Here is a 54,253-nt window from a genome sequence, read left to right as displayed (position 1 = left end):
ATCCGCGTCAACGGCGAGCGGGCCAAGGCGGCGCAGACCGTGCGGGTCGGCGACGAGGTCCGCGCCCGGATCGGCGGCTTCGACCGGGAGCTGATCGTCCGCGGACTCGTGGTCAAGCGGGTCGGTGCGCCGGTGGCCGCCGAGTGCATGGAGGACCGGACGCCCCCGCCGCCACCCCGGGAGTCCGCGCCGGGCGTGATCGTCCGTGACCGCGGAGCGGGCCGCCCGACGAAGCGCGACCGGCGCGACATCGAGCGCCTCCGCGGATTCTGACCGCGCGACCCGCCGGCGGCCTCAGGGGGCGAGTGCGCGCAGGCGCTCCAGGAGCCCCTCCGCCGCCTCGTCGAGGAACCGCTGCTGCAGCTCGTCGCCGACCTGGACGAGGGCGATGTCGGTGAAGCCCGCCTCGATGTAGGGCACGAAGCTCTGGGCGAGCTCGTCGAGGTCGGGGCCGCAGGCGATCTGCTCGGCGACGTCCTCCGGGCGCACGAACTGGCTCGCTCCGGCGAAGCCGGCGGGGGTCGGCAGATCGGAGTTGACCGCCCAGCCGCCGGCGAACCAGCGGAACTGCTCGTGGGCCAGCGCCACTCCCTGCTCCTTGTCCGGCGCCCAGCAGATCGGGATCTGGCCGATCGTGCGCGAGGGGGCGGCGTCCGCACCGCGGACCGCGGTCCACTGCGAGATCAGCTCCGCGTCGGGCTCGGTCGTGATGAGGTGGTCGCCGATCGGCGCGAAGCGGGCGATCGACTTCTCCCCCGAGACCGCCAGGCCGATCTCGACCGGCTCGTCCGGCAGGTCCCAGATGCGGGCGGAGTCGACGCGGAAGTACTCGCCCTCCCAGGTCACCAGCTCGCCGGTGTGCAGCTCGCGGATGAGGTGGACGGCCTCCTCGAGCATGTCCTGGCGCACGGCGACCGAGGGCCAGCCCTCGCCGACGACGTGCTCGTTGAGGTTCTCGCCCGAGCCGAGGCCGAGCGTGAAGCGGTCGTCGGAGAGGATCGCGAGCGTCGCGGCCTTCTGCGCGACCACGGCCGGGTGGTAGCGGATGGTCGGCGCGGTGACGTAGGTCGTGAGGTCGATGGTCGACGTGGCCTGCGCGACCGCTCCGAGCAGCGTCCAGGCGTAGGAGGCGTGCCCCTGCTCGGTCAGCCACGGCGAGTAGTGGTCGCTCGAGACCGCGAACTCGAAGCCGAGCCTCTCGGCGTCGACCGCGTAGCCCACCAGCTGCTTGGGTCCGCTCTGCTCGGTCATCAGGGTGTATCCGAATCGCACCATGGTCCGTCCTCGTTCCGCTCGTCGTGGGATGCCCGGGGGCACGTCCCATGGTGGGCGGGGCGCCGGATGCGCGCTAACCCCTTGCCCCGGTCGCGAGCGGCGGCTAGCGCGGCGTCAGACGAAGCGGATGCGGTTCTGCACGCGGGTGCGGACCTCGAACGACTCGCCGTACCCGCCGAGCCGCGGGTCGTCCGTGCCGGAGCGCAGCAGCTGCGGCAGCAGCGAGCGGCGGATGACGACGGCGCCCTGGTGCCTGCCGCGCTCGACCTGCTCGAACGGCTGCTCCAGCGCGTCGTCCGGCACGACCACGACGCTCGTCGAGAAGCGGACGCCCAGCTCGCGGCCGAGACGGCGCGCGGCCTTCGCGAGCGAGGCGATCGGCTTCTCGTCCTCGGCGATCCCGGGGCCCTCGAGCTCGCCCTTCCTCAGGCGGACCGGATCGCCCCAGTCGGCGGAGGTCAGCGCGAGCAGGCCGGCCGGCCCGAGCACGAGGTGGTCGATCTTGAGCCCGCCGTCGCCGACCGCGACGTCGTTCCAGATCGTGTAGGCGATGCCGAGCGCGCCGACGAGCGCGGCCGTCGCCTCCTCGGCCTGAGCCTTCGCGAGCCAGGAGCGGACCTCGCGAGGAGCGGAGCGGACGATCGCCGGGTCGAAGGGGTCCTCGGTCTCGACGCCGCGGCCGAGCCACTCGCGCACCAGGCGCAGGTAGTACTCGCGCGCCGCGCCTCCCGGGTGACCGTAGGAGCGGGCGCGCACGGCCGAGGCGGTCTGCGGGCGCGGTGAGCCGGTGTACGGCGACTGCGGGGAGGACCTCCCGGGGGCGGGAGCGCCTCGGTCGTAGTCGCCGCGGGCGGAGGCGCTGCCGATCCGCTCCCAGGCGAGCTGCACCGCGTGGAACGATGCGGCGTCGCCTCCCGTGTCCGGATGGGTCTCGCGGAGGCGGAGCCGGTACGCCCGGCGGAGCTCGTCGTCGGACGCGGTGGCGGCGACGCCCAGCACCTCGTAGGGGGTGCGGGCGGCGTGGCTGTCGGGCATGTGCTTCCGGGAGGGTCGGGGCGGGGGGTTCCGAGTGTATCGACGCGGGCCGGGAGCCCGGTGGGAGCGCGCACCGCGTCGGCTCGGAACGCGCCGAGCGCCCAGCGGGGGAACGGGCGCCCGGCGGGGGTCAGTGCGCGAGCAGCTCGCGCACCCGCGGGATGACCTGCGTGCCGTAGAGCTCGATGTTGCGCATGATCGCCGGGTGCGGCAGCGTCCCGGCGCTGTACTTGAGGTCGAAGCGGTCGATGTCCAGGGCCTCGACCGTTCGCGCGATCTTCCGGGCGACCGTCTCGGGCGAGCCGAGGTGGATGGCGCCGTCGGGGCCGGCCTCCTCCTCGAAGCGCTCGCGGGTCATCGGGGACCAGCCGCGCTCGCGGCCGATGGCGTCCATCATCGCCTTGTGGTGCGGGAAGTACAGGTCGCGCGCCTCCTCGTCGGTGTCGGCGACGAAGCCGGGCGAGTGCACGGCGACCGGGAGGCGGGGCTGCTCGAGCTGGTCGAGCGCGCGGCCGAAGAGGTCGACGTAGGGGCGGAAGCGGGCCGGCGAGCCGCCGATGATCGCCAGGACGAGCGGGAAGCCGTACCGGGCGGCGCGGACGACCGACTCGGGGCTGCCGCCGACGCCGATCCAGGTGCGGAGGGTGCCGTTGTCGAGGGTCGGGTAGACGCTCTGCTCGGTGAGCGCGGGGCGGGTCGTGCCCTGCCAGGTGACCGGGCCGCCCTGGATCAGGGCGTGGAAGAGGTCGAGCTTCTCCTCGAAGAGGACCTCGTACTGCGCGAGGTCGTAGCCGAAGAGCGGGAAGGACTCGGTGAAGGAGCCGCGGCCGAGGATGACCTCGGCCCGGCCGCCGGAGAGTCCGTCGAGGGTGGCGAAGCGCTGGTAGACGCGCACCGGGTCGTCCGAGGAGAGGACCGTCACGGCGGAGCCGAGGTGGATGCGCTCGGTGCGGGCCGCGATGGCGGCGAGCACGACGTCCGGTGCGCTCACGGCGAAGTCGGCGCGGTGGTGCTCGCCGATCCCGAAGAAGTCGATGCCGACCCGGTCGGCCAGGACTCCCTCCTCGACCACATCGCGGAGGACCTGGCCGTGCGGCAGCGGGGCGCCGTCGGGGCCGGCGGTGACGTCGCCGAACGTGTCGACGCCGAACTTGACTTCATGCATACTCATGGACTTCTGCAACCTCCGGGGGTCGACGGCTATTCCTGCGGGCGGGGTCCGACGTCCCCGGGCAGGAGCGCGTCGGAAGAGACGATCCCCGCCTCGAGCGCCGGCTCGCGGTAAGCGCGCCCGAGCGAGGCGACGGTGTCGTGCGCGTTCAGGCCGCTCGGGTTCGGCAGCACCCAGAGCGGCGCGCCCGCCACGTCCTCCTCCTGCCTGCCCTGCACCGCCCTGCGGCGTCCGAACGCGATCCGGTAGGCGGTGATGCCGACGACCGCGACGGCCCGGGGCCGCACCCGCTCCACGGTGGCGACCAGCCGCTGAGCGCCCTCGCGCAGCTCCTCCGCGGTCAGCTCGTCGGCGCGGGCGGTCGCCCGGGAGGCGAGATTGGTGATGCCGACGCCGCGGGAGACGAGCTCCGCGCGGTCCGCGGCGCTCATCCCCTCGGACACGCGCGGCGCGCGCTCGAGGATCCCGGCCGCGACGAGCGCCGGGTAGAAGCGGTTGCCGGGGTGGGCGAAGTGCGCGCCGGTGGCGGCGGTCCACAGTCCCGGGTTGATGCCGACGAAGAGGAGCCGGACGTCGTCACCCAGCAGGTCCTCGACGGTGCGGTCCTGGAACGCTGCGAGCTCGGCGCGGGTGAACGGCATGCGACCATCCTGCCGCGGCGCAAGTCCTCTCGGCACGGGGTCGCCGGTGCCAGCATGGAGGCATGACGAACGCATCCCAGGACCACCCGATCCAGCACGGCAGCGACGACGCGCAGCTCGACGAGAAGCTGCGCGGCGTGCTGCTGCAGGTCGCCGGCGACGCCGAGCTGCGACCGGAGGAGGACGTCGAGACCCTGCTGCGCCAGCGCCTGCGCGACACGCGGATCTCGATCTCGGACGAGGCGATCCCGGGGCTCGCCAAGCGCATCCCCGGCCTCATGCAGCGCGGGGGCGGCGACGTGAACCCCGGGGCGCACTAGCCCCGAGGGACGGACGCGGGCCGAGCGGCCGCTCGGACCCGCGCCTGCCCGCGCTACTCGGGGACCGCCGGGCCCTTGCGGTGGTGGTCGAACACCAGGCTCGTGCGCGTCGAGGCCACCGCCGGGTTCGCCGAGAGGTTCGAGACCACGAAGTCCCGCACGTCGCTGGAGTCGCGGACCGCGACGTGGATGATGAAGTCCTCCGAGCCGCCGAGGAAGAACACCTGCACCACCTCGGGCAGCGCGCGGATCTCCTCCGCGAAGCGCGTGATCGCCTGGCGCTGGCCGACGCGGATGCTGACGCTGATCAGCGCCTGCAGGGTCAGGCCGAGCGCCGCCGGGTCGAGCTCGGCGGTGAAGCCGGTGATGACGCCGCGCTCGACGAGGCCCCGGACGCGTGCGACGCAGGTCGACGGGGCGATGCCGGCGCGCTCGGCGAGCCGGCTGTTGGGCGTCCGCGCGTCGGCGCGGAGGAGGCGCACCAGGGTCCGATCGACCGGATCCAGGTCGTCGAGGTCGTGCAGATCCTTCGGTGGCATGCGCCCGCTCCCTCACTCCGCCGACGAACCTTCGGCCCGTGCGGTGACTTCCGACCGATCCTGCGGAGTTCCTCCGCTCCGGGCACGATCTTCGCACGATGGGGGCAGAGCCGGTGCAGGATCGGCGCCCACCGCCCGCCCCGCGGGCCGCAGCGAAGGAGCCGCCGTGCGCGTCGGGATCCCCACCGAGATCAAGAACAACGAGAACCGGGTCGCCGCCACTCCGGCCGGCGTCCACGAGCTGGTGCGCCGCGGCCACGAGGTCCTCGTCGAGGCCGGCGCGGGCCTGGGCTCGCGCGTGTCGGACGACGACTTCCGCCGCGCCGGCGCCCTCGTCGTCGACGGGCCCGACGAGGTCTGGGGCGAGTCCGAGCTGGTCCTCAAGGTCAAGGAGCCGATCGAGGCCGAGTACCCGCGGATGCACCGCGACCAGGTGCTCTTCACCTACCTCCACCTCGCCGCCTCCCGCCCGTGCACCGATGCGCTGCTCGCGGCGGGGACGACCTCCATCGCCTACGAGACGGTCCAGCTGGACGACCGGCGGCTGCCGCTGCTCTCGCCGATGAGCGAGGTCGCCGGGCGCCTGTCGATCACGGTCGGCGCCTACCACCTCATGAGTGCCGTCGGCGGACGGGGCACGCTGCTCGGCGGGGTCCCCGGCACTCCGAAGGCGAAGGTCGTCGTGATCGGCGGCGGCACGGCCGGCGAGCACGCCGCGGCGAACGCCCTCGGCATGGGGGCCGACGTCACGATCGTCGACCTCTCGCTCCCCCGCCTCGCGCAGCTCGAGAACCGCTTCCAGGGCGCGATCCAGACCCGCGCCTCCTCGGCCTACGAGATCGCCGCGCAGCTGGCCGACGCCGACCTCGTGATCGGATCCGTCCTCATCCCGGGCGCCAAGGCGCCCAAGCTGGTGACCGACGAGATGGTCGCCACGATGAAGCCGGGCTCGGTCCTGGTCGACATCGCGATCGACCAGGGCGGCTGCTTCGAGGGCTCGCGTCCGACCACGCACGACGACCCGGTGTTCCCCGTGCACCGGAGCGTCTACTACTGCGTCGCGAACATGCCCGGCGCCGTTCCCGAGACCTCGACCCGCGCGCTCACCAACGCGACGCTCCCCTACGCGCTCGCGCTGGCCGACCGCGGGTGGCGGGCCGCCCTGGCCTCCGACTCGGCGCTCGCCCGCGGCCTGAGCACCCACGACGGCCGGGTGACGAACGCCGCCGTCGCCGCGGCCTTCGACCTCCCGGCCGTGCCGGTGGAGTCGCTGCTGGGCTAGGCGCCCGCGGGGGCGAGGCCGAGCCCTCCGAGGATCTCGGCGATCTCCTCCTCCGGAGCGCCGCCCACGTCGACCGTGACGTGGAGCTCGTCGTCACCGAGGGGCTCGAGCGCCTCGAACTGCGAGTCGAGCAGCGTGGTCGGCATGAAGTGGCCGACCCGCGAGGCGAGCCGCCCGGCGATCCGGTCCCTCGATCCCGCGAGGTGCGCGAAGACGAGGTCGTCGCGGCGGAGGACGTCGCGGTAGCGGCGGCGCAGGGCCGAGCAGGTCACGACGACCGAGCCGCCCGCGGCGATCCGCTGGTCCACCACGCGGGCGATCTCGGCGAGCCAGGGCGCCCGGTCCTCGTCGGTCAGCGGGATGCCGGCGTGCATCTTGTCGACGTTCGCCTGCGGGTGCAGGTCGTCCCCCTCGAGGAACTCCCAGCCGAGTCGGCGCGCCAGGAGCGACGCAACGGTCGACTTGCCGCTGCCGGAGACGCCCATGACGACGACGGCGCGGACGGGGACGGTGGGAAGAGCGGTCATCAGATACCTCCTACGAAGAGACCGATCAGGAGGACCCCGGCGAGCCCGGTCACTGAGACCAGGCACTCCATCACGGTCCAGGTCTTGAGCGTCTGGCCGATGCTGAGCCCGAGGTACTCCTTCACCAGCCAGAACCCGGCGTCGTTGACGTGCGACAGGAACACCGAGCCGGCGCCGATCGCGAGCACCATGAGGGCGACCATCGGCCCGTCCATGGTCTCGGTCAGCGGCTGGAGGATGCCTGCGGCGGTCACGGTGGCGACGGTCGCGGAGCCGGTGGCCACGCGGATCACGACGGCCACGAGCCAGGCGAGCAGCAGCGCCGAGGCGCCGCTCCCCTCCGCGAGCTGGGCGACCACCCCGCCGATCCCGGTGTCGACGAGGACCTGCTTGAAACCGCCGCCCGCGCCGACGATGAGCAGGATGCCCGCGATCGGCGGCAGCGAGCTCGAGAGCGAGGCCTGCAGCTCGGTGCGGTTCATCCGGCCGCCGCGGCCGAGCAGGACCAGACCGGCCAGGAGCGCGATCCCCAGCGCGATGGTCGGCGTGCCGAGGAAGTCGAGGGCGCCCTTCCAGGCGTCCGTGGAGCCCGGGGCCGCGATGTCGGCGATCGCCTTGCCCAGCATCAGGACGACCGGCAGCAGGATGCTCGCGACGGCAGCGGCGAAGCCCGGGCGGTGCTCGCGCGTCTCGCCCGCGCCCTCGCCGAAGAGCGGCGGCGTCTCCACCGGCGCCCAGCGGGCGGCGACCCGGCCGAAGAGCGGGCCGGCGACGACGACGGTGGGGATCGCGACCAGGACGCCGAACGCGAGGGTCACGCCGAGGTTCGCGCCGAGCGCGACCAGCGGTCCGGGGTGGGGCGGGACGAGGCCGTGCATCACCGAGAGGCCGGCGAGCGTCGGGATCGCCACCTTCATCAGCGGCAGACCGCTCCGGCGGGCGACAAGGATCACGACCGGGATCAGCAGCACGAGCCCGACCTCGAAGAACATCGGCAGCCCGATCAGCGCGCCGACGAAGCCCATCATCCAGGGCAGCGCGCGAGTGCTCGAGCGGGCGATGAGGGTGTCCACGATGCGGTCCGCGCCGCCCGAGTCGGCGAGGAGCTTGCCGTACATCGCGCCGAGGCCGATGAGGATGCCGACGCCGCCCATGGTGTTGCCGAACCCCAGCGCGAAGCTGGCGACCGCGTCCGCCGCCGCCAGCCCCGCGATCAGGCCCGTCGTCAGCGCTCCGATCAGCAGGGAGACGAAGGGGTGCAGCTTCAGCCAGGTGATCAGCACGACGATCACGGCGATGCCGACGACGGCGGCGAGGATCAGCTGCCCCTGCCCGGCGGTGGTGGCGGGGGCGTCCCCGGCGGCGGCGTTGAGGGCGGGGAGGAGGGTCGGTGTCATGAGCGTCCTTGGTCGAGCCGACGGCCAGCGGCCGGCTTTTGTCCGACATAACCTGCGTGTGTCCCGATCATGCCCGAAGATCGGCCGGGGCGCGACTCCGGCGATGGCAGGATGACCGCATGCCCGCGCCGACGCCCTCACTGCACCACTCGGTGCTGGACGAGCTCGGCTCGCAGATCGTGCGCGGCGAGCTCGCGCCGGGCACCACCTTCAGCGCCGACGAGCGTGCGGAGCGGCGCGGGGTCTCCCGCTCGGTGATGCGGGAGGCCGTGCGCGTCCTCGAGACGCTCGGGCTCGTGACGTCCCGCCGCCGCGCGGGGACGCGGGTCCAGCCTCCGGAGTGCTGGAACGCCCTGGACACGCGGGTCGTCGCGTGGGGACTGGACGGCCCGGACCGGCGGCGCCAGCTGCACCAGCTCAGCGAGCTCCGACTCGGGGTGGAGCCGCTCGCCGCCCGGCTCGCCGCGGCGAACGCGACCGAGGAGCAGCGGCGGGCGCTCACGGAGGCGGGCGACGCCCTCTCCACCCACTCCCGCGCAGCCGACCAGTCCGCCTACCTCGCCGCCGACACCGCCTTCCACCGCTCCCTCCTGGCCGCGTCCGGCAACCGGATGCTCGCGCAGCTGGGCGATCTGGTCGCCGAGGTCCTCGCCGGCCGCACCCGCAATGCGCTCATGCCGCGCGAGGCCGACTCCACCGCGGTGCGGCTGCACCGGGCGGTGGCCGCCGCCGTCGCCTCGGGCGACGCGGACGCTGCGGAGGCCGCGATGCGGGCGATCGTCGAGGAGTCGGACCGGGCGGTGCAGGAGAGCTGACGGGGTTGCACGCCCGCAGCGCCGCGCGCACAGTGGAGCGCATGGTCGAGGGATACACGTCCGCGCAGGTGCGGGCCGCCGAGGCTCCGCACCTGGCCCGGCGGGAGCCGCTGATGCAGCGCGCCGCCGACGGCCTCGCCCGCGAGCTGCGTCTCGTGCTCGCCGGGCGCTCCGACCGCTCCCGTCCGGGCTCGGTGCTCGTCCTGGTCGGTCCGGGTGACAACGGCGGTGACGCGCTCTACGCGGCCGCCGAGCTCTCCTCCTCCGGAACCGACGTCGTCCTCGTCCTCACGGCCGAGCGGGTGCACCGCCGGGGCCTCGCCGTGGCGCTCGACGAGGGCTGCGGGCAGGTGCCGGCCGACGACGCGCCCGGCCTCGCCGCGGCGGTGGCGCGGGCGGATGTCCTGGTCGACGGGATCCTCGGCATCGGAGCGACGGAGCCCGCGCTGCGGGGACGGCCGCGCGTCGTCGTCGAGGCGGTGCTCGACGCGCTCGAGCGGCGGGCCGAGCGCCCGGTGGTCGTCGCGGTCGACCTGCCGAGCGGCGTCCATCCCGACGACGGGTCGGTCCCCGATCCCACCGTGCTGCGCGCCGATGTGACGGTCGCCTTCGGCGCGATCAAGGCCGGTCTGCTGCTGCCTCCGGGCGACTCCTACGCGGGCCGTCTGCGCCTGGTCGACATCGGCCTCGGCCCGGACCTGGCCGGAGTGGAGCCCGCGGTCCGCGAGTGAGTGAGCGGCTCAGGAGGGAGCGAGGAGGTGCGCCTTCTCGGGGTGCTGCTCGAACCACTGCCCGACGTACCAGCACATCGGCACGACGCTCCGCCCGCCGGCGGCCTCGATGTCGTCGACGGCGAAGGAGACCAGCTCCCCTGCGAGCCCGCGGCCTCGGAAGGGCGGGGTCGTGAAGGAGCGGACGAGGGAGACGCTGCCGGGCGCCTCGCGGTAGTCGAGGACGCCCACCAGGGCGCCGTCGAGGTGGAGCTCGTAGCGCGACGCGTCGTCCGCCCGGCGGAAGTCCTTGGCCATGCCTCCAGAGTAGGACGGCCCGGACGGATCAGGCCTCGTCGCCGAGCATCTCGCCGTCGGCGTAGAGCCAGCGACCGTCCTCGCGCAGGAAGCGGCTGCGCTCGTGCACGAGGCCGGGGCCGGCGGGCGAGCGGTAGGAGGCGCGGAACTCGACCAGGCCCTCCTCGTCGCCCTCCCCGCCGAACGAGGTGTCGACGATCTGGAGCCGGCGCCACTGCACGTCGGGATCGAGGTCGATGCGGCGCGGCCGGGTCGAGGGGTGCCAGCTCGCGAGCAGGTAGGGAGCGCTGCCGAGGACGTTCGCGCTGTAGCGGCTGCGCATCAGGCGCTCCGCCGTCGGCGAGGGCTCCTCGCCGAGGTGGGCGGGGCGGCAGCAGTCGGCGTAGTGGCGGCGGCTTCCGCAGGGGCAGGAGTCGGCGGGGTGCATCCGGCCAGTGTGGCAGGCGATGCGGCGCCCCGGCCCGGCGCGGCTCCGGCGAGCGCCGCGACTCCCCGGGCCGTCCAGGTGTGCATCCCCTCCACATCCGCTCCGCCGCCTTGAGGGTGCCGCCGGATCCCGGCAACGTGGCCCCCTCATCGACCACGGACGGAAGGAACGACCCGATGCTCACGCTCACCGACAACGCCAGCACCGTCGTCAAGACCATCACCGGGCAGACCGAGACCCCCGTCGAGGGAGGCCTGCGCATCAGCGGCACCGATCTCGACGCCCGCAACTTCGCTGTCGCGGTCGCCGCGGCCCCCGAGACGACGGACGCCGTCGTGGAGCAGGACGGAGCGCGCGTGTTCCTCGACGTCGCCGCCTCCGTCGCTCTCGGCGACAAGGTCCTCGACGCGCAGGTGGACGAGGGCGGCTCCGTCAGCTTCGGGATCGCTCCCCAGGACTGACCCCGTCGACATCGGAGGCCGCCCCCACCGCAGTGCGGGAGGGCGGCCTCCGTCGTCCCAGGATCAGGAGAGGATGTCGCGGGTGGTGAAGCGGCCGATCGCGAGGGACCCGAACACGGCGACGTAGGCGAGCTGGAGCAGCGCGTTCTCGCCGAAGGAGCTCCACGCGATCGGGTTGCGCAGGAGGTCGGCGAAGTCGAACCACCGGTCGGTCAGCAGGAACGGGTGGAGGGCGTCCAGCTGCGAGAGCGAGCCGACGATCTGCGCCGCGATGGAGACGACGACGGTGGCCGCCATGGCGCCGACCGGCACATCGGTCAGCGTCGAGATGAAGAGGCCGATCGCCGAGAGCCCGACCAGCGAGAGCGCCGCGTACACGGCGATCGCCAGGGCCCGGCCGATCGCGTCGCCGAGCGGGACGGTGCTGCCGGAGAGGAGCGTCACCGGTCCCGCCGGGAAGAGCGCCAGGCCGATCAGGATCCCGACCACCATGACGGTGAGTGCTGCGGCGAGGCAGAAGGCGAGGGAGGCGGCGAACTTCACCGCGAGCAGCCGCACGCGGCCGACGGGGCTGACCAGCAGGTAGCGCAGCGTCCCGAGCGAGGCCTCGCCCGCGATCGCGTCGCCGGCGACGACCCCGACCGTGAGCGGGAGGAACAGCGGGACGGCGACCGTGATGGCCGCGAAGCCGGTGAAGAGGCCGTTGCCGGCGATCGCGCCCACGAAGGAGGGCCCGCCTCCGTCGCCGCCCGAGAGCCGCACCGCGACGGCGAGCAGGATCGGGATGGCGGCCAGGGCCGCGAGCAGCGCCCAGGTGCGGCGCCGGCGGAAGAGCAGGGCGAGCTCGGAGGCGAGCAGGGACCCGATCCCCGCGCGGCGGACGGTCGCGTCAGCGCTCGACATCGAAGCCCTCCCCGGTCAGCTCGACGAAGCGCTCCTCGAGCGAGGGGCGGCGGACGGCGAACCCGCGGACGCGGACGTCGGCCCGCACGAGGTCGGCCACCAGCGTCTCGGCCGCGAGCCCGGGCGGCAGAGCGGCGACGACCAGCGGCGGATCGGCGGGGTGCGGGCCCGGCGCGGTGCGCGGCTCCAGACCCCGGGTGTGCAGAGCCACGATCGCGCGCTCGCGGTCGGGCGTCAGCAGCTCGACCGAGGCGGCGTCCCCGCGCAGCTCGTCGAGCCCGCCCTGGGCGACGAGGCGCCCGGTGCGCATGACGGCGGCGTGGGTGCAGAGCTGCTCGATCTCGGCGAGGAGGTGGCTGGAGACGAGGACGGTCGTGCCGTCCTGGTTCAGTCCGCGCACCAGAGCGCGGACCTCGCGGGTGCCCTGCGGGTCGAGGCCGTTCGTGGGCTCGTCCAGCACGATCAGGTCGCGCGGCGAGAGCAGGGCGACCGCGATGCCGAGCCGCTGCTTCATCCCCAGGGAGTAGGAGCCGACCTTCTTGCGCGCCGCGGCCGAGAGGCCGACGCGGGCGAGGGCCTCCTTCGCGCGGGTGTCGCGGGTGCGGGACGAGGTGCCCGCCTCCGCGGCGTCGAAGCGCCGGAGGTTGGCCGCTCCGGAGAGGAACGGGTAGAAGCCCGGCCCCTCGACCAGCGCCCCCACCCGGGGCAGGACCTCGGCCGCGCGCCGGGGCATCGCCTGCCCGAGGACGGTGATGCTGCCCACGGTCGGCGCGGCGAGGGCGAGCAGCATCCGGATCGTCGTTGTCTTGCCCGAGCCGTTCGGGCCGAGGAAGCCGAAGACGGCGCCGCGGGGAACGGCGAGGTCGAGACCGGAGACCGCCTCCTGGCGCCCGAAGCGCTTGGTGAGGCCCCGCGTCTCGACGGCGAGCTCGCCCGCCGTCACCGAGCGGAGGCCGCGTCGCGGAGCGCCTCGGCCGGGACCGCGCCGGCGAGGACGCGTCCGTCGTCGGTGACGAGGACGGTCAGCAGGGCGGAGGAGAGGATGCGGCCCCCGTCGACGGGAGTGGTGACCGCGTCGAGCGAGGAGAGCGCGTCGGCGTCACCGGCGGGCAGCTCGACGACGCTCGTCCAGCCGGAGCCCGTGGTGACGACGTCGGAGCGCTCGGCCGTGTCCGCGGCGGGCGCGTCGGAGGCGTCCGCCGCGTCGTCGACCGGAGCGGCCTGCTCCGTCACCTCGGCGCCGGCCGGGGGCGTGAAGGAGAAGAGGGACGCGTCGGGTGTCGAGAAGTCGATGCTCGTGTACGCGACGCTGAACGCGGGCGCGGTGCCCCCGCGGGCGGTCACGGCTACCCCGAGCGGGAGGCCCGTCTCGCCGTCGATCGAGACGGTCACGGAGCCCACGAGGGTGCCGCCGTCGCGGGGCGTGAGCACGAGCTCGTACGCATCGCGCCCGGCGACGCTGACGTCCGAGCCGACCGCGACCGTGGTCGTCGGGTCGATCGCGGCGAGCAGCTGCTCGGCGGCGGACGACGGCGTCACGACCTGATCGCCCGGCGAGGCCTCGGGCGCTCCGCCCGCGGGAGGCACGAGGTGGGTGGCGGTGTTCGCGCTCGAGTCGTAGATCCAGACTCCGTCGGTCGTCGAGGCGACGACGTCGCGCTCGGCCAGCCGGTCGAGCACCTGGAGGCGCGCGCCCTTCTCGGCGTCGACGTACACGCGCGCCTGGTGCGAGCCGGTGGCGAGCTCGACGAGGGAGTCGGCGGGGTCGGCGGACGCCGAGCCGGCGGAGCCGCCGAGCGCCGAGAGGTCGGGCAGGCCGAGGTCCGAGGTCTGCTGGATCTCGCCGGAGAACGCCGTGGCGTCGCTCTCGGCGACGAAGGCGAGGAGGTCGGCGGCGGACTTCTCGGGGAGGTCCCCCGCGGCGCTCGCCGAGAGGGGGAGGGCGACGGCCGCGGCGACGACGACCGCGGGGACGACGGCGACGGGCGTCCAGCGCTTCCAGTCAATGCTCATGCCGGGAACGCTACGCCTCGAACCTCCGCGGCGGGCCCGGAACGTCCCGGTCCACAGCCTTCCGGAAGGGGGTGCGGTCGGAGACCGCGGCCGGGATGATCAGGGCATGGACCTCCCGTTCGCGCTCCCCCTCGCCCCGATGCTCGCCAAGGCCGTTCCTGCGGTGCCGGAGCAGACCGCAGTCGAGGGCGGATACTCCTACGAGCCGAAGTGGGACGGGTTCCGCGCGATCGTCTCGGTCTCCGGCGGGGAGTGCGAGATCGGGAGCCGCGGCTCCAAGCCGCTGACCCGGTACTTCCCCGAGCTCGTCGAGGCCTTCCTCCGGCTGCTCCCCGACGGCTGCGTGCTCGACGGCGAGATCGTCCTGGCGACCGGCGAGCCGGGAGTGCAGCGGCTCGACTGGGACCTGCTCTCGCAGCGCATCCATCCGGCCGCGAGCCGCGTGAGGATGCTGGCGGAGACCACCCCGGCGATGCTCGTCGCCTTCGACCTGCTCGCCGTGGACGGGCGCAGCATGCTCGAGGAGCCGTACTCGGCGCGGCGGGAGGCGCTCGCCGCGGTGATGGCCGGCGTCCCGCATCCGCTGCACCTCGGCCGCGCCACCGACGACGAGGCCCTGGCGCGCGACTGGCTGGAGCGCTTCGAGGGCGCAGGACTGGACGGCGTCGTGGCGAAGCCCCTGGCCGCGCCCTACTCCCCCGGGAAGCGCGCCGTGCTCAAGGTCAAGCACCGCCGCACGGCCGACGTGATCGCGATCGGGTACCGCGAGCACGCCTCCAAGCCGGGCGTGGGCTCGATCCTGCTCGGCCTGCACGGCGACGACGGAGAGGTCCGCCAAATCGGCGGGGCCTCGGCCTTCAGCGACGAGCGTCGCGTGCAGCTGCTGGAGGAGCTCGCACCCGCGGTCGAGCGCGACGCGGGGGGAGCGCCGGTGCGCGGCGAGGGCGAGCGGAGCCGGTTCTCGAGCGGCCGCGACACCTCCTTCGTGCGCCTGCGTCCCGAGCTCGTGCTCGAGGTCCGCTACGACCAGCGCGAGGGCGACCGCTTCCGGCACACCGTGCAGTTCGAGCGCTGGCGCCCGGACCGCGACGCCGCCTCCTGCACCATGGAGCAGCTGGAGCAGCCGACCGCGTACGACCTCGGCGACGTCCTCGGCTAGGCCTTCTTCGCGCGGCTGGGCTGCACGCGGGGCGGCTCGCCCGGCATCTTGGGGAAGTCGGGCGGGAACGGCAGCTCGCCGAGGCCGGCGGCGACATCGCGCTCCCACCAGCCGAGCAGGGCGTCGAGGCGGCCGGGGGCGTCGTGCATCCGTGCCCACGGATCACCGCGCTCGGCGAGGCGCGCCGGGACCGTGCGGATCGTGAAGACCCGCGGGTCGACGCCGTCGAGCTCGTCCCAGTCCAGCGGAGTGGAGACGGGAGCGTGCGCGAGCGACCGCGGGCTGTAGGCACCGGCGATCGTCCGGTCGCGGTTGGCCTGGTTGAAGTCGACGAAGATCCGCTCGCCGCGCTCCTCCTTCCACCACGCCGTCGTGACCTGCTCGGGCATCCGCCGCTCCAGCTCGCGCGCCGCGGCGATCACCGCGTGGCGGACGTCGAGGAACTCGAGCTCGGCGACGATCGGCGCGAAGACGTGCAGGCCGCGGTTGCCGGACGTCTTCACGAACGGGTCGAGGCCGGCCTCCCGCAGGACCTCCCGCAGCGCGTGCGCGGCGACGACCGCGTCGGCGACGTCGGTGCCGGGCTGCGGGTCGAGGTCGATCCGGAGCTGGTCGGGCAGGTCGGGCGCATCGGCGCGGGACGCCCACGGGTGGAAGACGACGGTGTTCATCTGCGCCGCCCAGACGGCGGCCGCGGGCTCGTCGATCACGAGCTGCGGATGCACCCGCCCGCTCGGGTACGTCACCGGGACGGACCGGACGTACTCGGGCGCGCCCTTGGGCGGGTTCTTCGAGAAGAACTGCTCGCCCTCGATCCCGGAGGAGAAGCGCTGCAGCGAGACGGGGCGGCCGCCGTTCGCCGCGACGAACGGCTCGCCGACGGCGATCAGGTACTCCGCGACCTCGCGCTTGGTGATGCCCGGCTCCGGGAACAGCACGCGCTCGGGGCTCGAGATCCGCACCTCCCGGTCGCCGTGCGGTCCGGGGACGGTGAGGACGACGGCGTCGCTGCTGGGCATCTGCTGAGGCTAGCCCGCGGCGCCGCCCGGCGACAGGGGTCCGCCGGGGCGCCGCCGCAGCCGGATCGGGCCCTTCGCCCGCGAGGGGTCGACGACCTGTCCGCCCTGCACGATGTCGATCTCGCCCCGGTCGACCAGGCGGCGCGCGGCCCGGCGCACGGGCTCCATCAGCGGCCGCCACTCCTCGCCGCCGACCCGGCGCGCGACCTCGGACGGGCACGCCGTCGACGCCGCCGCTCGCGCGAGCAGGACGGTGCGGATCTCCTCCTCGAGGCGCGCCTCCTCCGGTCCGACTCCGCGACGGCGGCAGGCGTCCGAGCAGTAGCGGACGTCCTCCCAGTCGCGCGCCCACTTCGCGCGCCACTCGATCTCGCGACCGCAGGAGGCGCAGGTCTTGCTCTCGGGATGCGCGGTGGACGTGCGCTGACGGTGGGCCATGCCCTCGAGTCTGCGCGCAGACCGCGGCCGCAGCGACGGGTTGCGCTGAGGGCGAGCGACGGGTGCGCGGACGCCGGCGCCGACGACGCGCACCCGATCCGGCGTGATCGGGAACAGGGAGCGGCGGATCGGCGTTCCCCGAGGTGGCGGCGTCATACTCCGCAATGGGGCGGCCCTCCCCCGGCCGGTGCGCCAGTCTGGAGGAGCCGTGCTGCGGCGCGACGGCGGGCCACCACCCCGTGCCGCACCCTCGATCGATCAGGAGTCTCCGATGAGCCGCGAGAACCTCGCCACCACCCCGGACCGCGAGCCGGAGCACCGCGCCTTCGCCGGACTCTCCCCGGAGGACTTCAAGCTCGCGTTCCGCAACCACGCCGCCGGAGTCGCGCTGATCACTGCCGACCCGGGCACCGGCCCGGTCGCCCTGACCGCGACCTCCGTCTTCTCGGTGAGCGCCGAGCCGCCGCTGTTCGTCTTCTCGCTCTCGTCCGCCTCGTCCAGCTCTCCGGCCATCCAGGCGTCCGAGACGCTGGTCGTGCACCTGCTCGGGGCGGAGCAGCTCGACCTGGCGCGCCTGGGCTCGACCAGCGGCATCGACCGCTTCGCCGACACGTCGCTCTGGTCGCGGCTGCCCACGGGCGAGCCGTTCTTCCCGGGCGCCGCCGCCTGGATCCGCGGCACGGTGATCAACCGCATGGAGGCGGGATCGTCCACGATCGTCGCCGTGCACGCCCTCGAGGCCCACGTGCCCGAGGACTCCGAGACCACGGCGCCGCTCGTCTACCACAACCGCACCTGGCACCACCTCGGCGAGCACTCCCGCCTCAGCTGAGCTCCGCGGGCGCTCCGGAGCAGGCGGTTCAGGCCTCCGGGCCGGTCGCCACCGTCCGGCCCGGCGTGCTCGACCACTGCGACCAGGAGCCCGGGTAGAGCGCCGGCGCGAAGCCCGCGAGCGTGAGCGCGACGACGTCGACCGCGGCCGAGACGCCGCTGCCGCAGTACACGCCGACGGGGGCGTCCTCCCGCACGCCGAGCGCCTCGAATCCGGCGCGCAGGTCGGAGGCGGGCCGGAACCGCCCCGCGGAGTCGAGCGCCGCGGACGCGGGAGCGTTCCGAGCGCCGGGGATGTGGCCCGCCCGCGGGTCGATCGGCTCGACCTCGCCGCGGTACCGCTCAGGGGCGCGGGCGTCGAGCAGGACGCCCGCCGAGGGCAGCGCCGCCGCCTCGTCGATGTCCAGCACCGGGAGCCGACCGTAGGCCAGCTCGACGTCGCCCCGCTCGCGCGGGACGTCGCCCGTCTCGAGCTCCCGCCCCGAGCGGATCCAGCCGGCGAGCGACCCGTCGAGCAGGCGGACGTCCTCCACTCCCGTCGCCCGCAGCAGCCACCAGGCCCGCGCGGCCGGGACGCTACGCGCGTCGTCGTACACGACGACGGACCGGCCCCCGCGGAGCCCCCAGCCGCGCGCCGCCTCCTGCAGCACCTCGATCGGAGGCAGCGGGTGGCGCCCCTCCTCCGGCTCGCCGTGGGCGGCCAGCTCGTGATCGAGGTCGACGTGCACCGCGCCGGGCAGGTGGCCCGCGAGGTACTCCGGGCGGCCGTCGGGCCGGTCGAGGCGCCAGCGCACGTCGAGGACGAGCGGCGGCTCGGTGGAGGCCATGAGCTCGGCGAGCTCGTCAGGGGTGACCAGCAGGCTCTCGCGGCTGGAGGGGGTCGTCGGGGTCATGGCGTCCTTCCGATCCGCGTCGTCGGCGGAGTCCTGCCCCAGCATGCCGGGTCGCCCGGCGGCGCGGGAGCGGCCGGTGCACCGACCGGCCCCGACCGCCACAGAGGAGGAAAGGAGAGACTCGGAACTCCCGCCCTCTCGATGGGCACGGGTCAGTTCCGGCGGGGTGCGCCTGGAAGATCCTGACAGGGGACGCCGTCCCCGTCCCCATCCAGGTTGCCGGCGTTGGCGTAGGTCTGGAACCAGGCGTTCGCTTCTGCCCAGTTCGAGAATGACCGGCACGTCCTGATCGGCCCATTCGGTCGCGGACCCGGCGCCGGCGCCGCGGCCTGCGTGCTCGCCCAGAGTGCGCGGCCCTGCGGCGAGTAGATCACCAGGTTGCCGTCGTTCTGCATGACCATCCAGGAGCCCGGGCTGCCCGCCGTGCCGGACTGCCAGCGCGCTCCGCCGGAGCCCGCGTAGACCACGGCGTTGCCGTCGGACTGCATCTCGAGCCGGTTGCCGCCTCCGGACGTGCCGGCCGCCCAGCGGGCCGAGCCGCGCGAGTAGACGACGAGGTTGCCGTCGCCCTGCATGACCGCCTCGCTCCCTCCGTCGGAGGAGCGCAGCATCTGTCCGGACGCGAGCCGGCTCCCGGAGGAGAGGGTGTCCCGGACGGCGGGCGCGGGCGGCGCCGGAGGAGTGTCGCTCGCCCACAGCGCGCGGCCCGAGGCGGAGTAGACGACCAGGTTGCCGTCGTTCTGCATCTGCAGGCGGGATCCCGGGTTGCCCGCCGTACCCGAGGCCCACAGGGGTCGGCCCGAGGCGGAGGTGACCACGGCGTTGCCGTCGGACTGCATCGAGAGCGTCTCGCCCTCGCCCTGGGTGCCGGCGCCCCAGCGGACGTCCCCCCGCGAGTAGACCGCGAGATTGCCGTCGCCCTGCAGGGAGGCGCGCGACCGGCCGTCCGGCGAGGTGAGCTGCTGTCCGCGGCTGAGCCGCGAGCCGGAGGAGAGGACGTCGCGGATCTCAGGCGCGCGCGAGGTCGAGCTCGCCCAGAGCGGCCGTCCGGAGGCGGCGGTGATCACCAGGTTGCCGTCGTTCTGCATCCGCATCCGCGCGCCCGGGTTCCCGGGCGTTCCCGCCTGCCAGCGCACGCCGGACCCGGGGGCCGAGACCACCGCGTTCCCGTCGGTCTGCATCGCGAGGCGGTTGCCCGCTCCGGAGGTGGCGGAGCTCCAGCGCGGCGATCCGTCCACGGAGACGACAAGATTGCCGTCGCTCTGCATCGCGGCGCGCGAGCGGCCGTCGGAGGCGGTCAGCTGCTGTCCCGGAGAGAGCTCGCGCCCGCTGTCGAGGACGTCGGCGATCGGCTCCGGCTCGGGCTCCTGCTCGTCGGCCGAGGACCAGGCCGCGTCCCCGTTCGGGCGGACGAGCACGAGCTGCCCGTCGTCCTGGATGAGGGCGAGCGCGCCGGTCTCTCCCGCGGTCCCGGACGCCCAGACGGGCGTGCCGGAGCCGGTCACGACGACGAGGTTGCCGTCCTCCTGCATCCGCACCGTGGTCGCTCCGGAGCCCTGGGTCCTGGTGCTCCAAACGGGGCGGCGCCCGGCGTCGTAGATCACGGCGTTGCCGTCCGCCTGCATCTCGAAGCTCGCGGAGTCTCCGTTCGAGAAGATGCGCTCCCCCGCGTCGAGCGAGTCGCCGCCGAGGAGGGCGTACGTGTAGGTCTGCGATCCGCGCGCCTCTGCGGGCGGAGTCTCCCCCGGGACGAAGGCGGTCGGAGTCTCGGCGACGGTCTGCGTCGCGAGGGCGGACGGCGCCAGAGCGGCGGAACCGCCCGCGGCGAGCAGGCAGGCGAGGGCCATCGCCGCGAGGCGATGAGGAGGTCGTGGCACGGAGAGCCCTTTCGGAGGCGGCGGCGGCGGAAGCCGGGGTCGAGCGGAGCCTGGCACGCGCTCGCCACGGCCGTCCATCGGGGCCGCGCGGAACTACTCAGCCGGAGCGGGCGATCCGCGCCGGCTGCGCGGGCGCCGCCTCCGGACCACGGAGCCTCCGGCCGGCTCGCGCGCCCCGGTCGGGGTTGTCGGCGATCGACGCGGATCGACGGAGGACGTGCTCCCACGGCCGGAGCGCACCCCGCGCGGGCGCCCCGGGAGGCGGCTCGGACCTCCCGCGGCACGGAGGAGGTCCCCGTTCCTCCTAAAATCGGAGGCATGTCGAAAGTGTTGAGCAGTCTGCCCGTGGGCGAGCGTGTCGGAATCGCATTCTCGGGAGGCCTCGACACATCCGTCGCCGTCGCCTGGATGCGCGAGAAGGGCGCGGTGCCCTGCACGTACACGGCCGACATCGGCCAGTACGACGAGCCCGACATCGAGAGCGTCCCGTCCCGCGCGGCCCAGTACGGCGCCGAGATCTCGCGCCTCGTCGACGCGAAGAGCGCGCTGGTCGAGGAGGGGCTCGTCGCCCTGCAGTGCGGCGCCTTCCACATCCGCTCCGGCGGCAAGACCTACTTCAACACCACCCCCCTCGGCCGCGCCGTGACCGGCACCCTCCTCGTCCGCGCCATGCGCGAGGACGGCGTCGACATCTGGGGCGACGGCTCGACCTACAAGGGCAACGACATCGAGCGGTTCTACCGCTACGGCCTGCTCGCCAACCCCCGCCTGCGCATCTACAAGCCCTGGCTCGACGTGCAGTTCGTCAACGAGCTCGGCGGCCGCACCGAGATGTCGGAGTGGCTGGTCGCCCGCGGCTTCCCCTACCGCGACGCCACCGAGAAGGCCTACTCGACCGACGCCAACATCTGGGGCGCCACCCACGAGGCCAAGCGCCTCGAGGAGCTCTCCAGCGGCCTCGAGCTCGTCGAGCCGATCATGGGGGTCGCGTCGTGGCGCGACGAGGTCGAGATCGCCTCCGAGGTCGTCTCGGTGCGCTTCGAGGCCGGCCGTCCCGTCGCGCTGAACGGCGTCGAGTTCTCGGACGCCGTCGCGCTCGTGCTCGAGGCGAACGCGATCGGCGGACGCCACGGGCTCGGCGTCTCGGACCAGATCGAGAACCGGATCATCGAGGCCAAGAGCCGCGGCATCTACGAGGCCCCCGGCATGGCGCTGCTGCACATCGCCTACGAGCGCCTGCTGAACGCGATCCACAACGAGGACACCGTCGCCCAGTACCACTCGGAGGGCCGCCGTCTCGGCCGCCTGATGTACGAGGGCCGCTGGCTCGACCCGCAGTCGCTGATGCTGCGCGAGTCCATCCAGCGCTGGGTCGGCTCGGCCGTCTCCGGGGAGGTCACCCTGCGACTGCGCCGCGGCGACGACTACACGATCCTCGACACGACCGGCCCCGCGCTGAGCTACCACCCCGACAAGCTCTCGATGGAGCGGGTCGGCGACGCCGCCTTCGGCCCCGAGGACCGCATCGGGCAGCTCACGATGCGCAACCTCGACATCGCCGACTCCCGCTCGCGGCTCGAGCAGTACGCGGCCGCCGGCCTCGTCGGCGGTCCGACCGCCGAGCTCGTCGGCGAGCTCGAGATCGGCGAGGCCGACGCGATCACCGAGGGCGGCGGGTCCGCAGCGGCCGATGCGCTCGGACGCGCCACCGACCTGGCCTCGGAGGGTGCGGCGTTCGACGCCGGCACCGACTGACCCCGCCCGTCCGACGCCCCCGCGCGCATCCGTCCCACCGGGACGCGAGGCGCACGGGGGCGTCGTGCTGTGCGGGCCGACCCGGCGCGCCGGGTGCGAGGGCGGGCCCGGCGCGAGAGCGGTGCTCCGGCGTTCGTCGCGACGGCCGTCAGGGCGCGGAGGATCGGACGAGCGCGAGCGCGGCGTCCACGGTGGCGAGCGACTGCGCCGGATCGACGCGGGCCAGCACGAGCGCGGCCACCAGGAGCGACACGAGGACGTCCGCCTGAGCCGACGCCCACGCCTGCGCGTGGGGCCAGCGGGCCAGCGCTCCGGCGCGCAGTGCGCCCAGCAGCTCGGCCCGGTAGTCGGCGATCACCTCGCGCACGGCGTCGTCGCGCGCGATCGGCGCGCCCGCGGCGTTGAGCAGCAGGCAGCCGCTCCTCGCGGAGAGCGTGCGGGAGTCGGCGAGCGCCGCCCGCAGCCCGGTGAAGTACTCCTCGAGCGCCGTCGGCGACGCCCCTCGCGGATCGACGAGCGGGGCGAGCCGGGGCCGCACCACCTCGTCGAGGTAGCTCTGCACGGCAGCGTCGAAGAGCCCGCGCTTGCTGCCGAAGGCGTGGTAGAGGCTGGAGCGGCGCAGTCCTGTCGCGGACTCCAGGTCCGGGAGCGACGCCTCCTCGAAGCCGCTCTCCCAGAAGACGGCGCGGGCGGCGCGGACGACCTGCTCGGTGTCGAAGCCCTGCGTGCGACCCACGGTGCTCCTCCTGAGGGGTGACAGCTGCGGCGCCGCACTGGCGCGGACCGCTCGCTCCAGTATATTGTGGACTGGTCGTTACACAATCGGTGCGGAGCCCTCCGCATCACGACCATCGCCTGGAGGCCCGCCGTGATCGTTCTCGGACTGGTGCTCGCCGCTCTCGCCGCGGCGCTGCACGTCTACATCTTCGTGCTCGAGTCGGTCCTCTGGACGACCTCGCGCGCCCGATCGACGTTCGGCACGACCGCCGGCGAGGCGGAGGCGACGAAGGAAATGGCCTACAACCAGGGCTTCTACAACCTCTTCCTCGCCGTCGTCACCGTGGCGGGCATCGTCGCCGTCGCGATCGGCGCCACCGCCGTCGGCGCGGCCCTCGTGTTCGTCGGCGCCGGATCGATGGTCGCCGCAGCACTCGTCCTGCTCCTCTCCGCTCCGACCAAGCGCCGCGCCGCGCTGACCCAGATGACCCCGGGTCTGCTCGCGGTGATCGCTCTCGCCGTCGGCCTCTCACTCTGATCCCCTCCGCTCCACCACCACGAAAGGTCCTATGAGCACCGTCACCAGCACCCAGATCCAGCTCGTCCGCCGCCCCGACGGCTGGCCCGTCGCCGAGGACTTCCGGACCGCGACCGTCGAGTACGGCGATCCGGCCGCGGGCGAGATCCGCGTCGAGAACGCCTTCCTCTCGGTCGACCCCTACATGCGCGGCCGCATGAACGACGTGAAGAGCTACACCCCGCCCTTCGCCCTCGGCGAGACCATGACCGGCGGTGCCGTCGGCCGGGTGACCGTCTCCGACGACCCCGCGTTCCCCGTCGGCAGCGCGGTCCTGCACCAGCTCGGCTGGCGCGACGTCGTGCAGGCCGAGTCGTCGCAGTTCCGCGTCGTCCCCGAGATCCCCGGAGTGCCGCTCTCGCTCCGCCTCGGCATCCTCGGGATGACCGGACTCACCGCGTACGTCGGGCTCACCGCCATCGCGGGCATGAAGGAGGGCGACACCGTCTTCGTCTCGGGCGCCGCAGGAGCCGTCGGCTCGGCCGCCGGTCAGATCGCGCGCCTCCTCGGAGCCGAGCGGGTCGTCGGATCCGCGGGCTCGGCCGAGAAGGTCGCCCTGCTCACCGAGAAGTACGGCTACGACGCCGCCTTCGACTACCACTCCGGCCCGGTCCGCGAGCAGCTGGCCGAGGCCGCGCCCGACGGGATCGACGTGTACTTCGACAACGTCGGCGGCGACCACCTCGAAGCGGCCCTCGACGCCTTCCGCGACGGCGGCCGCGCGGCGCTCTGCGGAGCGATCGCCGGCTACAACAGCACCGAGAAGACGCCCGGCCCCGACAACATGGCGAACATCATCACCCGCGGTCTCACGCTGCGCGGATTCACGCTGTCCGGCTACCTCGACCACGCGCCGGAATTCAACCGGCTGATGGCCGGCTGGTTCGCCGACGGAGAGATCGCCTACGACGAGACCGTCGTCGACGGCATCGACCACGCCGTGGACGCGTTCCTCTCGATGATGCGCGGCGGCAACACCGGGAAGATGGTCGTCCGCGTCTAGCGCCGACCCCGGTGCGGCGGGCGCGAGGAGGGGCACCTCCGGACGCCCGCCGCATCGGTCCTCCGCCTCCCTGTCCGGGATCTCCGAGCATGCTCGCCGATCCGCGGGGCCGTCCGGTCCGGACGGTGGCAGACTGCGGACATGAGCACGTTCTCGCACCGGACCGGCGCCTCCGCGCTGGCAGCAGCAGCACTCGTCCTCGTCCTCTCCGGCTGCGCGGGCAGCGGCGGAGCCCCGTCCGCGCGGACGCCGCTCCCGACGCCGACCAGGACCGCGACCGCTTCGCCGACTCCCGCTCCGACGCCGGCTCCCACCGTGACCGTGACGGTCACGGCGACCCCCGAGCCCTCGTCGACCGGTTCTCCCGCCGCGGATCCGGCGGCGGCGCGCTGCACGGGCTCCGACCTGACGATGGAGTACCGCCCCGACCCCGACGCGTCGGGTGCCGGGAACAGCGCCTTCGACCTCGTGCTCACCAGCACCTCCTCCTCGGACTGCGCTCTCGCGGGCATCCCCGGCGTCTACGCGACCGACGCCGACGGGAACCGGATCAGCGCGGTCGCCGACGCGTCCGGCCCGAACCCCGATGCTCCCGTGATCCTCGTCCCCGGCGCCCGGGCGGACGTCCGGGTAGCCTGGCACTCCCCCGGCGCCTACGGCTGCGCGGTCGGGACCTCCGCGTTCCTCGTCGCCGAGGTCCTCGATGCTCCGGACGGCGCGGTCCGCGCCCCCGCCGAGCTCCAGGTGTGCACCGACGGCACCGTGATGATGGACGCGTCCGCCTACACACTGCTCTGAGCCCTCGACGAGCGCGCACGCCTCCCGCGCGGCCCGCTCACCGGGCGCGACCCCTTGACCGGGCGCGGCGCAGCCGGGACCCTCGCACTACACGTCCCCACCCCACCCCGGAGGTCACCATGAAGGTCGGCTCACTCGTTCTCCGTCTCGCCGTCGGCGGGCTCTTCGTCGGACACGGTCTGCAGAAGCTGCGGGGCTCGTTCGACGGCCCCGGCCTCGACGGCACCGAGCAGATGATGTCGAGCCTGGAGATGCACCCGGCCCGGCGCAACGCCGTCGCCGCAGCGGTGACCGAGACGGCCGGAGGCGCCGCTCTCGCTCTCGGCGCCGCGACTCCGCTCGCCGCCGCCGGACTCGTCGCCACGATGGTCACCGCCGTGCGCAAGGTGCACTGGAGCAACGGCCTGTGGAACGCGGGCGGCGGGTGGGAGTACAACGCCGTCCTCGTCGCGGCGACGGCCGCGATCGTCGCGGACGGCCCCGGCGCGCTCTCGTTCGACGCCCTGTTCGGCAAGCGCAAGTGGGGAGCCGGCTGGGCGCTGTTCGCCCTGATCGGCGGAGCGGCTGCGTCGACCGCCCTGATCGAGGCCGGGCGACGCGCCGCGCCGGTCGGAGCGGGCACCTCCGGCTCCGACGACGGCGGGTCGGACGACGACGGCGCCGACTCGACCGCCTCGTAGCCCCGCTCCGCCGCACTGTGCGGGCGCGGTAGCGTCGGAGGCGTGACCGAGACACGCGCCTCCGACTCCGACCGCCCCGAGACCGACGCGCTCGCCCTCTGGCTCGCGGCGGTCGAGCGCCTCGACGCTCAGGACGACCCGGACGGCGTCGTCGAGCGGATGCGCGTCCTTGCAGCCCGCTACCCGGGACACGACGGAGTCGCCGCTTTCGAGCTGGGCGGCGCCCTCGACAGCGCGGGACACGAGGCGGAGGCGGCGGTCGAGTACGAGCGCGCCCTCGCAGCCGGCCTGGATGACGAGCGGCGGGCGCGGTTGACGATCCAGTACGCCTCGACACTCCGGAACCTCGGCCGCACCGATGAGGCGATCGACCTCCTCGCCGGCGCCGCCGCGCACCCCGCGGTGGGCTCCGCGCGGGAGGTGTTCCTCGCGCTCGCCCTGCACAGCGCCGGGCGCGTCGACGAGGCCCTGCGGATCGCGCTGGAGGCGCTGGCTCCGGGGCTCCCCCGGTACCAGCGCTCCGTCCGCGCCTACGCCGCCGCCCTCACCGACTCCGAGCAGTAGCGCGGGCGGCTCCTCCACACGGAGGCTCGGCGCGGCGAGCGCCGAGGCCTCCGGGGCGACGGCGCCGACTCAGTCCTCGAGCAGGATCGCGTCGATCTGCCCCATCGCCTGGCGGAGTCCCTCCTCCATGCCCATCTGGACCATCTGCTCGAGCTGCTCGACCGACTCGAAACGGCTGCTGAGGACCATCCGCGTGCGCCCCGGCTCGATCTCGTCGAGGGTGACCGTGGCCCGGGTGATCCCCAGCGCGTCGACCGGGTCGCCGCGCTCGTCGGCGAAGCCGTCCTCGAACTCGAACCGCGTCGGCTCCTCCACCCGGGTCACGCGCCACCAGCCGCGCGCCTGCTCGCCGTCCGGTCCCGTCATGACGTAGGCGCTCCGTCCGCCCTCGACCGGCTCGTGCCGCTCGAAGGTCGCCGGCCAGGTCGGCGGCCCCCACCAGCGCTCGAGGCGGCGCGGATCCGTCCAGAGGAGCCAGACGCGCTCGATCCCCGCGTCGAACTCGGCGGTCACGGTCAGGGTCAGTTCCTCGATGTCCTTCACGGACTGCAGCACGCTCATCGCGCCTCTCCCTCCAGCAGATCCCGCGCGCCGGTCGGCTCGCGGGTGTCACTCCTCGTCGAGGAGGTCCGACATGCGGTCGATCCTCCCCGCCCACAGCTGCTCGTAGGCGTCGAGCAGGCGCGACGCCCGCCGCACTGCGGCGACCTCACCCTGCACCAGCTGCTCCCGCCCGCTCCTCCGCTTGCGGACGAGTGCCGCCCGCTCGAGGACGGCCACGTGCTTCTGCACCGCCGCGAACGACATCTCGTAGCGCGCCGCGAGTGCGGAGACGGACTGCTCGCCGACCAGCACCCGGGCGACGATGTCGCGGCGGGTGCTGTCGGCCAGCGCCCGGAAGAGCAGGTCGATGTCGGCGTCCGTTCGTACAACCATGTGGTTGCACATTAGGGCCGTCCCCTCCCCCGCGCAAGAGCATCCGTCTCCGGGACGAGCGCACCGGCCGGCGCCCGACCTCAGGCGCTCGCGGCGTCGAGCGCCTCGGCAGCGGCCGCGAGCACCCAGTCCGGCAGGGGGCGGGCCGCGAACAGCGAGGCGTAGAGCCGGGCCATCGAGTCGTCGGGGTCGAGCCGCAGCGCCTCGTCGAGGTGGAGCCCGGCGAGGCTCGAGACACCCCTCGCCCACCAGCACCACGCGAGAACGGTGAGCACGGAGGAGCGCGCCTCCTCCGGCGCCAGCGCGGCGGCGCGGGCGAGGAGCCCGGTCGCCCGCGCCAGACGGCCGCGCTCCGGAGCACGCCCGCTGCCGAGCAGCAGGGCCGACAGCTCGAGGTCGTGGTCGTCGTCCGTTCCGGCGCGGGCGTCGCCCACCGCGCCGGGCGGCACTCCCACTCCTGCCTGCGGGCTCCGCGCGATCTGCACGGTCACCCGGTCGCGGAGGGGCGGCGACTGCAGGGTCCGCACGATCAGTCCTTCGCGGCGGACGTCCCGCGGTCCACTGAGCCAGCGCTCGACGAGCCGTTCCGTGTCGCCGACCAGGGGCGGCCGGCGGAGCACCTCCGCGACGAGCGCGCGATCCTCCTCGGCGACCGGCGGCAGCACGGAGAGCGCGTCCATGTCCAGTGGCTCGTCGGCCACCGCTCGGGCGAGGACGCCGGTCTCGCTCCGCTCGATCTCGAGGAGCGGACGTGGCCTGCGGCACTCCTCGGCGTCCGTGTAGCGCCCCCATCCGTCGGCGGCGATGCAGGCCACGGCGATGATGTCCAGGCGCGTGCGCTCCAGGCGCCGGAGCACCGCGTGGCCGAGGTCGAGATGCGGGATCCCCCGCTCCTCGGCGTAGCCCGCACGGGTGCAGACCACCACCAGCACACCGGTGGCCCGCGGCATCGTCTCCATCATGGCCGCGCAGCCGCCCGCCAGCGCCTCCGCCTCCATCCCGCGCAGCGTCTCCGGGAGCGGGATCCGGAAGCCTCCCCCGGCGCGCGTGCCGAGGAACGGCACCACCACGACGGACTCCTCCGGTCGGATGCCGATGATGGAGGGGACGGCCGCCAGGAGGTCCTGGATCGCGCTCGCCCGCAGGACTTCGGGATCGCGGCGGCGGGACGGAGGAGCAGGGGTTCGCTGTGTGGATGTCATGTCCGACACCCTGCTCGCGTCGCCGGCGGCGCGAGATCCCGCCGGCCCGGACCGGGGAGAACCGGAGCGGATCGGCGCCTGTGGAGGAGCGCTCGGGGCCGGCGGCTCAGCCGGCCGCGGGAGCCCGCAGCACCTTCGCCATCGGCCGTCCCTTCGCGATCTCGTCGATCAGCTTGTCGAGGTACCGGATGCGCTGCATCAGCGGATCCTCGATCGTCTCGACCCGCACGCCGCAGATCACCCCCGTGATCGCCGAGGCCTGCGGAGGCAGGCGCGCCGCCGCGAAGAACTCCTCGAAGGTCGTCCTGCTCTCGAGGTGCCGGGCCAGCTCCTCGTCCGAGAAGCCTGTGAGCCAGCGGACCGCCTCGTCGACCTCCTCCCTCGTCCGGCCCTTGCGCTCCGCCTTCGCCACGTAGAGGGGGTGCACGTCGGCGAACGCCACAGAGAAGATCCTGCTCATGGCCGGGAAGCGTACTCGCGCGACGCCGGGCGCGGCAGAGGGGCCCGCCCCGCTATCCTCCCCAATGGCCCTCGCGCCTCCATACCGCAGCCCACAGAGAGAACCACCGTGAGCCTCCTCCGCACCAAGTCCGTCGAGCAGTCGATCGCCGACACCGATGAGCCCGAGTACAAGCTCAAGAAGTCGCTGACCGCGCTCGATCTCACGGTCTTCGGCGTCGGAGTCGTCATCGGCGCCGGCATCTTCACCCTCACCGGCCGCGCCGCCCACGACATCGCCGGACCGGCGATCGTCCTGAGCTTCGTCGTCGCCGCCTTCGCCTGCGCCCTCGCGGCCATGTGCTACGCCGAGTTCGCCTCCACGGTCCCGGTGTCGGGCTCCGCCTACACCTTCTCCTACGCCTCCCTCGGCGAGCTCTTCGCCTGGATCATCGGCTGGGACCTGATCCTCGAGCTGTTCCTCGGAGCGAGCGTGGTCGCGCAGGGGTGGAGCGCGTACCTCGGGTCGCTGCTGCAGCAGCTGGGAGTGACTCTCCCGCCGGCGCTCACCTACGGCGGCGTGGTCGACGTGCCGGCGATCCTGCTCGTCCTCGTGCTCGGCGCGCTGATGACCTTCGGGATCAAGGAATCGCTGCGCGTCAACCTGGTGCTCGTCGCGATCAAGCTGTTCATCGTCCTGTTCGTCATCATCGCGGGCCTGCAGTTCGTCAACACAGCCAACTACACGCCGTTCGTCCCCGCCGCCGAGCCCTCGCAGTCCGCGTCCGGTCTGACCCAGCCGCTGCTCCAGTTCCTCTCGGGCATCGAGCCGGCCACGTTCGGGGTCGGCGGCATCATCGCCGGCGCCTCCCTGGTGTTCTTCGCCTACATCGGGTTCGACGTCGTCGCGACGACCGCGGAGGAGACCCGCCGCCCCCAGCGCGACCTGCCCATCGGCATCATCGCGTCGCTGATCATCTGCACGGTCCTGTACTGCGCCGTCGCCCTCGTCGTGACCGGCATGGTCCCCTACCGCGAGCTCGACCCGTCGGCCGCGCTCGCCAACGCGTTCGCCTACCACGGGCAGACCTGGATGGCGACGGTCATCTCGGCCGGCGCCGTCGCCGGTCTGACCACCGTCGTGCTGACGCTGCTGATCGGAGCGACGCGCATCATCTTCGCGATGGCGCGCGACGGACTCCTCCCCCGGCGCCTGGCCACCGTCCACCCGCGCCTGCGCACGCCGTGGTTCACCTCCGTGGTCGTGACCATCGTCGTCGCGCTGCTCGCCGGGCTCACTCCGATCGGCGTGCTCGAGGAGATGGTCAACATCGGCACGCTCTCGGCGTTCGTGCTGGTCTCGGTCGGCGTCGTGGTGCTGCGCCGCAAGCGGCCCGACCTGAAGCGCGGCTTCCGGGTCCCGCTGAACCCGTGGCTCCCGCTCCTCTCCGCCCTGATCTGCACCTACCTGATGCTCAACCTCTCGATCGAGACCTGGCTGCGCTTCCTGATCTGGCTGGCCGTGGGCTTCGCGATCTACTTCGCCTACTCGCGCAGCCACGCGAAGATCGGCACGAAGCCCTAGGGGGCCAGGCCCACCTTCGGCCTGGCCCAGGAGCGTCCGCGCGTGTCCTTGAGGATGTCGTACTCCACCTCGACGTGCGGCTCGATCGCGCTGTACTTGTCGTTCGGGGCGCCGATCACGAGCTGGAAGCCGAGACCGCGCCACGCACCGATCGCCCGCTTGGTGAAGTGGGCGTCGGCCTTGATCAGCGCCTCGTCCATGAAGACCGGGGCGTACCGGGGGCGGTCGGCTCCCGCGTCGCCGAGCTGGTAGCGCAGCGCCGCTCCGACGATGAAGGCGATCAGCTCCTGCGACTCCCCGCCGGACTTCTCGCCGATGTGGTCGTACAGCGCCACGTGCGCTCGGGTGACGGCGTCCACGCGCTCGGCGCTGACCCGGACGTGGTTGCGGACGTCGACGAGGTCGCCGAAGTCGGGCGCGGTGCGCCGCAGCCGCTGGATGAGCCGGGACATCCGCCGGTAGACCTGCTCGCGCTCCTCCTCCGCGGACACGGCCTGGATCTGCGCGCGCACCTCGCGGAGCTCGCGGCGGAAGCGACGGCGCACCTCCGACTGGTTCTCGCGCGTCGTGATCTGCAGGCGGTGGCCGTCGTCGTAGAACGGCAGATCCTGCATGATCACGTTGATCGGCTCGATCCGCTCGCGGATCTCTCGCAGCGAGCGGCCGAGCGTGGAGTCGAAGCTCGTGAGGTCGTTGCCGGAGAGCGTGAGCAGGCTGTCGCGCCACTCGGCCTCGAGCCGGTGCAGGCCGCTGGTCTCGAGGGCGTCGAGCAGCCGCTCGAAGTCGCCCGCGGACGCCTCGGGGTCCGCGAGCAGGTTGGGGTTCGGCCAGCGGTCGAGGAAGCCGGCCATGATCCGGCCGGCGCTCTCGCGCTGCTGCTCGTGCGCCTCGGCCGCGGAGCGGCGGTCCTCCGCCAGTCGCTGCGCTGCCGTGGCGAGCGCTGCGTCGAAGCGGACCAGGACGTCCGAGGCGCTGCCGGACGCCGCGGCCTCGGTCAGCGTGAACCGGGCGTCCAGGAAGGCGCGCTGGTCGTCGTCGAGCTCGCGTCCTGCGCGCTCCGCCGCATCGAGAACCGCCTGGCTCGCGTCGACGTCGTCGACCACGACGGCCCACTCCGCCTCGATCCGCTCGCGCTCCACACCGGCGCGGGCGATCTCCTGGCGGAGGCGCTCGAGGCGGCCGCGCAGCCCGTCGATCTGCTCCTGCAGCCCGGCGAGCTCGGGGTTCGCCTCCGCAGCCTCGGCGCCGACCGCCTCCCAGCGCTCCTGCTCGGCGAGCAGCGACTCGACGTCGACCGTCTCCCAGCTCACCAGCGCGAGGCGGGCGTGACGCGTCATCCGGTCGTCGAGTGCATCGAGGGATTCCTCCGCCGCCGACGCCGCCGAGACCGCCGCCGCGCTGCGGGCCCGGGCCGCCTCGACCAGGGCGTTCAGCTCGCGGAGTCGACGGGAGTTGGAGAAGCCGAGGACGTTCGCGGCGCCGTGGCCGCCGTGCGCACCGCGCTGCCCCTGCGAGAGCTGACCGGTGAGGGTCAGGGCGAGCCGGTGGCGTCCGAGCTCCGCAGCGCTGTCGACGCACACGTAGCCGAAGCGGTCCTCGAGCCGGTCCTGCAGCCAGCCGGTGAAGGCGGTGGCGCGGTAGTCGAGGCGCCCGGGGAGCGTCTGCGGGTCGAGGCCCCGCACCTCCTCGAGCCCGGTCTCCACGCCCTCGTAGCGGAGCCGGACCGGGAGCCGGAGGGAGTCGATGGCGCGGCGGAAGCGGTCGAGGTGGGCGGAGTCGATCATCAGCGTCGTCGCGAAGCCGCCGAGGGCGAGCGTGAACGCCTCGCGCCAGGGCTCGAACTCGGCACGCACCTCGACCAGCTCGCCGACGAAGGGCAGGTCGTCGGCGGTGAGGCCGGCTGCCTCCGCGATCCGCTCCCGCGCCTCGTGCAGAGGCCGGGGGATGCTGTCCCGACGGTCCGAGGCCGAGCGCTGCTCCGCCTCGAGCTCGGCGAGCTCGCGCGCCGCGGCCTTCCGCTCGGCGACCGCGTCCGACCAGGCCGCACGGGTGCTGCGCTTGGCGTCGGCCGCGCTCGCCGCCCGGGCGAGCACCGCCTCGAACCGCTCGCGGGTGGTCTCCGGCTCGCCGAGAGCGTGCAGGTCCTCCTCGAGCCGGGCGCGGTTCTCGCGCGCCGCGCCCAGCCGCCGCTCCACCTCGCGGAGCTCGCGCTGGGCCGTCTCGAGGCGGTCGCCGCCGGAGGCCCGCAGCACCTCGGCGAGCCCGTCCCGCTCCGACTCCGCCGCCTCGGCGAGGGCTCGCTTCTCGCGGAGCACGGCGTCGACGGCGCGGGTGCGCTCGCGCAGCTCGGCCTCGACGTCGCGCAGCAGGCCGAGGCGCTGCTCAGCGCGCCACAGAGCCGCCGGCGACACCGGGGCATCGAACTCCCCGAGTGCGTCGATGAGGCGCACGCGCTCCGCGGACGCGGCGATGCGCAGGCGCAGGCCCCGCAACGGCTCGAGTGCCGCGACCTGCTGGCGCGCGGTGAGCATCCGCTGCCGGGTGCTCTCGAGCTCGTCGAAGTGGGCGACGACCGCGTCGGCGGAGGCCAGGGTCTCGGGCTCCTCGAGCACGAGCCGCTTGTAGAGGTCGTCGACGGTCGTGATCTGCTGACCGGCCTGGATGCGGGCGAGCAGGCTCATCGCCTTCGATCCGGCTCCCGCCGCTCCGATGCCGAGCACCGCGTGCAGACGCGCCGAGAACTCGCGATCGGTGCCGAGCGGATCCAGGCCCGCCGCGCGCAGCGACGCGTCGGAGAAGCGGTGCGCCGCCGCCCGGTCGAGCGCGGCGACGTCGACCGGGCCCTCGGCGCTCGCGCGGATCCGCACGGTCTCCTCGAGCACCCGGGAGCCGGCCGGGACGTACCAGGCGCGGACCGCGCTGAAGCGCGAGCCGTCGTGGTCGACCCAGGTCATCGCGACGGCGGTCCAGGTGTCGACTCCGTCGCCGCGCAGGACGCGCATGGTCGTGCCCTCGTCCGTGCGCGACTCGTCGAGCTTGCCGCGCGCGTAGGAGAGGATGTTGCGCTGGTCCTCGCCGCGCGGACGGCCCGTCACTCCGCCGTTCGAGGCGCCGTTGAACGGCGTGGTGTGCGGCATCATCAGGGCGATGTAGGCGTCCATCAGCGTGGACTTGCCGGAGCCGGAGCCGCCGCAGAGCAGTGTGGCCCCCGGCGAGAAGCGGACCCGGTGCGCGCCGTCGTAGCCGCCCCAGTTGACCAGCTGCAGGTCCTCGGCGAGCCACTGCTGACCGCGGGAGGCGGCGGGGATCAGGCCGAAGAGGGTGTCGAGCATCGTCATCGGGGGTCGTCCTCCGGGTCGGGGGTGTCGTCGTCGGTCGGCTCGTCGTCCAGCGGCTCGTCGTCCGCGACATCGGCTCCGGGCAGGACGCCGTCCGTGGGCGGGTCCGCGTCCTCGTCGAGGCCGTCGCCCTCGAGCGCGTCGTCGTCCGCCTGCTCCGCGTCGTCCGAGCCGGGCTCCTCGGCGAGCGCCGCGTCTGCGACCACCGAGGAAGCGGCCTCGCCCGCCCGCCCGCGCAGCCAGTCGCTCAGCTCCCGCAGCTTCGGCGCGCTCAGCACGATCTCCACGATCGGGCTGATCCGGTACCGCCCTGCGGACTCCTCGTCGACGATGCCGTCGCGGCCGAGCCGCTCCAGCGCCTTGCGGACCATGCGCTGCCGGCGGGCGGTGTCGCGCTCGGCGTCGGCGAAGTAGCTGAGCACCGTCTGCTCGACCTCCTCGACGTCCACGCGCGCCGACGCCTCGCCGGCCGCCGACTCCCGCTGATGGACCGTGCGCAGGTGCACCAGCACCAGCGTCTCGGCGCGGGTGTAGGGGAGGTCGCGCAGCAGCACCGGCATCTCCACCTCGTCGGAGCGCACCTGCTGCTTGTAGGCGACCCCGCGCTCGTGGTCGACGACGAGCCGCACGAACAGGTCGTTCAGCCGCGACTCGATCAGCTGCCGGTGCTCCTGGAGCACGGCCCACTGCTCGCGGTGGCGGTCGGCGAGGAGGAAGCGGCGCTGCAGCACGTGCACGAGCACCCGGCGCACCTCGGTGTCGAGGACGCCGCGGTCGCCGGGGAAGAGCTCGTCGGGGTCCTCCTCCATCGACACGGGCGCGATGAACGGATCGGCGGCGGGCCCGTCGGTCGCCAGGGTGTCACTCATCGTCGGTCTCCTCCTCGGTGCGGGCGGTCACGGATCCGAAGGCGAAGCGGCGCACGGTCCCGTCGGGTCGGCGCGTGCTCACGACGGAGTAGCCCTCGCGGTCGACGAGGCCCGTCCGGTGCGCGATCTCGAGCAGCCCGAGCAGGTCGACGGGCCGTCGCGTGTCCTCCGGAGCCGCGCTGAACGCGTCCGCCAGATCGAACTCGTCGCCGAGCTCCGCCACGTAGGCCTCCAGCTCCGCGTAGCGGGGACCGCCCCAGGCCCGGCTGTCGTCGCCGACGAACTCGGCGTCGCCGTCGTCTCCGGCCAGGGGCGCCGGCCCGCCGGCCGGGCGCACGTCTCCCAGGGTCTGGCGCAGGTGGCCGATCCCGGCGACGGGCAGGTGCCGCAGCGGCGTGACCGGCGCGTCCGGCGAGATCCCGCCCGTCCACTCCTGGAGCCCCGCCATCACGTCGCGCAGCAGCTCGTCCACCTGGCGGTCGCGAGCGGGGTCGTGGGTGCGGACCTGGCCCGTGATGACGTGGGACGCGCGACGCTGCGCGGTCAGGACCTCCTGCACGCCCAGCTCCACCCGGCGGCCGATCGCGGCCAGCTCCCCGCGCTGGGCCGGGTCCATCAGGCGGGAGAACGGCTGCACGAGCACCGTGTGGAGCTGGTCGGCGAGCGCGTCGATCCGCTCGGGGTCGCCCAGGAGGCGGAGGGCTCCGGCGAACGCACGGCCCTCGCTGGTCGCCTGCATCACGTGCTGCCCGCGCTCGAGGTACTCCCGCAGCACCTCGCCGGTCGGGCGGACGTCGCGGCGCAGATCCGCGACCACGTCGCGCTGCATCGCCTTGATCGACTCCGCCACCCGCGCGAAGTCGGCCGGCAGCTCGCGGGCGAGGTGCACCACGTTCTCGGCCTCCTCCAGGAGCTGCTCGTCGTCGGCCGGCTCGAGACCGGCGCCCTCCTCGAGGGCGGCGATCTCGACGTCCAGGCGCGCCCGCTCCTCGCGGAGCCGCGAGAGCCGGGCCTCCGGGTCGGGCTCGACGTCCGCGGCCAGTCGCTCGACCGCCTCCAGCAGGGTGCGCACCCGCGAGTTCGAGACGCGCGTGCGGCCACCTCCGGTGCGCCCGGTGATCTCGAGGGCGCTCACGGCGTGGGCGCTCAGCCGGTAGACCTCGGCCTCGCCCTCGATCTGCGGCACGAGCCAGCCGACGCGGACCCAGTAGCGGCACACCTCGCGCGCCGTGCCGCTCGGCAGAGCGCGCTCGCCCTCGTCGTACCCGGCCGAGCGCAGCTCCTCGAGCAGCTCCCCCACCTCGGCGTGCGCGTCGGCGACCGCCACGGCCTGCCGGTCGACGGTGAACACGAGCGACAGGGCGGCGACGACGAACGGCGCGTAGCGGCCGTGGAGGAGATCGAGGGTCGGCGTCCGGAAGGCGCCGAGGGAGCGCAGGTAGGCGGCCTCGGCGCGGGAGTTCGACATCGCCCTCAAGGATAGGCGGCGGGCCGCCATCGCGCGGACGGGGCGCCAGGGGCCCTCCCGCTCGCGGACCCGACCTCCTCGGCCCGGCTCGATCGTCCGAGCGGCAGGCGGCAGCCGCTCCTCGCCGTTCCGCCGGGGTCGCGATCGCATCGACGCGAGAATCACCAGACGCCGTCACCGGCCGACAGCCGCCACCCCGCCCGCCGAGCTCTGCGGCACCGGTCCGCACCTCCACAAGGAGAACCCGGTGACCGCGGAGGCGTGCTCCCCCGACTCCGTCGCCGCCGGCCCCCACTCCTGCAGCTCGGTGCACCCGTCCGCCACTGCGGCCTTCCGCACCGACTCGGTCGGCGGAGCGGAGTTCTTCAGCACCAGCAGAGGCGTGCGTCCTGCCGCGATCATCCGGGTGACGTCCTGCTCGGTGAAGACCCGCGCCTGGCCGGAGTAGCCGCCGTCGGTGAGCACGCTCGCGCCGGTCGCCGTGATGATCGGCGCCGAGATCGCCCAGGAGTCGGTGAGGAACAGGGGCGCCCCGTCCACCCCGCCGCCGGCGGCACGAGCGGCGGCGACCAGGCCGGTCTCGTCGGCGGTCATCGAGTCGTGCCCGCCGACCGCGTCCGGCGACGAGACCGCGAACGGAGCCGAGGTCTCGGCCCGCTGCGGGAAGCGCAGGCCGACGAGCGCGTCGCCGCCCGACCCGTCGAGGGACGCGTCGAGCACCTGCAGGCTGAACGCGACCGGCCCGGCCAGGATCACGACCGCTGCCGCGAGCGCGACGGGACGACGCCGGGCCGCTTCCCTCCGGCTCCCGACCGCTCGCTCCACCGCACCGCCCCTCCGTCGCCGCGCCGCCACCGCGACCACGACGAGCCCTGCTCCGGCGAGCGCCGCGAACGGCAGGCCCAGCACCGCGGGCAGCTGCCCGCCCACGGCGAGCGCCGCGCTCCACGCCGTCTGCGCGACGAGGAGGAGCGGCAGCACCAGCCGCGCGACGACCCGGGTCGACGCGAGCAGCCGCACCGCCTCCGCCCAGCCCAGCGCCGCGAGGAGCGCCAGCTGCACTCCGATCGCCGCGACGTAGGCGGTGTGCGGCACCGTCGCCACCGAGAGCACCGCCGCCGCCGTCGCCAGCCACACCGCGGTCAGGACCAGGAGGGCGAACGGACCGCGGGTGCTCCCCCGCCGCGGCCGCCAGCGCACCGCCCCCAGGATCAGCCCCGCGAGCGCCGCGGGGTACAGCCAGCCCACCTGGGTCGCGTACTGCGCGAGCAGAAGCTTCACCGGCGACGATCCCGCCGCTCCGCCCATCGCCGCGACGTGGGCGGACGCGACGACGGCGCCGGGCACCGCGCCCGAGATCAGCCGGTCGAGCCCGTTGAATCCGAACACCATCGCGAACACGTCGTTCCCCGTCGACCCGTCGATGTACGGCCGGCCGCCCGCGGGCACCGCCTGGATCGCGACCGTCCACGCCACGGAGGCACCCACCGCGACGGCCAGGAGCCCGCCCGCCCAGGCGAGGGCTCGGCGCCACCCGTGCACCCCGACGAGAGTCGCCACCACGAGCGCCGGCAGGACGAACCAGGCCTGCATCATCTTCGCCTGGAAGCCGATCCCGATGGACAGCCCGGTCATCAGGAGCGGCCACCACCGCCCGGTCAGCACCGCTCGCTGCCACCACACCAGCGCCACAGCGAGTGCCGCCGTGAGCAGCCCGTCCTCCATCGGGTGCCCGAACATCGACACGAGGATCGGCGTGCTCGCCGCCGCTGCCGCCGCGACCAGCCCGAGCCCCCGGCCGCCCCACCGGAGCCCGACGACCGAGCACGCCGCGACCGTGATCAGCCCCTCGATCAGCTGCGGCAGCGCGATCGACGACGTCGACATGCCGAACAGCCGGATGCTCAGCGCCTGCGGCACCGCGAACCCCGCCAGCTTGTCCAGCGTCACCGTGGCGGCGGGATCGAAGGCTCCGAACGCCAGCGCGTGCCACGACTCCGACATCGACCGTGCCGCCGCCTCGTAGAAGACGGCGTCTCCGCCCCGGGCGAGATTCCAGCCGGTGAGGACCGTCGAACCGCACAGGATCGCGAGGAGGGTGAGCCGCGCCCACCAGGGTTCGCGCCACCAGCGGGCGAGCGGAGCGGAGTGGGTCACGTCCACCGACGCTAGGGAGCCGGCCTGCCGCCGCCCTTGCGGGCGGTCGGGGAGACGCCGTGCATGCCGCTCCGGCTTCTCAGTCCGGACGCCGCCGGCACGGCCGACGACCAGGAAGGGTGCCGCGCCGCCCCGGTGACCCTCTAGGGTGCGGACATGCCCCGCTCCATGGCCGACCTCTCCTTCCGCCGCGCCCAGTGGGAGCAGCGCTATGCACCGCACGTGGCTCCCGTGAACCGCTGGGTCGACGAGCTGCGGAACCCCTACGGACGCGGCTGGCTGCCCTACGTCGCTCCCCTGCACGGCGGAGTGGAGGCGCGCGTCCTCAGCGTCCTCCGCGATCCCGGCCCCGCCACCCAGGACGGCGTCGGAAGCGGCTTCCTCTGCACCGAGAACGACGACCCGACGGCGGAGCTCATGGCCGGGCTGATGGACGAGGTGGGCCTCGCCCCCGCCGACCTGCTGCCGTGGAACGCCTACCCCTGGTACATCAACCAGGCGCCGAACGCCGAGCAGCTCGACGCCGGCGTCGAGACCGTCCTGCATCTGCTCGCGCTCGCCCCAGGCGTCGAGGTGGTCCTCCTGCAGGGCGGCGACGCCGATCACGGCTGGCGGCGCCTCCTCAGGCGGCACCCGGCGATCGAGCGCGAGCGCGGCCTCACGGTGATCCGCACCTTCCACCCGTCGCGACAGGCGCTCTGGGCACGAGATCCCGCCGAGCGGGAGGCGCGCTCCGCCCGACGTCGCGAGGCCTTCGCCGAGGTCGCCGCAGCGCTCCGGTGAGCGGCCCGCAGCCTCACGACGAGGCCCGGAAACGACGGAAGCCCTGACGACGACCAGTGGTCTCATCAGGGCTTTCCGTCGGGCTGACAGGATTTGAACCTGCGACCCCTTGACCCCCAGTCAAGTGCGCTACCAAGCTGCGCCACAGCCCGTGGCAGACCGGGCCGAGGCCCGGGCAACTCGACTACCTTAGCGGATGCCGACGCCGGAAGTGAAAACGAGCGGGCCCCGTAGACTCGCTGCGCGGAACGCGTCGGCACGGGTCGACGCGCCGTCGGCAGCTCGGGAGGCGTCAGCAGTGGATGCGCGGCAGAAGCGATCACAGGTGGCCCTGCACCGGGCCATCATCGAACTCGCGACCGGCCGCGACGTCGCCACCCTCACCGTCTCCGAGATCACGGATCTCGCCGGCGTGAACCGCTCCACCTTCTACGCCCACGCCTCCTCCGCCGCAGAACTGCTCTGCGCCGCCCTGCGGGACGAGCTCGACGCGATCCGCGAGGGCTATCTGCAGCAGCTCCGGAGCGGCGCCGCGACCGACGCGAGCATCCGCGAGGGCACCTCCCGCGTCCTCGGCCACCTGGACGGCCACCGCGACCTCTACCTCCGCGCCTTCGACGCCCCCGGCGGCGACTCGGGCCTCCGCGCGATGCTCGCGGGGCACTTCCGTACCGCCGTCTCCGCGACGCTCGACACCGGGATCCTCGACGTCCCGGCCGCGGACGCACCGCTCGGGTTCCTCGAGAACGCGACGGCCTCGTTCCTCGCGGCGGGCTCCGTCGGCCTGATGGAGCAGTGGCTCCGCCTGCCCGCGCCCCGCGATCCCGGCAGCTACCTCGCCGCCTACCGACGGCTCCTGCCGCCGTGGTGGCCCTTCGCCACCGGCGACTGATCGGCCTCCCGGCCCTGCCGACGCCCGATCGGAGAGACGACCGCCCGGTTCGAGGGAGGCCGCTGGGCCTTCGGCAGCACCGCGCCGCCCGTCACTCCCGCTCGCGACGAGGCCGACCCGCTCGATCGAGCCGCATCGGAGCGGCATCCGCCCCTCGACTCGACGACCGCTCCTCCCGGAGACGCGGACGGCCCGCGGGAGGAGCTCCCACGGGCCGGACACGGTGCGGCTGCGCTCAGCGCGCGCGCTTCTCGCGGACGCGCATGTTGACGTTCACCGGCGACCCCTGGAAGCCGTAGATCTCGCGCAGGCGGCGCGCGATGTAGCGGCGGTAGCCCGGGTCGAGGAACCCCGTCGTGAAGAGGACGAATGTCGGCGGGCGGGACGAGGCCTGCGTGCCGAAGAGCACGCGGGGCTGCTTGCCTCCGCGGAGGGGGTGCGGGTGCGCCGCGGTGAGCTCGGCGAGGAACGCGTTGAACTTGCCCGTCGGGATGCGCGTGTCCCACGACTCGAGGGCGAGCTCGAGCGCCGGCACGAGCTTCTCGAGGTGGCGGCCGGTGCGGGCCGAGATGTTGACGCGGGGCGCCCACGCCACGTGGGCGAGGTCGGTCTCGATCTCGCGCTCGAGGTAGCGGCGGCGCTCGTCGTCGAGGAGGTCCCACTTGTTGAAGGCGAGCACGAGCGCCCGGCCCGACTCCAGCACCAGGTCGATGATGCGGACGTCCTGCTCCGAGATCGGCTGCGAGACGTCGAGGACGACGACGGCGACCTCGGCCTTCTCGAGCGCGGTCGAGGTGCGCAGCGACGCGTAGAAGTCGGCGCCCTGCTGGAGGTGCACGCGGCGGCGGATGCCCGCGGTGTCGACGAAGCGCCAGACCTTGCCGGCGATCTCGACCTGCTCGTCGACCGGGTCGCGCGTGGTGCCGGCGAGCTCGTTGACGACGACCCGCTCCTCCCCCGCCGCCTTGTTGAGCAGGCTGGACTTGCCGACGTTCGGGCGGCCGAGGATCGCGACGCGGCGCGGTCCGCCGACCTCGCGCTTGGCGACGGCCGACTCCAGAGGGAGCTTCTCGAGCACCGCGTCGAGAAGGTCGGCGACGCCGCGGCCGTGGACGGCCGAGACGGGGCGGGGCTCGCCCAGGCCGAGCGACCACAGCGAGGCGGCGTTCGGCTCCTGGCGGGCGTCGTCCACCTTGTTCGCGGCGAGGAAGACCGGCTTCTTCGTCTTGCGCAGCAGCTTCACGACGTGCTCGTCGGTCGCGGTCGCGCCGACGTTCGCGTCGACGACGAAGATGACGGCGTCGGCGAGGTCGATGGCGATCTCGGCCTGCATGGCGACGGAGGCGTCGATGCCGCGGGCGTCGGGCTCCCAGCCGCCGGTGTCGACGATGGTGAACGCCCGGTCGATCCACTCCGCCTTGTAGGACACGCGGTCGCGCGTGACGCCCGGGGTGTCCTCGACGACGGCCTCGCGGCGGCCGAGGATGCGGTTCACCAGCGCGGACTTGCCGACGTTGGGGCGGCCCACGATCGCCACGACCGGGAGGGCGGGGAGGTAGCGGACCTCGTCCGAGTCCTCCCCGGCGAACTCGAGGAGGTCGAGGTCCTCCTCGTCGAGGTCGTAGTCCTCGAGTCCGCTGCGGAGCGCCTGCGCGCGTGAGGAGGCGAGCTGCTCGTCGAGGTCGCCGAGGCGCTCGACGAGGTCGTCGTCTCCGAAGTTCAGCTCGTCGTCACCGACGTGCGTGTCCTGTGCCATGACCGGCCCTTGCTCTCGAAGTTCGGACCTCGGCGACGACCGCGTCGACGGTCTGCTCGAAGTCGAGATGAGTGGAGTCGAGAAGAGTGACTCCTTCTGCGGCGTTCATGAAGTCGACCACCTGCGAGTCGGCGCGGTCCCTCGACCGCAGCGCCTGACCCGTCGCCTCGGCGGATTCCGTGGTGACCTCGCGCGAACGCCTGGCCATTCTAGCCTCTTCGCTCGCCGTCAGCAGGATCCGGACCGGAGCGGTCGGTGCGACGACCGTCGTGATGTCGCGGCCCTCGACGATGATGCCCTCCCGACGCGTCTCGCCGATGATCCTCCGGAACAGCAGTGTGATCCTCCGACGGACCTCGGGGACCTTCGCCACGGCCGAGACGCGCGCGGTCACCCGGGGCTCGCGGATGGCGGTGGTCACCTCGGTCGGACCGACCCACACCGAGTACGACTCGGGGTCGGTGCCGATGGAGTAGTCGAAGCCGTCGAGCGCGTCGACGATCGCGTCCTGGTCCTCGAAGTCGAGGCCGCGGTCGAGCCCGTGCCAGGCGAGCGCGCGGTAGGCCGCTCCCGTGTCGAGGAACTCGAAGTCGAGGCGGCGGGCGGCAGCCCTCGACACGCTGGACTTGCCGCTGCCGGCCGGGCCGTCGATGGCGACCACGACGGCCTCGCCGAAGTCGCCCTGCTCGGCGGCCTCGGAGCGCGCCTCGCGCTCGGGAGCCGCGCCCCCGTCCTCCGGGATGCTCTGCTGTGCCCGGCGGGCGGGCGTCATCCTGTTCAGGCCGCCCTCCTGCCTGTTCTGCTCGGTGCTCATCCGGCGATCCTCCAGCCGCGTATGGTCAGTTCTTCGGTCAGCGGCGCGACCGCTTCGGGCACCACCGAGATCTCGGCGAGACCCACTCGGCGCCCCTGCGCGTGCTCGAGGCGCACGTCCTCGAGATTGACGCCCGCCTCGCCGATCTCCACCAGGAGCCGCGCGAGGGTTCCGGGAGAGTCGTCGACGAGGACGATCAGGGTCGAGAAGCGCTGGTCCTGGCCGTGCTTGCCGGGCAGGCGCGCCACTCCGGCGTTGCCCGCGGCCAGGTGCTCGGCGAGCACGCGGCGCGAGCCGGGCGCCTCGAGGTCGCGGAGAGCGTCGGCGACCGCGGCGACGTCGTCGCGGAAGGCGTCGAGCACCGCGACGACGTGCTCGCGGTTCGCGGCCAGGATCTGCATCCAGAGCTCGGGGGCCGAGGCCGCCAGGCGCGAGACGTCGCGGACGCCCTGCCCGGCGAGGCGGAGCGCCGCGTTCGGGGCGTCGAGGAGGCGCTGGCCGAGCAGTGACGAGATCACCTGCGGGGCGTGCGAGACGAGGCCGACCGAGAGGTCGTGCTCCTCCGGGTCCATCTCGACGATGGTGCCGCCGAGGTCGAGAGCGAGGCCCTCCACCCTTGCGAGCGCGTCGGGCGCGGTCTCGCCGTCGCGGCAGATCACCCAGGGTCTGCCGACGAAGAGGTCTCCCCGCGCGGCGACCGGTCCGCCGCGCTCGCGGCCGGCCATCGGGTGCGAGCCGATGTAGCGGGCGAGGTCGACGCCGCGGGAGCGCAGCTCGCGCAGCGGCTGGGTCTTGACGCTCGCCACGTCGGTGACGACGGCTCCGGGGTGCGCCGCGAGCTCGCGCTCGACGACGCTCGCTGTGACGTCAGGGGGGACGCAGACGACGACGACGGAGGGCCGGTCGTCGGCGGAGGCGGCGCGGCCGGCCCCGTAGTCGATGGCGAGGGAGAGGCTCGCGGGCGAGGCGTCGTCGAGGACGACGTCGATCCCGCGGGAGGCGAGGCCGAGGCCGATGGAGGCGCCGAGCAGTCCGGAGCCGACCACCCGCACCGTCCCGGTCGTCCGCATCGCGGGCGGCGCGGGGTGCAGGAGCTCGTTCACCCCGACAGCCTAGCGATCGGCGCGGCGCTGCTTGTCGGCGCCGGACCGGCGCGGAGGACCGTCGCTCCGCCCGCCGCCGGCGGAGGAGCCGCCGCGATCGGACGACCGTCCCGCCGAGCCGCCGCGGTCGGACGACCGTCCCGCCGATCCGCCGCGATCCGAGGATCGCCCGGCCGAGCCGCGCTCCGCCGGGGCGACGCGCTCGCCGCTGTCAGGCCGGGGCCGCCGCGCACCCGCGCTCACCTTCTTCGAGGGGACCGCGGGAGCGGCCGCCACCGCCTCGCCGCCCTGCCGCGCGATCGTGAGCAGCGCGCCCAGCTCCTCCCGGGTCAGGTCGCGCAGATCGCCCGAGCGCAGGGTGCCCAGGTGCAGCGGCCCGAACTGGCGCCGGACGAGCTCGATCACCGGGTGGCCGACAGCCGCCATCATCCGGCGGACGACCCGGTTGCGACCGGAGTGCAGGGTGATCTCGACGAGCGAGGCGTTCGAGCGGCCCTCCGGCCGGCCGAGGAGACGCGCCTTGTCGGCGGCCACCGGTCCGTCGTCGAGCTCGATCCCGGAGGTCAGCGTCGCGATCGTCTGCGGGAGGACCTGCCCGTGCACCTTCGCGATGTAGGTCTTCGTCACTCCGAACGACGGGTGCGCGAGGACGTGGGCGAGCTCGCCGTCGTTGGTCAGCACCAGCAGTCCCGAGGTCTCGGCGTCGAGGCGCCCGACGTTGAACAGCCGCTCCTCGAAGTTCTTCGTGTAGAGGCTGAGGTCGGTGCGTCCGTTCTCGTCCGCCAGCGAGCTGACGACGCCGATCGGCTTGTTGAGCATGACGTAGCGGCGCGAGGTGTCCAGCTGCACCGCGACCCCGTCGACCTCGATCCGGTCGGTCGCCGGATCGATGCGGCGGCCGAGCTCGTCCGCCACCTCGCCGTTGACGCGGATCCGCCGCGCCACGATCATCTCCTCGACCACTCGTCGGGAGGCGACCCCCGCTGCCGCGAGGACCTTCTGCAGTCGTTCGCCGTCGGGGCCGCTGTCAGGCGCGCTCATCGAATCCGTCTCTTCCGTCGCTCAGTAGGGGGGAGATCTTCGGCAGCTCGTCGAGCGAGGTGAGGCCGAGGTGCACGAGCAGCTGCTCGGTGGTGCCGTAGAGGACCGCGCCCGTCTCGGGGTCGTGGCCGACCTCCGCGATGAGGCCGCGGCCGAGGAGGGTGCGCGCGACGGAGTCGACGTTGACCGCGCGGATCTGCGCGACCTGACCGCGCGAGACCGGCTGCTTGTAGGCGATCACGGCGAGCGTCTCGAGCGCCGCCTGCGAGAGCCGCGTCGGGTTCTGCGTCAGGACGAAGTCCTTGACCACCGGGTCGTACTCGCGGCGCACGTAGATCCGCCAGCCGGCACCGACCTCGCGCAGCTCGAAGCCCCGGCGGATCGCCCCGTCGGCGCCGTCGTAGTCGGCGACCAGGCGCTCGATCGACTGGCGGACCACGGCGATCGGCCTCGACAGCGCGGTCGCGAGGGAGGCGAGCGGCTGCGGCTCGTCCGCGACCATCAGGATCGCCTCGATCGCCCGGTCGATCTCGAACGCGACGGTCCCGGGGCCGGCGTCAGGAGTCATAGTCGGCTCCGAGCGCGGCGAGGCTCGCATCGCTCCACTGCTCGGCGACCCAGCGCAGCGTGAGCTCGCCGAGCGGCTCCGGCTGGTCGAACGAGATCGCGGCGTGCCGGTAGAGCTCGAGCACGGCCAGGAAGCGCGCGACGATCACGCCCTTCTCGTCGGCGTCCGCGATCAGCTCGCCGAAGGTGGCCCTCCCGCGGGCGCACAGCATCGCCACGACGTGCGCGGCCTGCTCCCGGATGCTGATCTGCGGGGCGTGCAGGTGGTCCAGGCCCACCGTCGGCAGCTCGCGCGGAGCGAGGGCGACGGTCGCGAGGGCGGCGAAGTCGGCGGGCGACAGGGTCCAGACGAGCTCCGGCTTCGCGGACCGGTACTCCTCCTCCAGAGGCACGTCCCGCACGTGGCGGGCGGTCTCGATCGCGATCCGCTCGGCGAACCACGACGACACCTGCTTGAAGGCGCGGTACTGCAGGAGCCGGGCGAACAGCAGGTCTCGCGCCTCCAGCAGCGCCGCGTCCTCGGCGTCGACGAGCTCGCCCTGGGGCAGGAGTCCGGCGATCTTCAGGTCGAGGAGCGTCGCGGCGACGACGAGGAACTCCGACGCGCGATCCAGCCCCTCGAGCGAGTCGATCCCGTGCAGGTACGAGAGGAACTCGTCCGTCACGGCGCTCAGCGCGATCTCGGTGATGTCGACCTGCTGCTTCGCGATGAGGCTCAGCAGGAGGTCGAACGGACCCTCGAAGTTGGTCAGCGCGAGGTGGAACCCGGGGGGAGCGGCGCGCTCCTCGAGGAGGACCTCAGGCGACCGCGCCACGCGAGATCAGCTCCCTGGCGAGCTTGCGGTACGCCTTCGCGGCGTTGTGCTCGGGCGCGAACTGGGTGATCGGGACGCCGGACACGCTGGCGTCCGGGAACTTCACCGTGCGGCCGATCACCGTCTCGAGCACGCTGTCGCCGAAGGCGTCGACCACCCGGTCGAGCACCTCCCGCGAGTGCAGGGTGCGGGAGTCGTACATCGTGGGCAGGATGCCGTCGAGCTCGATCACCGGGTTGAGCCGGTCGCGGACCTTGTCGATCGTCTCGATCAGCAGGGCGACGCCGCGCAGCGCGAAGAACTCGCACTCGAGCGGGATGAGGACGCCGTGGCTCGCGGTGAGCGCGTTGACCGTGAGCAGGCCCAGCGAGGGCTGGCAGTCGATCAGGATGACGTCGTAGTCCGCGCTCACCTTGCGGAGCACCCGGGCGAGGATCTGCTCGCGCGCGACCTCGTTGACGAGGTGGACCTCGGCGGCGGAGAGGTCGATGTTGGCCGGGATGACGTCCAGGCCCGGCACGCGGGTCCTCCGGATCGCCTCGGCCGGGTCCTTCACGGTGCCGAGGAGCAGGTCGTAGATCGTGATGGCGTCGTAGGTGGTGACCCCGAGGCCGGCCGAGAGGGCGCCCTGCGGGTCGAAGTCGATGGCCAGCACGCGGCGGCCGTACTCGGCGAGGGTCGCGCCCAGGTTGATGGTCGTCGTCGTCTTGCCGACGCCGCCCTTCTGGTTGCAGAGCGAGATGATCCGGGCGGGGCCGTGACCGGTGAGCTCCACCGGCAGCGGGAAGTCGCGCAGGGGGCGGCCGGTCGGGCCGAGCGTCGGGGCTTCGAGACCGGTGAGCTCGGCCTTGTCGTCCGTCTTGCGTGTCACCTGCGTCGTCCTCGCTTCCGTGGCGGCGTGCGCTCCCGCGCGGCCTCCGACGAGTGTACCGGCGCCCCGCTCCCCGGCCGCCGCGCCCCGCCGCGCGGGTCCGCGGCTCTAGCGCCGCGCTCGCGGGTGCGCGGACGTGTAGACGTCCCGGAGCGTGTCCGCCGTCACCAGCGTGTAGATCTGCGTCGTCGCCACCGAGGCGTGCCCGAGGAGCTCCTGCACCACGCGGACGTCGGCGCCGCCCGCGAGCAGGTGGGTCGCGAAGGAGTGCCGGAAGGTGTGCGGCGAGATCTCCCGGTCCAGCCCAGCCTTCTCGGCGACGGCGCGGATGACCAGCCAGGCGCTCTGCCGCGACAGGCGGCTCCCGCGGACCCCCAGGAAGAGCGCCGGCGTCGCGCGCCCCCTCCGCGAGAGCTCGGGCCGCGCACGCACGAGGTACTCGTCGACCGCCTCGCGGGCGAAGCGGCCGAGCGGCACCATCCGCTGCTTGGACCCCTTGCCCGTCAGCCGCACCACCTCCGCGGCGACCACGTCGTCGACGTTCAGGTCCACCGCCTCCGAGATGCGCGCGCCCGTCGCGTAGAGCAGCTCCAGCAGGGCCCGGTCCCGCAGGTCCGCGAGCTCCTCGCCGCGCGCAGCGTCGAGCAGCGCCGCCATCTGCTCGACCGTGACCGCCTTCGGCAGGGTCATCGGGATCTTCGGCGGCAGCACGTCCCGGGCCACGTCGTCCGCGACGACCCCCTCCTCGAGGGCGAAGCGGTGCAGCCCTCGGACGCTCGAGAGGATCCGTGCGCGCGAGCTCGCCGCGAGCGGCCGCTCCGGGCGTGCGGCCAGCCAGGAGGAGAACTCCCCCACGTCGACGCGTCCGAGCTGCGCCAGATCGACGGTCCCGCGCTCCTCGAGCCAGCCGAGGTAGAGCTCCAGGTCGCGCCGGTAGGCCGCGAGCGTGTGCGCCGAGAGCCCGCGCTCCACGCTCGCCTGCCGGAGGTACGCCTCGGCGCAGGCGCGGGGGCTCACCCCCGGGGGTGGCGGACCCGCGGGTGGCGCGTCCACGGCGAGGACGCGTCGCCCAGCCCGTCCCAGTCGCGCGAGCGGAACGCGTGCGCCGCGAGCACCGCGATCGTCAGCGAGGGGTTCTGCACCCGGCGGGCGAGGACCGCCTCGACCGCCTCGTCCAGCGGCACCCACCGCAGCTCCATGTCGGCCTCCTCCGCCTCGCGGTCGAAGGCGGAGCCGGTGGACGAGAGCCCGCGGGCCAGGTAGATCCGGATGACCTCGTCGCTGCCGCCCGGCGAGGTGGCGAACTCCGAGAGCAGGTCCCAGCGCTCGGCCTGCAGGTCCGTCTCCTCGCCCAGCTCCCGCTGAGCGGCGACCAGGGGATCCTCGCCCTCGACGTCGAGCAGGCCGGCCGGGATCTCCCACTCGCGGGTGCGGACAGGGTGCCGGTACTGCTTGATCAGGGCGACGCGGTCCTCGTCGTCGAGGGCCAGCACGGCGACGGCTCCCGTGTGATCGAGGAACTCCCGGCGCAGCTCGCCGCCGCCGTAGCGGAACGTCTCGGCGCGGACGCCCCAGACCATCCCGTCGAAGACGCGCTCACTGGTCAGGACCTCCGGCTCGACGAGCTCGTCCGACAGCGGCTCACTCACCGGCGCCCGCCTCCGATGCCGGGAAGAGGCGCGAGGCCTCCTGGCGCTCGAGGGCGGCGGTCACGAGGCCGCGGAAGAGCGGGTGCGCGGCGTTCGGGCGCGAGCGGAGCTCCGGGTGCGCCTGCGTGCCCACGTAGTAGGGGTGCTTCTCGCGGGGCAGCTCGACGTACTCCACGAGGTGGCCGTCGGGCGAGAGGCCCGAGAACCAAAGCCCCGCCTCGGCGATCCGGTCGCGGTAGCGGTTGTTGACCTCGTAGCGGTGACGGTGGCGCTCGGCAGCCTCAGGTGCGCCGTACACCTCGGCGACGATCGAGCCCTCGGCGAGCTCGGCCGTGTAGAGGCCGAGGCGCATCGTGCCGCCCATGTCCCCGGACGCGAGGATCTCGACCTGCTCGGCCATCGTCGCGATGACGGGGAACTCCGTCTCCGGGTCGAACTCCGACGACGAGGCCCCCTCGAGGCCGGCCTCGTTGCGGGCGTACTCGATGACCATGCACTGCAGGCCGAGGCAGAGCCCGAGGGTCGGTATCCCGTTCTCCCGCGCGAAGCGCAGCGCGCCGAGCTTGCCCTCGATGCCGCGGATGCCGAAGCCGCCGGGCACGCAGATGCCGTCGAGCTCGGAGAGCGCCTTGGCCGCAGCCTCGGGGTCCTCGAGCCCGTCGGAGGCGATCCAGCGGATGGCGACCTTCGTCTGCTGCGCGAAGCCGCCGGCCCGCAGAGCCTCCGTCACGGAGAGGTAGGCGTCGGGCAGGTCGATGTACTTCCCGACCAGGCCGATGGTGACCTCGTGCTTGGGCTCGTGCACGGCCTCGAGCAGTCGCGACCAGCCGTCCCAGACGACCTCGCCGGCCGGGAGGCCCAGCTGGTCGATGATGTAGGCGTCGAGGCCCTGCTCGTTGAGCATCTGCGGGATCTCGTAGATCGACGCGACGTCCTTGGCGTTGACCACGGCCTGCTCGTCGACGTCGCACATCAGCGCGATCTTGCGCTTGTTCGACTCCGACACGGGCCGGTCGCTCCGCAGCACCAGCGCGTCCGGCTGGATGCCGATCGAGCGCAGCGCCGCGACGGAGTGCTGGGTGGGCTTGGTCTTCTGCTCGCCGGAGGCGCCCATGAAGGGCACCAGCGAGACGTGCACGAAGAAGACGTTGCGGCGGCCGAGCTCGTGGCGAACCTGGCGGGCCGACTCGATGAACGGCTGGCTCTCGATGTCGCCGACGGTGCCGCCGATCTCGGTGATGATGACGTCCGGCTGCGGGTCGTCCTCCGACTGGAGGCGCATGCGCCGCTTGATCTCGTCCGTGATGTGCGGGATGACCTGGACCGTGTCCCCGAGGTACTCGCCGGCGCGCTCCCGCGCGATGACCCGCGAGTAGATCTGGCCGGTCGTGACGTTCGCGGCCTGGTTCAGGTTGATGTCGAGGAAGCGCTCGTAGTGGCCGATGTCGAGATCGGTCTCGGCGCCGTCGTCGGTCACGAAGACCTCGCCGTGCTGGAACGGGTTCATCGTCCCCGGGTCCACGTTGAGGTACGGGTCGAGCTTCTGCATGACGACGCGCAGCCCGCGCGCGGTCAGCAGGTTGCCCAGGCTCGCGGCCGTGAGTCCCTTGCCGAGCGAGGAGACGACACCGCCGGTGACGAAGATGTGCTTCGTGATCTTCGAGGGGGCGTCCTGCCCGGCCGTCGAAGCGTTCCGGGTCGAGGACCCGGAGGAGCCCTCGGGATCCGAGGGAGAAGAAGAGGAAAGGCCCGCGTTCGTAAAGTCCACCACGGGGTTCCACCGTAACAGCAGAACGGCGGCGGCGGACCGTCCGGGACGGATCGATGTCGTCCCGGGCCGCTCGCGATCAGCCCCGTCGGCTCGATTCGAGGAGCTCCCGCGCATGAGCGAGAGCGTTGGCGGAGTCGGTGAGCCCCGAGAGCAGGCGCGCCATCTCGGACACCCGCTCCTCGGAGTCGAGCTGCGTCACGGCGCTCGAGGTCACCGCGCCGTCCGAGCCCTTCTCGACGCGGAGGTGGTTCGTGGCGAATGCGGCGACCTGCGCGAGGTGGGTCACCACGATGACCTGCGACGTCTCGGCGAGCCGCGCGAGCCGTCGGCCGATCTCGATCGCCGCCGCTCCGCCGACCCCCGCGTCGACCTCGTCGAAGACGAACGTCGGCACGGGGTCGTTGGCGGCGACCACGACCTCGATCGCGAGCATCACCCGCGAGAGCTCGCCTCCCGAGGCTCCGCGGGCGAGGGGCCGGGGTGCGGCCCCGGTGTGCGGCTGGAGCAGCATCTCGACGGAGTCGCGCCCGTGGACGCTCGGCTCCCCCGCGGCCGTCACCTTCACGTGCAGGTGCGCATCCGCCATGGCCAGCGCGGTGAGCTCGTCGCTGACCCGCTCCCCCAGCTCGGCGGCCGCCGCGGTCCGCAGCTCGGTCAGCCGGGTCGCGAGGCGGTCGACGAGGTCCGCGTCGGCAGCGGTGTCTGCCTCGAGAGCCGCGATCCTCTCGTCGTCGCCGTCGAGCTCGAGCAGGCGGAGTCCGGAGGAGTCCACCAGGTCGAGCACGTCGTCCAGCGTCGGTCCGTAGGTGCGGGCGAGCAGGGACAGCTCCGCCCGCCGGTTCTCGATCAGCTCCAGGTCGTGTGCGCCGTCGAGGTCGAGCTCCGCCAGGTACGAGGAGAGCCCGCCGGCGGCGTCGACGAGGAGCACCGCCGCCTCGCCGAGCGTCTGGACCGTCGGCTGCAGGGCGGCGTCGTGCTCGGCCGCCCGCTCCAGCACGCGCCGCGCCGTCTCGAGGAGCCCGAGCGCGTCCCGCCCGTCCAGCTCCTCGGACGAGATCGCCTCGCGGGCCTCGCCGGCGGCGAGCCGAAGCTGCTCGATGCTCCCGAGCCGGGCGGACTGCGCCGCGAGCTCGACGTCCTCCCCGCGCTGGGGGGCGACCACCTCGATCTCGGCGAGGGCGGAGCGGAGCCGTTCGGCTTCGCGGGCGCGAGTCTCCCGGGCCTCGGTGAGCGAATCGAGCTCCTCCCGGTTGGCCCGCCAGCGCTCGAAGGCGCTCGCGTAGTCGCGGAGGGCGTCGGCGAGACCGGGTCCGCCGAACCGGTCGAGCGCCTCGCGCTGCGCCGCGGCGGAGCGGAGGCGGATCTGGTCCGACTGCCCGTGCACGACGACCAGCTGATCGGCGAGCTCGCTCAGCACGCTGACCGGTGCGCTTCGGCCGCCGACGACGGCTCGCCCGCGTCCCTCCGCCGAGACCGACCGCGCGAGGAGCAGCTCCGGGCCGTCGAGATCGCCGCCGGCGTCGTGGACGCGCTCGGCGACCGGGCCCTCCTCGGGGACCAGCCAGCGCCCCGACACCCAGGCCTGCTTCGCTCCCGAGCGCACCGCGGACGCGTCCGAGCGCGCGCCCAGCACGAGGCCGAGCGCCGTGACCACCATCGTCTTGCCGGCGCCGGTCTCGCCGGTGACCGCGGTGAAGCCCGGTCCGAGCGGGAGCGTCGCCTCGGCGATCACTCCGAGGTCGCGGATCTGCAGCTCTTCGAGCATCGGGCCTTACTCCGTCTCCGCCGACCCCCGCCATCCGCGGATGGGGAGACCGAACTTGTGCACGAGTCGATCGGTGAAGGGGGCGTCGTGCAGGCGTGCGAAGCGCACGGGCACGGGCGAGCGCCGGTAGACGACGCGCGCTCCCGGCGGCAGCTCGTAGGCGCGCCGGCCGTCGGCCCAGAGGACGCCGACGCCGTCGGTCCTCTCCTTGACCTCGACGGCGAGGCTCGACGACGGGCCCACGACGAGGGGCCGCGCGAAGAGCGCGTGGGCACTGAGCGGAACGAGGAGCATCGCCTCGACGGTCGGCCACACGACGGGGCCGCCCCCGGAGAAGGCGTAAGCGGTGGAACCGGTCGGAGTGGACACGACGATGCCGTCGCAGCCGAAGCTCGACAGCGGACGTCCGTCGACGCCCACCATGACCTCGAGCATCCGCTCGCGGCTGCCCTTCTCGACGGTCGCCTCGTTGAGCGCCCAGGTCTCGTAGACGACGGCCTCGTCGATCTTGACGCGCACCTGCAGGGTCATCCGCTCCTCGACCGCGTAGTCGCCGTCGAGCGCACGGGCGACGGCGTCGTCGAGATCGTCCCGCTCGCTCTCCGCGAGGAACCCGACGTGGCCGAGGTTCACGCCGAGCAGAGGGGCCGTCCCGGACCGGACGATCTCCGCTGCGCGGAGGATGGTCCCGTCCCCGCCGAGCACGAACACGAGCTCGATGAACTCGAGCGGCACGTCGGACCCGAGCACGGCGACGTCGCTCAGATCCGGAGCGACCGCGACGATGTCGCCCTTGTCGTCGGCGCAGAGGACGGGGTGGGCGCCGGAGTTCCGGAGTCGCTCGACGACGAGGACCGCCGCATCGAGGGAGTCCGTCCGTCCGGTGTGGGCGACGACGAGGATGTTGCGCTCGTCACGAGGGGACTGCATCGAGGGGGTGTCCTTCTGGTCGGTCGACAGCGGCGGACACGATCGCGTCATCCGGTGGTGAGCGCGGTGACCGCGTCCCTCCATTCTGTCGGAATCGTTCCGCGGTCGCGGTGGAGGTGCGCCAGATACTCGCGATTCCCAGCGCCCCCCGGGAGTGGCGACTCGGCCAGCCCGACGACGCCGAGCCCCAGGTCCCACGCCGACCACAGGACGTCCGAGAGGGCCTCGCGACGCAGCTCCGGATCCCGGACGATCCCCTCCCGCACCCCCAAGCGGCCGACCTCGAACTGCGGCTTCACCAGCACCACGAAGTCGGCGAGCGGATCCACGGAGGCGGCGACGGGAGGCAGAACCATCCGCAGGGAGATGAAGGACACGTCGGACACGACCAGGTCCGGGACGATCTCGGTCCTGGCGGCTTCGGCGAGCCGGGCGGCGGTGAGATCCCGCGCATTGAACCCCTCCACCACGTGGACGCGATCGTCGGACCGGATCCGGGGAGCGAGCTGCGCGTGCCCGACGTCGAGGGCGATCACCGAGGCGGCGCCGCGCTCGAGCAGGACCTGCGAGAACCCGCCCGTCGACGCCCCGACGTCGAGAGCGTTCCGGCCCGCGACTCGCACCGTCACGAAGGTGTCGAGGGCGGCGAGCAGCTTGTGGGCGGCCCGGCTGACGTAGTGGTCAAGGCCGGCGACCGCGACGTCCTGATCGTCGCGCACGCGGATCGAGGGCTTCAGTGCAGGGACACCGTCCACCGTCACCAGACCGTCGGCGATCATCCGAGCGGCATGGGTGCGGGACCGGGCGATGCCCCGCTCGGCGAGAGCCGAGTCGAGTCGCGAGTCGTCGGTCATCGGTCGCGGTCCGCGTTCTCGAGTCGGATGCGCAGCTGCTCCTGCAGCTGGACGTATCCGGCTGCCCTCTCGTTGAGCGGAGTCTGCTCGATCCGGAGGAGCTCGTCTGACAGGACGTGTTCCTCCACGACGTCGAAGCCGTTCTGGAGCGGCCTCGATTCCGGAGAGGGCGTCGGGTCGTGCTGAGTCATCGCTGCTCCTCGTTCCGGAGTCGGGCGACGACGGTCATCGTCGCTCCGGCCGGTCCTGTTCGTCCTCGAACAGAGACCGACCGGTTAAACAGCGATGGCCACCCATTTCTGGGTGGCCATCGTGAATGGTGTCCGGCGGTGTCCTACTCTCCCACAGGGTCCCCCCTGCAGTACCATCGGCGCTGAGAGTCTTAGCTTCCGGGTTCGGAATGTAACCGGGCGTTTCCCTCTCGCTATGGCCGCCGTAACCCTGGCGACACACGCACCCGAAGGCACATGGTCAAATCTGGGTTACACGCCGTGCGTGTATTCA

General features: G+C 73.5%; 55 protein-coding genes, 1 tRNA gene, 1 rRNA gene and 1 pseudogene (1 of these 58 cut by a window edge). 17 read left to right on the top strand and 41 right to left on the bottom strand.

Annotation, left to right across the window (positions count from 1 at the left end):
- Positions 1-273 carry the 3' portion of an RNA-binding S4 domain-containing protein gene (locus C5D04_RS01380; protein ID WP_181027140.1) on the top strand. The gene continues 105 nt to the left of window position 1, outside the view, so 273 of the gene's 378 nt are visible here — the last part of the coding sequence; the start codon falls outside the window, past its left edge; the stop codon is at positions 271-273.
- A gap of 21 nt (positions 274-294) precedes the next feature.
- On the opposite strand, the gene C5D04_RS01375 is transcribed toward C5D04_RS01380, so the two are convergent.
- From C5D04_RS01375 to C5D04_RS01360, 4 genes are all read right to left on the bottom strand, one after another.
- Positions 295-1,275, bottom strand: coding sequence for a TIGR03557 family F420-dependent LLM class oxidoreductase (locus tag C5D04_RS01375; RefSeq protein ID WP_104347091.1), 981 nt, complete (start codon positions 1,273-1,275; stop codon positions 295-297).
- Positions 1,276-1,389: 114 nt separating this feature from the next.
- Positions 1,390-2,310, bottom strand: coding sequence for a J domain-containing protein (locus C5D04_RS01370; protein ID WP_104222564.1), 921 nt, complete (start codon positions 2,308-2,310; stop codon positions 1,390-1,392).
- Positions 2,311-2,440: 130 nt separating this feature from the next.
- Positions 2,441-3,475 (bottom strand): LLM class flavin-dependent oxidoreductase, encoded by a 1,035-nt coding sequence (locus C5D04_RS01365; RefSeq protein ID WP_104347090.1) that lies wholly within the window; start codon positions 3,473-3,475, stop codon positions 2,441-2,443.
- Positions 3,476-3,510: 35 nt separating this feature from the next.
- Positions 3,511-4,122 carry a mismatch-specific DNA-glycosylase gene (locus C5D04_RS01360; RefSeq protein WP_104222562.1) on the bottom strand — a complete coding sequence of 204 codons (612 nt, stop codon included), beginning with the start codon at positions 4,120-4,122 and terminating at the stop codon, positions 3,511-3,513.
- Positions 4,123-4,184: 62 nt separating this feature from the next.
- On the opposite strand from C5D04_RS01360, the gene C5D04_RS01355 reads away from it, so the two are divergent.
- Positions 4,185-4,442, top strand: a complete 258-nt coding sequence (locus C5D04_RS01355) for a hypothetical protein (RefSeq protein ID WP_104222561.1) — start codon at positions 4,185-4,187, stop codon at positions 4,440-4,442.
- 53 nt (positions 4,443-4,495) lie between these two features.
- Here the strand turns inward: C5D04_RS01355 and C5D04_RS01350 are convergent, their stop codons facing one another.
- Complete coding sequence (locus C5D04_RS01350; RefSeq protein ID WP_104222560.1) at positions 4,496-4,981, bottom strand: Lrp/AsnC family transcriptional regulator; 486 nt, start codon at positions 4,979-4,981, stop codon at positions 4,496-4,498.
- 166 nt (positions 4,982-5,147) lie between these two features.
- Between C5D04_RS01350 and ald the strand changes: the two genes are divergently transcribed.
- Positions 5,148-6,263 (top strand): alanine dehydrogenase, encoded by a 1,116-nt coding sequence (ald, locus tag C5D04_RS01345; protein WP_104347089.1) that lies wholly within the window; start codon positions 5,148-5,150, stop codon positions 6,261-6,263.
- Here the strand turns inward: ald and C5D04_RS01340 are convergent.
- Positions 6,260-6,790, bottom strand: coding sequence for a gluconokinase (locus C5D04_RS01340; protein ID WP_104225392.1), 531 nt, complete (start codon positions 6,788-6,790; stop codon positions 6,260-6,262). The two genes, ald and C5D04_RS01340, sit on opposite strands and share 4 nt — an antisense overlap.
- Positions 6,790-8,187, bottom strand: coding sequence for a GntP family permease (locus tag C5D04_RS01335; protein ID WP_104347088.1), 1,398 nt, complete (start codon positions 8,185-8,187; stop codon positions 6,790-6,792). Before C5D04_RS01335 ends, C5D04_RS01340 begins: the two co-directional genes overlap by 1 nt.
- Before the next feature lie 119 nt (positions 8,188-8,306).
- Here C5D04_RS01335 and C5D04_RS01330 point away from each other — a divergent pair, with 119 nt between their 5' ends.
- Both C5D04_RS01330 and C5D04_RS01325 read left to right on the top strand, forming a co-directional pair.
- Positions 8,307-9,002, top strand: a complete 696-nt coding sequence (locus C5D04_RS01330) for a FadR/GntR family transcriptional regulator (RefSeq protein ID WP_104225394.1) — start codon at positions 8,307-8,309, stop codon at positions 9,000-9,002.
- A gap of 41 nt (positions 9,003-9,043) precedes the next feature.
- A complete protein-coding gene (locus C5D04_RS01325; protein WP_104340109.1) occupies positions 9,044-9,733 on the top strand; it encodes an NAD(P)H-hydrate epimerase in 690 nt (229 codons plus the stop codon).
- Positions 9,734-9,742: 9 nt separating this feature from the next.
- Here the strand turns inward: C5D04_RS01325 and C5D04_RS01320 are convergent, their stop codons facing one another.
- Positions 9,743-10,030 (bottom strand): GNAT family N-acetyltransferase, encoded by a 288-nt coding sequence (locus C5D04_RS01320; protein ID WP_104222554.1) that lies wholly within the window; start codon positions 10,028-10,030, stop codon positions 9,743-9,745.
- A gap of 28 nt (positions 10,031-10,058) precedes the next feature.
- A complete protein-coding gene (locus C5D04_RS01315; RefSeq protein WP_104347087.1) occupies positions 10,059-10,457 on the bottom strand; it encodes a YchJ family protein in 399 nt (132 codons plus the stop codon).
- 176 nt (positions 10,458-10,633) lie between these two features.
- On the opposite strand from C5D04_RS01315, the gene C5D04_RS01310 reads away from it, so the two are divergent.
- Positions 10,634-10,918, top strand: a complete 285-nt coding sequence (locus C5D04_RS01310; RefSeq protein WP_104222553.1) for a hypothetical protein — start codon at positions 10,634-10,636, stop codon at positions 10,916-10,918.
- 63 nt (positions 10,919-10,981) lie between these two features.
- On the opposite strand, the gene C5D04_RS01305 is transcribed toward C5D04_RS01310, so the two are convergent.
- From C5D04_RS01305 to C5D04_RS01295, 3 genes are read right to left on the bottom strand one after another with little or no spacing between them, the layout of a single operon-like run.
- Positions 10,982-11,821: an ABC transporter permease gene (locus C5D04_RS01305; RefSeq protein ID WP_104233366.1), complete on the bottom strand. Its 840-nt coding sequence runs from the start codon at positions 11,819-11,821 to the stop codon at positions 10,982-10,984.
- Positions 11,808-12,764 (bottom strand): ABC transporter ATP-binding protein, encoded by a 957-nt coding sequence (locus tag C5D04_RS01300; protein WP_104288289.1) that lies wholly within the window; start codon positions 12,762-12,764, stop codon positions 11,808-11,810. Before C5D04_RS01300 ends, C5D04_RS01305 begins: the two co-directional genes overlap by 14 nt.
- Positions 12,761-13,834 (bottom strand): DUF2092 domain-containing protein, encoded by a 1,074-nt coding sequence (locus tag C5D04_RS01295; protein ID WP_104222550.1) that lies wholly within the window; start codon positions 13,832-13,834, stop codon positions 12,761-12,763. Before C5D04_RS01295 ends, C5D04_RS01300 begins: the two co-directional genes overlap by 4 nt.
- Positions 13,835-13,940: 106 nt before the next feature.
- Between C5D04_RS01295 and C5D04_RS01290 the strand changes: the two genes are divergently transcribed.
- Entirely contained in the window at positions 13,941-14,993 is a 1,053-nt protein-coding gene (locus tag C5D04_RS01290; protein ID WP_104347086.1) for an ATP-dependent DNA ligase, read from the top strand.
- Here the strand turns inward: C5D04_RS01290 and ligD are convergent.
- Both ligD and C5D04_RS01280 read right to left on the bottom strand, forming a co-directional pair.
- Positions 14,990-16,012, bottom strand: a complete 1,023-nt coding sequence (ligD, locus tag C5D04_RS01285; protein ID WP_181137655.1) for a non-homologous end-joining DNA ligase — start codon at positions 16,010-16,012, stop codon at positions 14,990-14,992. The genes C5D04_RS01290 and ligD overlap by 4 nt on opposite strands.
- 9 nt (positions 16,013-16,021) lie before the next feature.
- Positions 16,022-16,450 (bottom strand): DUF2256 and DUF3253 domain-containing protein, encoded by a 429-nt coding sequence (locus C5D04_RS01280; RefSeq protein ID WP_104295628.1) that lies wholly within the window; start codon positions 16,448-16,450, stop codon positions 16,022-16,024.
- A gap of 271 nt (positions 16,451-16,721) precedes the next feature.
- Here C5D04_RS01280 and C5D04_RS01275 point away from each other — a divergent pair, with 271 nt between their 5' ends.
- On the top strand, positions 16,722-17,282 hold the full coding sequence (locus C5D04_RS01275; protein ID WP_104222547.1) for a flavin reductase family protein: 561 nt from the start codon (positions 16,722-16,724) through the stop codon (positions 17,280-17,282).
- A gap of 28 nt (positions 17,283-17,310) precedes the next feature.
- Here the strand turns inward: C5D04_RS01275 and C5D04_RS01270 are convergent, their stop codons facing one another.
- Entirely contained in the window at positions 17,311-18,174 is an 864-nt protein-coding gene (locus tag C5D04_RS01270; RefSeq protein WP_104292478.1) for a sulfurtransferase, read from the bottom strand.
- A gap of 152 nt (positions 18,175-18,326) precedes the next feature.
- On the bottom strand, positions 18,327-20,021 hold the full coding sequence (locus C5D04_RS01265) for a hypothetical protein (RefSeq protein WP_181137654.1): 1,695 nt from the start codon (positions 20,019-20,021) through the stop codon (positions 18,327-18,329).
- A gap of 348 nt (positions 20,022-20,369) precedes the next feature.
- Between C5D04_RS01265 and argG the strand changes: the two genes are divergently transcribed.
- Positions 20,370-21,806, top strand: a complete 1,437-nt coding sequence (gene argG, locus C5D04_RS01260; RefSeq protein WP_104222545.1) for an argininosuccinate synthase — start codon at positions 20,370-20,372, stop codon at positions 21,804-21,806.
- Positions 21,807-21,954: 148 nt separating this feature from the next.
- Here the strand turns inward: argG and C5D04_RS01255 are convergent, their stop codons facing one another.
- The gene (locus C5D04_RS01255; protein ID WP_104267416.1) at positions 21,955-22,542 is read right to left on the bottom strand and encodes a TetR/AcrR family transcriptional regulator; all 588 of its coding nucleotides are present in this window, start codon (positions 22,540-22,542) and stop codon (positions 21,955-21,957) included.
- Positions 22,543-22,674: 132 nt separating this feature from the next.
- On the opposite strand from C5D04_RS01255, the gene C5D04_RS01250 reads away from it, so the two are divergent.
- The 5 genes from C5D04_RS01250 (at position 22,675) to C5D04_RS01230 (ending at position 26,145) form a co-directional block, all read left to right on the top strand.
- Positions 22,675-23,061: a DUF1304 domain-containing protein gene (locus C5D04_RS01250; RefSeq protein WP_104267417.1), complete on the top strand. Its 387-nt coding sequence runs from the start codon at positions 22,675-22,677 to the stop codon at positions 23,059-23,061.
- Positions 23,062-23,092: 31 nt separating this feature from the next.
- Positions 23,093-24,103, top strand: a complete 1,011-nt coding sequence (locus C5D04_RS01245; protein WP_104222542.1) for an NADP-dependent oxidoreductase — start codon at positions 23,093-23,095, stop codon at positions 24,101-24,103.
- 141 nt (positions 24,104-24,244) lie between these two features.
- Positions 24,245-24,901, top strand: a complete 657-nt coding sequence (locus tag C5D04_RS01240) for a DUF4232 domain-containing protein (RefSeq protein ID WP_104347084.1) — start codon at positions 24,245-24,247, stop codon at positions 24,899-24,901.
- Between the two features lie 119 nt (positions 24,902-25,020).
- Positions 25,021-25,581, top strand: coding sequence for a DoxX family protein (locus tag C5D04_RS01235; protein WP_104238585.1), 561 nt, complete (start codon positions 25,021-25,023; stop codon positions 25,579-25,581).
- Between the two features lie 42 nt (positions 25,582-25,623).
- Entirely contained in the window at positions 25,624-26,145 is a 522-nt protein-coding gene (locus C5D04_RS01230) for a tetratricopeptide repeat protein (protein ID WP_258068809.1), read from the top strand.
- A gap of 69 nt (positions 26,146-26,214) precedes the next feature.
- On the opposite strand, the gene C5D04_RS01225 is transcribed toward C5D04_RS01230, so the two are convergent.
- From C5D04_RS01225 to C5D04_RS01210, 4 genes are all read right to left on the bottom strand, one after another.
- Complete coding sequence (locus tag C5D04_RS01225) at positions 26,215-26,706, bottom strand: SRPBCC domain-containing protein (RefSeq protein ID WP_104222538.1); 492 nt, start codon at positions 26,704-26,706, stop codon at positions 26,215-26,217.
- A gap of 48 nt (positions 26,707-26,754) precedes the next feature.
- On the bottom strand, positions 26,755-27,081 hold the full coding sequence (locus C5D04_RS01220) for a helix-turn-helix domain-containing protein (RefSeq protein WP_104233406.1): 327 nt from the start codon (positions 27,079-27,081) through the stop codon (positions 26,755-26,757).
- 80 nt (positions 27,082-27,161) lie between these two features.
- A complete protein-coding gene (locus C5D04_RS01215) occupies positions 27,162-28,283 on the bottom strand; it encodes a DUF4192 family protein (RefSeq protein WP_104292440.1) in 1,122 nt (373 codons plus the stop codon).
- Between the two features lie 106 nt (positions 28,284-28,389).
- Complete coding sequence (locus C5D04_RS01210) at positions 28,390-28,743, bottom strand: DUF2200 domain-containing protein (protein ID WP_104225408.1); 354 nt, start codon at positions 28,741-28,743, stop codon at positions 28,390-28,392.
- Between the two features lie 108 nt (positions 28,744-28,851).
- Between C5D04_RS01210 and C5D04_RS01205 the strand changes: the two genes are divergently transcribed.
- Positions 28,852-30,306 (top strand): amino acid permease, encoded by a 1,455-nt coding sequence (locus C5D04_RS01205; RefSeq protein WP_104292439.1) that lies wholly within the window; start codon positions 28,852-28,854, stop codon positions 30,304-30,306.
- Here the strand turns inward: C5D04_RS01205 and C5D04_RS01200 are convergent.
- The 4 genes from C5D04_RS01200 to C5D04_RS01185 form a co-directional block, all read right to left on the bottom strand.
- Positions 30,303-33,644 (bottom strand): ATP-binding protein, encoded by a 3,342-nt coding sequence (locus tag C5D04_RS01200; protein ID WP_104292438.1) that lies wholly within the window; start codon positions 33,642-33,644, stop codon positions 30,303-30,305. The two genes, C5D04_RS01205 and C5D04_RS01200, sit on opposite strands and share 4 nt — an antisense overlap.
- On the bottom strand, positions 33,641-34,513 hold the full coding sequence (locus C5D04_RS01195; RefSeq protein WP_104292437.1) for a DUF4194 domain-containing protein: 873 nt from the start codon (positions 34,511-34,513) through the stop codon (positions 33,641-33,643). Before C5D04_RS01195 ends, C5D04_RS01200 begins: the two co-directional genes overlap by 4 nt.
- The gene (locus C5D04_RS01190) at positions 34,506-35,981 is read right to left on the bottom strand and encodes a DUF3375 domain-containing protein (protein ID WP_104250726.1); all 1,476 of its coding nucleotides are present in this window, start codon (positions 35,979-35,981) and stop codon (positions 34,506-34,508) included. Before C5D04_RS01190 ends, C5D04_RS01195 begins: the two co-directional genes overlap by 8 nt.
- A gap of 174 nt (positions 35,982-36,155) precedes the next feature.
- The gene (locus C5D04_RS01185; RefSeq protein WP_104292436.1) at positions 36,156-38,138 is read right to left on the bottom strand and encodes a glycosyltransferase family 39 protein; all 1,983 of its coding nucleotides are present in this window, start codon (positions 38,136-38,138) and stop codon (positions 36,156-36,158) included.
- Between the two features lie 156 nt (positions 38,139-38,294).
- Here C5D04_RS01185 and C5D04_RS18590 point away from each other — a divergent pair, with 156 nt between their 5' ends.
- Positions 38,295-38,921, top strand: a complete 627-nt coding sequence (locus tag C5D04_RS18590; RefSeq protein ID WP_104295619.1) for a uracil-DNA glycosylase — start codon at positions 38,295-38,297, stop codon at positions 38,919-38,921.
- Positions 38,922-38,999: 78 nt separating this feature from the next.
- Here the strand turns inward: C5D04_RS18590 and C5D04_RS01175 are convergent.
- Positions 39,000-39,073: transfer RNA gene (locus C5D04_RS01175), tRNA-Pro, on the bottom strand.
- 173 nt (positions 39,074-39,246) lie between these two features.
- On the opposite strand from C5D04_RS01175, the gene C5D04_RS01170 reads away from it, so the two are divergent.
- Positions 39,247-39,813 (top strand): TetR/AcrR family transcriptional regulator, encoded by a 567-nt coding sequence (locus C5D04_RS01170; RefSeq protein WP_104250723.1) that lies wholly within the window; start codon positions 39,247-39,249, stop codon positions 39,811-39,813.
- A 235-nt stretch (positions 39,814-40,048) separates the two neighbouring features.
- On the opposite strand, the gene der is transcribed toward C5D04_RS01170, so the two are convergent.
- The 15 genes and pseudogenes from der to rrf form a co-directional block, all read right to left on the bottom strand.
- Positions 40,049-41,569 carry a ribosome biogenesis GTPase Der gene (gene der, locus C5D04_RS01165; protein WP_104222506.1) on the bottom strand — a complete coding sequence of 507 codons (1,521 nt, stop codon included), beginning with the start codon at positions 41,567-41,569 and terminating at the stop codon, positions 40,049-40,051.
- Positions 41,544-42,383, bottom strand: a complete 840-nt coding sequence (gene cmk, locus C5D04_RS01160; RefSeq protein WP_244230649.1) for a (d)CMP kinase — start codon at positions 42,381-42,383, stop codon at positions 41,544-41,546. Before cmk ends, der begins: the two co-directional genes overlap by 26 nt.
- Positions 42,380-43,453, bottom strand: coding sequence for a prephenate dehydrogenase (locus C5D04_RS01155; protein WP_104222605.1), 1,074 nt, complete (start codon positions 43,451-43,453; stop codon positions 42,380-42,382). The genes cmk and C5D04_RS01155 overlap by 4 nt, the downstream gene beginning before the upstream one ends.
- A 315-nt stretch (positions 43,454-43,768) precedes the next feature.
- A pseudogene (locus tag C5D04_RS01150) lies at positions 43,769-44,527 on the bottom strand (pseudouridine synthase); the annotation flags it as partial.
- Positions 44,514-45,095 carry an SMC-Scp complex subunit ScpB gene (scpB, locus tag C5D04_RS01145; RefSeq protein WP_104238575.1) on the bottom strand — a complete coding sequence of 194 codons (582 nt, stop codon included), beginning with the start codon at positions 45,093-45,095 and terminating at the stop codon, positions 44,514-44,516. The gene scpB and the pseudogene C5D04_RS01150, both read right to left, overlap by 14 nt.
- Positions 45,085-45,909, bottom strand: a complete 825-nt coding sequence (locus C5D04_RS01140; protein WP_104292434.1) for a ScpA family protein — start codon at positions 45,907-45,909, stop codon at positions 45,085-45,087. Before C5D04_RS01140 ends, scpB begins: the two co-directional genes overlap by 11 nt.
- A complete protein-coding gene (locus C5D04_RS01135; protein ID WP_104222502.1) occupies positions 45,893-46,780 on the bottom strand; it encodes a ParA family protein in 888 nt (295 codons plus the stop codon). Before C5D04_RS01135 ends, C5D04_RS01140 begins: the two co-directional genes overlap by 17 nt.
- 108 nt (positions 46,781-46,888) lie before the next feature.
- A complete protein-coding gene (gene xerD, locus C5D04_RS01130; protein WP_104292433.1) occupies positions 46,889-47,797 on the bottom strand; it encodes a site-specific tyrosine recombinase XerD in 909 nt (302 codons plus the stop codon).
- Entirely contained in the window at positions 47,794-48,429 is a 636-nt protein-coding gene (locus tag C5D04_RS01125; RefSeq protein WP_104233392.1) for an NUDIX hydrolase, read from the bottom strand. Before C5D04_RS01125 ends, xerD begins: the two co-directional genes overlap by 4 nt.
- Positions 48,422-50,086 carry a CTP synthase gene (locus C5D04_RS01120; protein ID WP_104347103.1) on the bottom strand — a complete coding sequence of 555 codons (1,665 nt, stop codon included), beginning with the start codon at positions 50,084-50,086 and terminating at the stop codon, positions 48,422-48,424. Before C5D04_RS01120 ends, C5D04_RS01125 begins: the two co-directional genes overlap by 8 nt.
- A gap of 190 nt (positions 50,087-50,276) precedes the next feature.
- On the bottom strand, positions 50,277-51,965 hold the full coding sequence (gene recN, locus C5D04_RS01115; RefSeq protein ID WP_104233393.1) for a DNA repair protein RecN: 1,689 nt from the start codon (positions 51,963-51,965) through the stop codon (positions 50,277-50,279).
- Between the two features lie 6 nt (positions 51,966-51,971).
- A complete protein-coding gene (locus tag C5D04_RS01110; RefSeq protein ID WP_104267434.1) occupies positions 51,972-52,895 on the bottom strand; it encodes an NAD kinase in 924 nt (307 codons plus the stop codon).
- 47 nt (positions 52,896-52,942) lie between these two features.
- Positions 52,943-53,749, bottom strand: a complete 807-nt coding sequence (locus tag C5D04_RS01105; protein ID WP_104267435.1) for a TlyA family RNA methyltransferase — start codon at positions 53,747-53,749, stop codon at positions 52,943-52,945.
- On the bottom strand, positions 53,746-53,940 hold the full coding sequence (locus C5D04_RS01100; protein WP_104283767.1) for a hypothetical protein: 195 nt from the start codon (positions 53,938-53,940) through the stop codon (positions 53,746-53,748). Before C5D04_RS01100 ends, C5D04_RS01105 begins: the two co-directional genes overlap by 4 nt.
- A 130-nt stretch (positions 53,941-54,070) precedes the next feature.
- A 5S ribosomal RNA gene (gene rrf, locus C5D04_RS01095) occupies positions 54,071-54,187 on the bottom strand.
- Positions 54,188-54,253 lie beyond the last annotated feature (66 nt).

Source organism: Rathayibacter sp. AY1D2 (assembly GCF_002932695.1).
In the GTDB taxonomy this organism is placed as follows: Bacteria; Actinomycetota; Actinomycetes; order Actinomycetales; family Microbacteriaceae; genus Rathayibacter.
The sequence above is the reverse complement of the archived record's forward strand: the minus strand, read 5'-3'. Positions and strand labels throughout refer to the sequence as shown.

Bases quoted from the DNA above. Each gene is read 5' to 3' on its own strand.
- C5D04_RS01375 (WP_104347091.1), bottom strand. From the start codon at position 1,275: ATGGTGCGATTCGGATACACCCTGATGACCGAGCAGAGCGGACCCAAG.
- C5D04_RS01370 (WP_104222564.1), bottom strand. From the start codon at position 2,310: ATGCCCGACAGCCACGCCGCCCGCACCCCCTACGAGGTGCTGGGCGTC.
- C5D04_RS01365 (WP_104347090.1), bottom strand. From the start codon at position 3,475: ATGCATGAAGTCAAGTTCGGCGTCGACACGTTCGGCGACGTCACCGCC.
- C5D04_RS01360 (WP_104222562.1), bottom strand. From the start codon at position 4,122: ATGCCGTTCACCCGCGCCGAGCTCGCAGCGTTCCAGGACCGCACCGTC.
- C5D04_RS01355 (WP_104222561.1), top strand. From the start codon at position 4,185: ATGACGAACGCATCCCAGGACCACCCGATCCAGCACGGCAGCGACGAC.
- C5D04_RS01350 (WP_104222560.1), bottom strand. From the start codon at position 4,981: ATGCCACCGAAGGATCTGCACGACCTCGACGACCTGGATCCGGTCGAT.
- C5D04_RS01340 (WP_104225392.1), bottom strand. From the start codon at position 6,790: ATGACCGCTCTTCCCACCGTCCCCGTCCGCGCCGTCGTCGTCATGGGC.
- C5D04_RS01335 (WP_104347088.1), bottom strand. From the start codon at position 8,187: ATGACACCGACCCTCCTCCCCGCCCTCAACGCCGCCGCCGGGGACGCC.
- C5D04_RS01330 (WP_104225394.1), top strand. From the start codon at position 8,307: ATGCCCGCGCCGACGCCCTCACTGCACCACTCGGTGCTGGACGAGCTC.
- C5D04_RS01325 (WP_104340109.1), top strand. From the start codon at position 9,044: ATGGTCGAGGGATACACGTCCGCGCAGGTGCGGGCCGCCGAGGCTCCG.
- C5D04_RS01320 (WP_104222554.1), bottom strand. From the start codon at position 10,030: ATGGCCAAGGACTTCCGCCGGGCGGACGACGCGTCGCGCTACGAGCTC.
- C5D04_RS01315 (WP_104347087.1), bottom strand. From the start codon at position 10,457: ATGCACCCCGCCGACTCCTGCCCCTGCGGAAGCCGCCGCCACTACGCC.
- C5D04_RS01310 (WP_104222553.1), top strand. From the start codon at position 10,634: ATGCTCACGCTCACCGACAACGCCAGCACCGTCGTCAAGACCATCACC.
- C5D04_RS01305 (WP_104233366.1), bottom strand. From the start codon at position 11,821: ATGTCGAGCGCTGACGCGACCGTCCGCCGCGCGGGGATCGGGTCCCTG.
- C5D04_RS01295 (WP_104222550.1), bottom strand. From the start codon at position 13,834: ATGAGCATTGACTGGAAGCGCTGGACGCCCGTCGCCGTCGTCCCCGCG.
- C5D04_RS01290 (WP_104347086.1), top strand. From the start codon at position 13,941: ATGGACCTCCCGTTCGCGCTCCCCCTCGCCCCGATGCTCGCCAAGGCC.
- ligD (WP_181137655.1), bottom strand. From the start codon at position 16,012: ATGCCCAGCAGCGACGCCGTCGTCCTCACCGTCCCCGGACCGCACGGC.
- C5D04_RS01280 (WP_104295628.1), bottom strand. From the start codon at position 16,450: ATGGCCCACCGTCAGCGCACGTCCACCGCGCATCCCGAGAGCAAGACC.
- C5D04_RS01275 (WP_104222547.1), top strand. From the start codon at position 16,722: ATGAGCCGCGAGAACCTCGCCACCACCCCGGACCGCGAGCCGGAGCAC.
- C5D04_RS01270 (WP_104292478.1), bottom strand. From the start codon at position 18,174: ATGACCCCGACGACCCCCTCCAGCCGCGAGAGCCTGCTGGTCACCCCT.
- C5D04_RS01265 (WP_181137654.1), bottom strand. From the start codon at position 20,021: ATGGCCCTCGCCTGCCTGCTCGCCGCGGGCGGTTCCGCCGCTCTGGCG.
- argG (WP_104222545.1), top strand. From the start codon at position 20,370: ATGTCGAAAGTGTTGAGCAGTCTGCCCGTGGGCGAGCGTGTCGGAATC.
- C5D04_RS01245 (WP_104222542.1), top strand. From the start codon at position 23,093: ATGAGCACCGTCACCAGCACCCAGATCCAGCTCGTCCGCCGCCCCGAC.
- C5D04_RS01240 (WP_104347084.1), top strand. From the start codon at position 24,245: ATGAGCACGTTCTCGCACCGGACCGGCGCCTCCGCGCTGGCAGCAGCA.
- C5D04_RS01235 (WP_104238585.1), top strand. From the start codon at position 25,021: ATGAAGGTCGGCTCACTCGTTCTCCGTCTCGCCGTCGGCGGGCTCTTC.
- C5D04_RS01225 (WP_104222538.1), bottom strand. From the start codon at position 26,706: ATGAGCGTGCTGCAGTCCGTGAAGGACATCGAGGAACTGACCCTGACC.
- C5D04_RS01220 (WP_104233406.1), bottom strand. From the start codon at position 27,081: ATGGTTGTACGAACGGACGCCGACATCGACCTGCTCTTCCGGGCGCTG.
- C5D04_RS01215 (WP_104292440.1), bottom strand. From the start codon at position 28,283: ATGACATCCACACAGCGAACCCCTGCTCCTCCGTCCCGCCGCCGCGAT.
- C5D04_RS01210 (WP_104225408.1), bottom strand. From the start codon at position 28,743: ATGAGCAGGATCTTCTCTGTGGCGTTCGCCGACGTGCACCCCCTCTAC.
- C5D04_RS01200 (WP_104292438.1), bottom strand. From the start codon at position 33,644: ATGACGATGCTCGACACCCTCTTCGGCCTGATCCCCGCCGCCTCCCGC.
- C5D04_RS01195 (WP_104292437.1), bottom strand. From the start codon at position 34,513: ATGAGTGACACCCTGGCGACCGACGGGCCCGCCGCCGATCCGTTCATC.
- C5D04_RS01190 (WP_104250726.1), bottom strand. From the start codon at position 35,981: ATGTCGAACTCCCGCGCCGAGGCCGCCTACCTGCGCTCCCTCGGCGCC.
- C5D04_RS18590 (WP_104295619.1), top strand. From the start codon at position 38,295: ATGCCCCGCTCCATGGCCGACCTCTCCTTCCGCCGCGCCCAGTGGGAG.
- der (WP_104222506.1), bottom strand. From the start codon at position 41,569: ATGGCACAGGACACGCACGTCGGTGACGACGAGCTGAACTTCGGAGAC.
- cmk (WP_244230649.1), bottom strand. From the start codon at position 42,383: ATGAGCACCGAGCAGAACAGGCAGGAGGGCGGCCTGAACAGGATGACG.
- C5D04_RS01155 (WP_104222605.1), bottom strand. From the start codon at position 43,453: ATGCGGACGACCGGGACGGTGCGGGTGGTCGGCTCCGGACTGCTCGGC.
- scpB (WP_104238575.1), bottom strand. From the start codon at position 45,095: ATGACTCCTGACGCCGGCCCCGGGACCGTCGCGTTCGAGATCGACCGG.
- recN (WP_104233393.1), bottom strand. From the start codon at position 51,965: ATGCTCGAAGAGCTGCAGATCCGCGACCTCGGAGTGATCGCCGAGGCG.
- C5D04_RS01110 (WP_104267434.1), bottom strand. From the start codon at position 52,895: ATGCAGTCCCCTCGTGACGAGCGCAACATCCTCGTCGTCGCCCACACC.
- C5D04_RS01105 (WP_104267435.1), bottom strand. From the start codon at position 53,749: ATGACCGACGACTCGCGACTCGACTCGGCTCTCGCCGAGCGGGGCATC.
- C5D04_RS01100 (WP_104283767.1), bottom strand. From the start codon at position 53,940: ATGACTCAGCACGACCCGACGCCCTCTCCGGAATCGAGGCCGCTCCAG.